The 57,671-nt window shown below is 52.2% G+C and carries 44 protein-coding genes and 1 pseudogene (1 of these 45 running past the window's edge); 11 read left to right on the top strand and 34 right to left on the bottom strand.

Annotated elements, in window-relative coordinates:
* The 8 genes and pseudogenes from ACSV5M_RS19705 to ACSV5M_RS19740 form a co-directional block, all read right to left on the bottom strand.
* Positions 1-155: pseudogene (locus ACSV5M_RS19705) on the bottom strand (transposase); the annotation flags it as partial.
* 142 nt (positions 156-297) lie between these two features.
* Positions 298-1,155, bottom strand: coding sequence for a DUF2806 domain-containing protein (locus tag ACSV5M_RS19710; protein WP_439178352.1), 858 nt, complete (start codon positions 1,153-1,155; stop codon positions 298-300).
* 386 nt (positions 1,156-1,541) lie between these two features.
* Positions 1,542-4,067 (bottom strand): protein translocase subunit SecD, encoded by a 2,526-nt coding sequence (gene secD, locus ACSV5M_RS19715; RefSeq protein ID WP_439178355.1) that lies wholly within the window; start codon positions 4,065-4,067, stop codon positions 1,542-1,544.
* 65 nt (positions 4,068-4,132) lie between these two features.
* On the bottom strand, positions 4,133-4,513 hold the full coding sequence (locus ACSV5M_RS19720) for a hypothetical protein (protein WP_439178356.1): 381 nt from the start codon (positions 4,511-4,513) through the stop codon (positions 4,133-4,135).
* A gap of 138 nt (positions 4,514-4,651) precedes the next feature.
* Entirely contained in the window at positions 4,652-5,266 is a 615-nt protein-coding gene (locus ACSV5M_RS19725) for a thioredoxin family protein (RefSeq protein WP_439178357.1), read from the bottom strand.
* A gap of 170 nt (positions 5,267-5,436) precedes the next feature.
* Complete coding sequence (locus ACSV5M_RS19730) at positions 5,437-7,509, bottom strand: protein-disulfide reductase DsbD family protein (protein ID WP_439178358.1); 2,073 nt, start codon at positions 7,507-7,509, stop codon at positions 5,437-5,439.
* Between the two features lie 125 nt (positions 7,510-7,634).
* On the bottom strand, positions 7,635-8,855 hold the full coding sequence (locus ACSV5M_RS19735) for a hypothetical protein (protein WP_439178359.1): 1,221 nt from the start codon (positions 8,853-8,855) through the stop codon (positions 7,635-7,637).
* Between the two features lie 34 nt (positions 8,856-8,889).
* Complete coding sequence (locus ACSV5M_RS19740) at positions 8,890-9,786, bottom strand: LysR family transcriptional regulator (RefSeq protein WP_439178360.1); 897 nt, start codon at positions 9,784-9,786, stop codon at positions 8,890-8,892.
* A 120-nt stretch (positions 9,787-9,906) separates the two neighbouring features.
* Between ACSV5M_RS19740 and ACSV5M_RS19745 the strand changes: the two genes are divergently transcribed.
* The 4 genes from ACSV5M_RS19745 (at position 9,907) to ACSV5M_RS19760 (ending at position 14,692) form a co-directional block, all read left to right on the top strand.
* Positions 9,907-10,920, top strand: a complete 1,014-nt coding sequence (locus ACSV5M_RS19745; RefSeq protein WP_439178361.1) for a zinc-binding alcohol dehydrogenase family protein — start codon at positions 9,907-9,909, stop codon at positions 10,918-10,920.
* A gap of 31 nt (positions 10,921-10,951) precedes the next feature.
* Positions 10,952-12,043, top strand: a complete 1,092-nt coding sequence (locus ACSV5M_RS19750; RefSeq protein WP_439178363.1) for an alkene reductase — start codon at positions 10,952-10,954, stop codon at positions 12,041-12,043.
* Positions 12,044-12,263: 220 nt separating this feature from the next.
* A complete protein-coding gene (locus ACSV5M_RS19755; RefSeq protein WP_439178366.1) occupies positions 12,264-13,730 on the top strand; it encodes a response regulator in 1,467 nt (488 codons plus the stop codon).
* Between the two features lie 275 nt (positions 13,731-14,005).
* A complete protein-coding gene (locus ACSV5M_RS19760; protein WP_439178368.1) occupies positions 14,006-14,692 on the top strand; it encodes a hypothetical protein in 687 nt (228 codons plus the stop codon).
* On the opposite strand, the gene ACSV5M_RS19765 is transcribed toward ACSV5M_RS19760, so the two are convergent.
* Genes ACSV5M_RS19765 through rimO form a run of 4 tightly spaced genes read right to left on the bottom strand, consistent with a single transcriptional unit; the run spans position 14,689 to position 19,660 of the window.
* Positions 14,689-15,030, bottom strand: coding sequence for a glutaredoxin family protein (locus ACSV5M_RS19765; RefSeq protein ID WP_439178370.1), 342 nt, complete (start codon positions 15,028-15,030; stop codon positions 14,689-14,691). The two genes, ACSV5M_RS19760 and ACSV5M_RS19765, sit on opposite strands and share 4 nt — an antisense overlap.
* 56 nt (positions 15,031-15,086) lie before the next feature.
* Positions 15,087-15,374, bottom strand: coding sequence for a GNAT family N-acetyltransferase (locus ACSV5M_RS19770; RefSeq protein WP_439178373.1), 288 nt, complete (start codon positions 15,372-15,374; stop codon positions 15,087-15,089).
* A gap of 48 nt (positions 15,375-15,422) precedes the next feature.
* On the bottom strand, positions 15,423-18,296 hold the full coding sequence (locus tag ACSV5M_RS19775) for a DUF748 domain-containing protein (protein WP_439178376.1): 2,874 nt from the start codon (positions 18,294-18,296) through the stop codon (positions 15,423-15,425).
* Positions 18,297-18,334: 38 nt separating this feature from the next.
* Entirely contained in the window at positions 18,335-19,660 is a 1,326-nt protein-coding gene (rimO, locus tag ACSV5M_RS19780; RefSeq protein ID WP_439178377.1) for a 30S ribosomal protein S12 methylthiotransferase RimO, read from the bottom strand.
* Positions 19,661-20,136: 476 nt separating this feature from the next.
* Here rimO and ACSV5M_RS19785 point away from each other — a divergent pair, with 476 nt between their 5' ends.
* Complete coding sequence (locus ACSV5M_RS19785) at positions 20,137-21,066, top strand: hypothetical protein (RefSeq protein ID WP_439178378.1); 930 nt, start codon at positions 20,137-20,139, stop codon at positions 21,064-21,066.
* Between the two features lie 79 nt (positions 21,067-21,145).
* Here the strand turns inward: ACSV5M_RS19785 and ACSV5M_RS19790 are convergent, their stop codons facing one another.
* Both ACSV5M_RS19790 and ACSV5M_RS19795 read right to left on the bottom strand, forming a co-directional pair.
* A complete protein-coding gene (locus tag ACSV5M_RS19790) occupies positions 21,146-22,576 on the bottom strand; it encodes a methyl-accepting chemotaxis protein (protein WP_439178380.1) in 1,431 nt (476 codons plus the stop codon).
* The gene (locus tag ACSV5M_RS19795; protein ID WP_439178381.1) at positions 22,554-23,069 is read right to left on the bottom strand and encodes a Cache 3/Cache 2 fusion domain-containing protein; all 516 of its coding nucleotides are present in this window, start codon (positions 23,067-23,069) and stop codon (positions 22,554-22,556) included. The genes ACSV5M_RS19790 and ACSV5M_RS19795 overlap by 23 nt, the downstream gene beginning before the upstream one ends.
* Positions 23,070-23,269: 200 nt before the next feature.
* On the opposite strand from ACSV5M_RS19795, the gene ACSV5M_RS19800 reads away from it, so the two are divergent.
* Complete coding sequence (locus ACSV5M_RS19800; protein WP_439178382.1) at positions 23,270-24,781, top strand: thymidine phosphorylase family protein; 1,512 nt, start codon at positions 23,270-23,272, stop codon at positions 24,779-24,781.
* Between the two features lie 44 nt (positions 24,782-24,825).
* Positions 24,826-26,181, top strand: a complete 1,356-nt coding sequence (locus ACSV5M_RS19805; RefSeq protein ID WP_439178384.1) for an MBL fold metallo-hydrolase — start codon at positions 24,826-24,828, stop codon at positions 26,179-26,181.
* Here ACSV5M_RS19805 and ACSV5M_RS19810 read toward each other — a convergent pair.
* A complete protein-coding gene (locus ACSV5M_RS19810; RefSeq protein ID WP_439178386.1) occupies positions 26,170-27,435 on the bottom strand; it encodes an MgtC/SapB family protein in 1,266 nt (421 codons plus the stop codon). The genes ACSV5M_RS19805 and ACSV5M_RS19810 overlap by 12 nt on opposite strands.
* Before the next feature lie 212 nt (positions 27,436-27,647).
* On the opposite strand from ACSV5M_RS19810, the gene ACSV5M_RS19815 reads away from it, so the two are divergent.
* The 3 genes from ACSV5M_RS19815 to ACSV5M_RS19825 all read left to right on the top strand — a co-directional run bounded on the left by ACSV5M_RS19815 (position 27,648) and on the right by ACSV5M_RS19825 (position 32,132).
* Entirely contained in the window at positions 27,648-29,099 is a 1,452-nt protein-coding gene (locus ACSV5M_RS19815) for a glycosyl hydrolase (protein WP_439178388.1), read from the top strand.
* Between the two features lie 263 nt (positions 29,100-29,362).
* Positions 29,363-29,761, top strand: coding sequence for a nucleoside diphosphate kinase regulator (rnk, locus tag ACSV5M_RS19820; protein ID WP_439178389.1), 399 nt, complete (start codon positions 29,363-29,365; stop codon positions 29,759-29,761).
* Positions 29,762-29,867: 106 nt separating this feature from the next.
* Positions 29,868-32,132, top strand: a complete 2,265-nt coding sequence (locus ACSV5M_RS19825; RefSeq protein WP_439178391.1) for a heavy metal translocating P-type ATPase — start codon at positions 29,868-29,870, stop codon at positions 32,130-32,132.
* Positions 32,133-32,189: 57 nt separating this feature from the next.
* On the opposite strand, the gene ACSV5M_RS19830 is transcribed toward ACSV5M_RS19825, so the two are convergent.
* From ACSV5M_RS19830 to ACSV5M_RS19865, 8 genes are all read right to left on the bottom strand, one after another.
* Positions 32,190-33,194 carry a CAP domain-containing protein gene (locus tag ACSV5M_RS19830; RefSeq protein ID WP_439178392.1) on the bottom strand — a complete coding sequence of 335 codons (1,005 nt, stop codon included), beginning with the start codon at positions 33,192-33,194 and terminating at the stop codon, positions 32,190-32,192.
* A 279-nt stretch (positions 33,195-33,473) separates the two neighbouring features.
* The gene (locus ACSV5M_RS19835; RefSeq protein WP_439178393.1) at positions 33,474-34,631 is read right to left on the bottom strand and encodes a DUF418 domain-containing protein; all 1,158 of its coding nucleotides are present in this window, start codon (positions 34,629-34,631) and stop codon (positions 33,474-33,476) included.
* 89 nt (positions 34,632-34,720) lie between these two features.
* Positions 34,721-35,521 (bottom strand): TIGR03915 family putative DNA repair protein, encoded by an 801-nt coding sequence (locus tag ACSV5M_RS19840; RefSeq protein WP_439178395.1) that lies wholly within the window; start codon positions 35,519-35,521, stop codon positions 34,721-34,723.
* A 3-nt stretch (positions 35,522-35,524) separates the two neighbouring features.
* A complete protein-coding gene (locus ACSV5M_RS19845; protein WP_439178396.1) occupies positions 35,525-36,769 on the bottom strand; it encodes a putative DNA modification/repair radical SAM protein in 1,245 nt (414 codons plus the stop codon).
* An 83-nt stretch (positions 36,770-36,852) separates the two neighbouring features.
* Positions 36,853-37,893, bottom strand: coding sequence for a glycoside hydrolase family 18 protein (locus ACSV5M_RS19850; RefSeq protein ID WP_439178398.1), 1,041 nt, complete (start codon positions 37,891-37,893; stop codon positions 36,853-36,855).
* A gap of 183 nt (positions 37,894-38,076) precedes the next feature.
* Entirely contained in the window at positions 38,077-39,264 is a 1,188-nt protein-coding gene (locus ACSV5M_RS19855; RefSeq protein ID WP_439178401.1) for a MalY/PatB family protein, read from the bottom strand.
* A 35-nt stretch (positions 39,265-39,299) separates the two neighbouring features.
* The gene (gene ovoA, locus ACSV5M_RS19860) at positions 39,300-41,408 is read right to left on the bottom strand and encodes a 5-histidylcysteine sulfoxide synthase (RefSeq protein WP_439178403.1); all 2,109 of its coding nucleotides are present in this window, start codon (positions 41,406-41,408) and stop codon (positions 39,300-39,302) included.
* Positions 41,409-41,434: 26 nt separating this feature from the next.
* Positions 41,435-42,295, bottom strand: a complete 861-nt coding sequence (locus tag ACSV5M_RS19865) for an ATP-binding protein (RefSeq protein ID WP_439178404.1) — start codon at positions 42,293-42,295, stop codon at positions 41,435-41,437.
* Positions 42,296-42,396: 101 nt separating this feature from the next.
* Here ACSV5M_RS19865 and ACSV5M_RS19870 point away from each other — a divergent pair, with 101 nt between their 5' ends.
* Positions 42,397-43,035: a response regulator gene (locus tag ACSV5M_RS19870; protein WP_439178406.1), complete on the top strand. Its 639-nt coding sequence runs from the start codon at positions 42,397-42,399 to the stop codon at positions 43,033-43,035.
* Here ACSV5M_RS19870 and ACSV5M_RS19875 read toward each other — a convergent pair.
* From ACSV5M_RS19875 to smc, 11 genes are all read right to left on the bottom strand, one after another.
* Entirely contained in the window at positions 43,004-44,179 is a 1,176-nt protein-coding gene (locus ACSV5M_RS19875) for a Wadjet anti-phage system protein JetD domain-containing protein (protein ID WP_439178408.1), read from the bottom strand. The two genes, ACSV5M_RS19870 and ACSV5M_RS19875, sit on opposite strands and share 32 nt — an antisense overlap.
* On the bottom strand, positions 44,179-47,820 hold the full coding sequence (locus tag ACSV5M_RS19880) for an ATP-binding protein (protein ID WP_439178410.1): 3,642 nt from the start codon (positions 47,818-47,820) through the stop codon (positions 44,179-44,181). Before ACSV5M_RS19880 ends, ACSV5M_RS19875 begins: the two co-directional genes overlap by 1 nt.
* Positions 47,821-48,181: 361 nt before the next feature.
* Positions 48,182-48,898: a DUF4194 domain-containing protein gene (locus ACSV5M_RS19885; RefSeq protein WP_439178412.1), complete on the bottom strand. Its 717-nt coding sequence runs from the start codon at positions 48,896-48,898 to the stop codon at positions 48,182-48,184.
* Positions 48,882-50,387, bottom strand: a complete 1,506-nt coding sequence (locus ACSV5M_RS19890) for a Wadjet anti-phage system protein JetA family protein (RefSeq protein WP_439178413.1) — start codon at positions 50,385-50,387, stop codon at positions 48,882-48,884. The genes ACSV5M_RS19885 and ACSV5M_RS19890 overlap by 17 nt, the downstream gene beginning before the upstream one ends.
* 9 nt (positions 50,388-50,396) lie before the next feature.
* Positions 50,397-50,753, bottom strand: a complete 357-nt coding sequence (locus ACSV5M_RS19895; RefSeq protein ID WP_439178415.1) for a DUF3012 domain-containing protein — start codon at positions 50,751-50,753, stop codon at positions 50,397-50,399.
* Position 50,754: 1 nt separating this feature from the next.
* Positions 50,755-51,750, bottom strand: a complete 996-nt coding sequence (hemB, locus tag ACSV5M_RS19900) for a porphobilinogen synthase (protein WP_439178417.1) — start codon at positions 51,748-51,750, stop codon at positions 50,755-50,757.
* A gap of 34 nt (positions 51,751-51,784) precedes the next feature.
* Positions 51,785-52,210, bottom strand: a complete 426-nt coding sequence (locus ACSV5M_RS19905) for a hypothetical protein (protein ID WP_439178418.1) — start codon at positions 52,208-52,210, stop codon at positions 51,785-51,787.
* A 53-nt stretch (positions 52,211-52,263) separates the two neighbouring features.
* Positions 52,264-52,878 carry a transglycosylase SLT domain-containing protein gene (locus tag ACSV5M_RS19910; protein WP_439178420.1) on the bottom strand — a complete coding sequence of 205 codons (615 nt, stop codon included), beginning with the start codon at positions 52,876-52,878 and terminating at the stop codon, positions 52,264-52,266.
* On the bottom strand, positions 52,878-54,929 hold the full coding sequence (gene ligA, locus ACSV5M_RS19915) for an NAD-dependent DNA ligase LigA (protein ID WP_439178423.1): 2,052 nt from the start codon (positions 54,927-54,929) through the stop codon (positions 52,878-52,880). The genes ACSV5M_RS19910 and ligA overlap by 1 nt, the downstream gene beginning before the upstream one ends.
* Positions 54,930-55,000: 71 nt before the next feature.
* Complete coding sequence (gene zipA / locus ACSV5M_RS19920) at positions 55,001-56,194, bottom strand: cell division protein ZipA (RefSeq protein WP_439178424.1); 1,194 nt, start codon at positions 56,192-56,194, stop codon at positions 55,001-55,003.
* A 66-nt stretch (positions 56,195-56,260) separates the two neighbouring features.
* A protein-coding gene (gene smc, locus ACSV5M_RS19925) for a chromosome segregation protein SMC (protein WP_439178426.1) crosses the window boundary here: on the bottom strand, positions 56,261-57,671 show its 3' portion. 2,099 nt of this gene lie beyond the right edge of the window; 1,411 of the gene's 3,510 nt are visible here — the last part of the coding sequence; its start codon lies beyond the right edge, outside the window — the gene reads right to left on this strand; the stop codon is at positions 56,261-56,263.

Genomic DNA, 57,671 nt, shown 5'->3' on the forward strand with positions numbered 1-57,671 from the left:
TCGTTCGAGTATTTTTCGTGGAAAACCGACAGGTCGATATGGTTATCAATTAACTTGTGAAGGGTAAATTCAAAGGTGCCGGGCTGTAGCTGCTCTTCAAAATCAATCATCACCATCGCGCTTTGGCTGTAGTTATATTTCTTGAAGTTTGGCATGGCATTGTCCCTTGAAGTGATGCCGAATTTTATCAAAAAGTAGCTTGTTTTCGGAGTTTTTATACAGCTTCAACGCCAGCCGTAACCGGCGCATTTGTTGTGAGCGCAGCGAACGTGAAATGCGTCCGCGTTAACGGCTTTGTTAGGTGTTTTCATCATTTGGAATATGAGCTTTCCACTTATCTTTGACAAAATCATAGAACCCCTCCACACCAGGCGCTTTGATTACCCGTGCCAATTCTTGGCCTGCCTGTGTGAATAGGACCTGGCCAATGGAAATTTTATTATCACTTTCTTGGCTCATTGTTAATGACAAAGGTTGCCCACAATAGGCCACTGTGAAGTTCTTTGGGAGTTTCTGTCTGTTGAATCCTGATACCCCATTGAATTGGATGAGGCCTAAGCTATCGAGATGTGACAAGCTTCCGAAGTTAATGCCAACATTATTGTATATTTTCTCTTGACTGTCGAAGATTAGCGGAGTAAAACTGCCGAAAATCCACCCAAACCTGCACAATGTTTGAAATAGTTCAGCGTCTCGTTTATCGAGATCACCAAGCAAGTTTACAGTGCGTTTAGAGTATGAGCCAGGAGCGTTTGCTTCACCCGCAAGAACTTGCGCCCAAATGCTCTGCATTTCTTCGTCCGAAACAATCCTAGATTTATCAAAGAAATTGGTAACCCAGTCGTCTTCCATTTTCTCCGGGTTTGACTTTGCACCTAGGTGAGGAATTGATTTCTTTGTAATCTCTTCCATGTTCTCTTGACGATTCGCCTCCTCTTCCACGAACCTATGCATAGCTCGGCGATGCAAGTCAGTAATTTCAATTTCTGATTTTGCTTTAATCAAGCTTGCTTCCGCTTCGGCCTTGGCCACACGCTTAATCTGCCATGGCTCAAAAATACCGCCAATAGCTGAAGATACCTTTTCGATTAGCGTATTTGCTGGCTTAGAAAGCTCACCAAGATTTACCAATGATGTCGATTTGTCGTCTGACATTATTTACACCTAACATTTAAATCGTAGCCTCGAAGGCCGATTCCCGGAGCCTCATATCCCACCCCGACTTTCTCGCAAAACTAAGCCGAAACCCTTGAAGCGTCAAGGCTGGAGACACGTTATTCCAAAAACTGACTATCTACAAAACAATCACCGAGGCTCATATCAACTTTTCCACGGTTAGCCCTAAAACACTGATACCAAACAATTTACGGACATTTCTTACCGCCAACTCCAGATATAAGCCCCGGAGGCCATTTGCTCCGCGCCTCATATTCCCGAAGCCATAATTGAACAAACCTAGGTTGAAAGCCCCTATTCGTCAAGGTTTCGGGTGCAACCCCCATAAAAAAAGCCACCGATTAAGGTGGCTTTCTTCACGACGATTACGGCAGTTCGTCTACCATTGCGCGCCGTTGTTCGGCGTCGGGCCTTAGTTGGCTGAGGCCTTTGCGCAGGCGGCGTTGGCCCATCCAGTAGACGATGGGGGCGGCGATGAAGACGGAGGAGCTGGTGCCGATGACGATGCCGAATAGCATGGGCAGTGCGAAGCTTGCTACGGCGCTGCCGCCGGCGATGGCCATGGGGAGGAGTGCAAGGAAGGTGGTGACCGAGGTGAATACGGTGCGCGTTAAGGTGGAGGTAATGCTTTCATTTAATAATTGTGCGAGCGGTTTGTCGGGTGTGATGCGCAGGTTTTCGCGGATGCGGTCAAACACCACGACTTTGTCGTTAACCGAGTAACCGATCAATGCTAATAAGGCGGCGACGGCGGTTAAATTAAATTCCACGCCGGCAAGCACAAAAAAGCCGATGGTCTTGGTTAAATCCAATGCGAGTGTGAGTGTTGCGCCGATGGCGAAGTGCGATTCAAACCGGAACCATAAATAGGCGAGCATGCCACCGCCCGCTAATAAAATGGCCAGGATGGTGGCATCGGTAAAATCGCCGCTAACGCGCGGGCCGACGATTTCTGTGCGCGGAAATTTTGCGTCAGGCGAAACTTCCAGCACGGCATTTTTTACACCTTCTACCATCGCACCGCTGGCAACAGCGGCGGCATCTTGCATGGGCAGGCGCATCAGGTAATTATCTTTTGCACCAAATTCCTGGATAGCAACTTGCGGGAAGTTGTGTTGCTGTAAACCGTTGCGCAGGGTTTCTACCGATGTATCGGGTGCTTGCACTTCGATAACGCTGCCGCCGCTGAAATCAATGCCGTATTCCAGACCGGGTTTAACAAAGAGCGCAATCGCCGCGATGGATAAAATCGCCGACGCGGTGATGCCAATAAAACGACCGCGCATAAAATTAATGGTAGTGTTACTGATGCGGTCCAGCACTTTGATGCCGGAAATCTGCAATTGCTCGCGGCCCAACCGGTTCACACGCCATTCCATAATCAAACGCGTTACGGAAATCGCGGTAAACATGGACACGAGTAAACCAACAGCCATGGCGACAGCAAAGCCGCGCACGGGCCCGCTGCCGAATAGGAATAACAAACTGATGGCAATGAGCGAGGTAATGTTGGAATCCAGGATGGTGCCGTAAGCTCGCCGGAAACCGGCATCCAGTGCGCCGCGTGCGTTTTGTCCGCGTTGGGTTTCTTCGCGGATGCGTTCATTGATCAGGATGTTGGCGTCGACGGCCATACCGATACTTAAAATAAATCCGGCGATACCCGGTAGCGTTAAGGTCGCACCGAGCAAACTCAACACACCAAAGGCTAAACCAATATTGATGGCCAAACCGAAACAGGCGATCAAACCCCAACGCCCGTAAATGCCGACCATAAATGCCAATACCAATAGCGCACCGATCACGCCAGTGGTGAGCCCCATGGAGATAGCATCGCTGCCGAGGTCGGGGCCAACGGTGCGTTCTTCAATCACATGCAAGGGTGCGGGTAATGCACCGGCACGTAAGAGTAAGGCAAGGTCGTGGGCTTCAGCACTGGTGAAGGCGCCGCTGATTTCACCGCTGCCGCCGGTAATCGCGCTGCGAATAACGGGAGCGGTAATCACACGGCCATCCAGCACAATGGCCAGTGCACGCCCGATATTATTTTCAGTCATGTCACCAAAGCGACGCGCGCCTTCTTTATCCAAACGAAAATTGACTACCGGTTCACCGGTGTCCGGATGGAATGCCAGGCGCGCATCGCTGACGTGTTTGCCTTCCAGCGCAATACGTTCTTCCAGTTGATAGCGTTCGCTGGGTAACTGGCCTGGCAGGGTAATCACTTTGGTGTGCAAGCGGGATTTTTCATTGGCGGCCCAATGAAAGGTCATGCGCGCGGTGGTGCCCAATAAATCGCGGATGTGTTGCGGATCATCCACACCGGGCAATTGCACCAGGATGCTGTCTGCACCCTGGCGAGTAATGATGGGATCAACCAGACCCGTTTCATTCAAGCGACGACGCACGACTTCCAGGCTGCGCTCGACCGCATCTTTGGTGAGGTTACGCTGATGCAGTTCAGTAGTTTGAATCGTCAGCGTGCCCTGCTCTTCACTGATTTCATACACCGGCGCCATACCGCCATCCGGTTTAATCAGCACCCGCGCCATACGCGCGACATCGGGCATTTGCTTCGCATCGAGAATATTGATTTTAATGCTGTCGGCCGTGACCACCGGCGTGTTGTAAAGAATGCGTGCGGTACGCAGTTCGCCGGTAAGGCGGTCAGCCAATTGCTGGTTATCGGTCTTTAATAAATCACTGGTGTCCACTTCCATCAACAGGTGTGAACCACCGCGTAAATCCAGGCCGAGCGTAATTTGATTTTGCGCATACCAGTCGGGCAGTTTCTGGCGAATGTTTTCCGGTAACGCGTTAGGTAGAGCACTTAATAAGCCAAACAAAATAATCAGGCTGTACACCACAGCCCGTGAAGCTAAGGTTTTCATGGGTAATCCTCAACGTGGCCCTCGCAACGCGAAAGCAAACAAATGTGTTGTTATGTCAGAGGGGATTACACCAACGGCGGTGCGCGGGGATTGCGTGGCTGTTCGACCAGCGAATTTAAAGCGGGATGGAATTCCGGCAAGCCGGGAAGACGGTAAACCAGATGCGCTACGGCGTGATGCGGCAGCTCAACCAGCAACAAACCCCAAGGCTGCGGGGAGTCTTCATCCTTTTGAGTGGAATTGGGACGCTTGGCCAGCGCGAGGTGCTGGCTGTGAGCCAGCGGAACATCGAGGGTTGCAACAAGATTGGAATGCCCGGACGGGTCGTTAACAGCAACCGGATACTGGCTGTTGGCCGTTAACCCAAAACCACACACCAACAACAACGCCAGCGACCACTGCCACAGGGGTATGGAAAGTCTGGAATGTTGTTTAGGGTTGTGCATCTAGGATTGCCGGCGGCCAATAAACGCGATGCCTAATAGAGTGAGGTCGAACAGCGGAATAGTCAATGGTGCAACAAAAATAAAGCGATAGAACATGAGCGCTTCATGCTCTATCGCTTTAGCGGGAAGTGAAGCCTATCAATATTTAATGGTGCAACCGTACGGGCGAGTCGCCGCTGTACTGACGTCTTTACCGGCCAACACCTCATCCAGCGCAGCGGCTACATAGTTTTTGGAATCCGGAATCACCGCCGGGTTGGCAGAATCGTTATCGTCGATAGCACCGGCATACACCACCACGCCTTCCGGGTTGATGATGTACATATGCGGCGTCGTTTTCGCATCATACGCCTTACCCATCGTACCGCTCGGGTCCAACAAGAACGGCGCACTCGCCGCCAAGTTATGCGCCTTACCCACCTCCAGCGCCTCCGCCGGCTCATGATAACCCTGCTTACCCTTGGCAGACGAAATGATGGTCAACCACTTCACATCCTGCGCGGTATATTTCTCTTGCAACGACTGCATATTGTTACTGCCGTAATGCTTCCTTACATAAGGACAATCTTTATTAAACCACTCCAACACCAACCACTCGCCCTTATAATCCGCGAGCGTATGCGTCTTACCCGCCGCATCCTTCACACTAAAATCCGGCGCCGGCTTACCTGGCACCGCACTCGCACTGGCAAGCGCCGACAACAACACCAACGACGCGGCAAAACCGCCCAACAATACTTTTAACGTTTTCATACTAAGCCTCCGTTTCATTAACAAAAAAATATTCTTTGCACCCTCTCGCAGAATCGCACAGAGGCTGATCTCCCCCGGTACTTCTGAAACCCTCGCGTCATGGATGACGTGAGGGAGCTACAGGGATGTATTCACCGCGTTTTCAGAAGTACCGGGGGAGATCAGCCGGTCTAGCTTTTGGAAAACAATTCCCGAATCAAATCCAACGTCAAAATCTGCGGCAACACCTCCTGCCCACCCCCCGCCGGATAAAACACATACACCGGCACCGAATTCCGATTTAACGCCGCCAACGCCTCCGTAATATCCTCATCGTAACGCGTCCAATCCGCACGAATGCGCAACACATCATGCTGCTCAAACAACGCACTCGCTTCATCCGTATCCAGCACCAGTTTTTTATTCACCTGACAGGTAATACACCAGGCCGCCGTGTAATCAATAAACACTGCTTGCCCACTTTGCCTCGCCGCCGCAATTTTTTGCGCATCAAAGGATTGCCACGCACTGTCAGACGCCGTCGGTAAAGCCGCCGTTTCCGCATGCTGCAATTGCTTAACCGCCACCACCATCGCCAGAAGCACCATGACACCGGCACCTGCCTTTACGATGATTCGATGAGACCGCAACAACCAGATCGCCAACGACACCAACAACAGCAAGCCCGTTCCGATTAACCAGCCATCGTCACCAACCAATTGCCCCAATACCCACAACAACCAGATCACTGTCGCAAACAATGGAAAGGCTAAAAACTGGCGCAGGGTTTCCATCCAGGGACCGGGTTTAGGCAACAAGGCAGATAACCTCGGGCTGATGGCCAACAACAAAAACGGTGCAGCCAAACCGGCACCCAACCCCAGGAAAATGGCCATGGCTTGCGGCGCCGGCAACACAGCAGACGCACCTAGCGCAGCGCCCATAAACGGACCGGTACAAGGCGCCGCGACAAATACCGCCAACACACCCGTCGCAAATGACGAGCGGCTGTTCGCTTTACCCGCCAGGTTCATCAACGAATGACCGAATTCAAACGCGCCGATAAAACTTAATGCCATCAACCAGAACAATAATGCCAGAGCGATAACCACCACTGGCGATTGCAGTTGAAAGCCCCAACCGATGGCAGAGCCACCCGCGCGCAACGCTAAAAAAAATCCACCCAATACAGCAAAGGTGGCCAACACCCCGGCGGTATACATAAACCCTTCACGCACGCGATGTGCCGCTGCACCCCGCCCTGATGTTTGAATCAAGCTAAACAATTTAATCGACAGTACCGGGAATACGCAGGGCATCAAATTCAGGATGACACCACCGGCAAACGCGAGTAATAACAACACCATTAATGGCTGTGTGTCGGGCGGCACGATGGAGGCGGCGGAAACAGGCTGCGCTGAAAAATCCCAGGCTTTATCACCTGCCACCACAATAAAATCGGTTTGCGCCGGCGTTGCCACACCCGGCATGGTCGTAAAACGCAATTGATAGCCGTCGGCGATTTCCGTCACGTCCGGTTTGGCCGCCGATACAACATTGCCATCCACCGGATAGGCGGTCGGCACCTCCTGGGTTTTTGGTCCGCGTAATGTCATCACTAATTGCGCGGTATCTGCATGGAAGACCAGTGAATCCATTTGCCAGGGCGCCTCTTGCGGCGGTTGCGGCAAGCGCGCCTGGAATTGCGCGATAATCCCGGCATCCGCCGCTGACCATTGGTCTTGCTCCCCGGCGATAGGTCGCTCCAGTATCATAGTGGCAAAACCGGGGATGCAGTCTTCTTTACATACCAGCCATTCAAGATCGGCGGCCAGGGTTACATTATTGTTGGCGTTGGCAGTCAGCTGCGCAGGAAATAAATAAGCAACATTGCCTTCGTAACCGATGTTGGTGAGATGGGCGATAGGCAAGCGTTTGGGCAAGGGCCATTGTGCATCGCCCACCGCCAGTTGATCGCTGGTAAACGCAAAACGCGGCGCCGCACCGGAATCACCCGCATTTTGCCAATACACATGCCATTCCGGATCAACCTCAAAATAGAGCCCGATGGTTTTATCCTGAGGATTTTCCGCAAACTGTTCCGGCACCAGCCAACGAATGCGCACATGATCCGCTTCAATGAATTCATCTGCCCGCGTCGGGGTGGAAAAAAGTGAGAAAGCGACCACGACCGTGATCACCAATAGGATAAAGCGCCCAGCGAAATTATGTTGACTGCCCTGTTGCATTAAACCGGTTCTCATTATGCATTTTGGAATGTAAAGCAGGGAAACAAACAGCTGCGACTGCGCTACTCGATCTTAAGCGTTAGAGAAACAAACACAAGTTATGTAACACCGGTTTATGCAAAGAAGTGTTAAACCAGCGACTATTGCCGCGTGGTTAACGAGTTCAGCAGCTTCATACGGACTTTACGACGCATGTTCCGTTGCAAATTATGCAGCAACGACATGTACACATTTTTATGGCGATTCAATGACAGAAAAAATTCTGTTGCACCCTGGCGTACCGGGCGAATATTGCCCGCGCTGTCCTGCAATACTTTAGGCAAGTGGCGCTGGGCAGGATCAACAATCATCAACCGATGATTGTCATCACGTAACCAGTCGGCCAGCATCCTGTTGATCGCCGGAATTTCCAGGCGGCTGCCGATCACAATCAGTTCTTCCACCTCCGCCAATACCTGCTGCATCAACGAATATGGCGCGGGACTGGGTTGCGGTAGATTGTTTTGCAGATGTTGATAACCGGCCACCAGGCTGCGCTCCAGTGCGTGTAATTTTCCCTCGGCATCCTGATACAAACTGCGGTTGGTCACCAGGCCATCCTGCTTGACCGTAAGCGCCTGATTGACCTGATTGATAAATACCAGATCGGCAAGGTAATCATCCAGATGCTGTGGATCGGGCTTTACTTTTAAGCGCTGGCGCCCGTCGTCGGAAAAAAAACTGTCCAGCCCGCCGTGGAGTTTTACCAGATTAATCCCGTATTCACCGTCGGCAAAAAAATCCGGTGTGTGTTCTGGATGGTTGGGCTGGCTTTCAAAGGTTATTGTGCGCGTGGACGCGCCATCACCCATCGTGAGCGTTTGCGTATGTTGCAGGCCACTCTTCAACGGAATCTTCCATTGCGCTGCCAATAATTCCACCACCACATCCTGGTTGGTGGAAAAAATCCACAGCGGCCGATTGAGTTCCAATAAACTTTTTAGCCCTTCATAATCTTTTAATACCACCGAGGCAAAACGAAAATTTTTTGCCTGGCGCTCCAACAGAAAGGCATACACCGTTTGTGCAAAAAAAATGTACGCCTGCCGATAGTCGCGCTGCAAAAAATCGTAGTCGGCGGTTTGGCTTTTGTGAGCCAGGGCTTCGAGAATCTGCTCGTAATGGCGATCCTCATCGGCTATCCATTCATTCACCTGCGCAATCACAGCATCGTTCCAATGCGCGCCCTGCGCTTCCCAGCCAGCGTTATAGGCTGCCAGCCGTTCCGGTGTGAGCCAACGCCGGATTTCGGCGGTGAGTTCCCAGGTTAATGGTAAGCCACAATCGAATGACGCTCCCGCGCCGAGAAATAATGCCTGCATAGTTTTTATCGTCTGTCTGGTTGATGTGGCGGCATTATGCCATGACCTGCGCGAGATAATTCAGCAAGGCGGTCAAGCGATAGGGTTGATAACGTCGCTCTTTAAAGACCGCAAAGATATCGGCAGCCTGGCCGATATACCGCCCCTGCAACACCTCAACCAATTCACCGGATTGCAATTCGCGCAGCACATCCAGCCGCGATTTATAGATAATGCCCCGCCCCGCTACGCCCCAACGCTTCACCACATCGCCATCGTCGGCACTGCGGTCGCCGCTTACATCTACCTCAACCCACTTGTCATCCTGATGAAAACCCCATTTGGTATAAGGCCGGTCGTTGCGATAAAACACAATGCAATTGTGCTGCAACAAATCATCAAGTGAGGTGAGTGGTGGATGTTGTGCGAGGTAGGCGGGCGCAGCCACCAAGGTCCGGCGATTGCTGCACAATTTCCTGGCGACCAGGCCCGAATCTTTTAACTCGCCATAGCGGATCACCACATCCAGACCTTCGCGATACAAATCCTGCATAAAGTCAGAAAAATACAGCTTGATGGTGACGGCTGGGTGTTGCTGTTGAAATGCATCGAGCCAGGGCAACATCAGGTTGCGCCCGAAGTCGGAAGGTAAACCCATGCGGATTTCACCGGCAATCAGGGTCTGCATATTGCGCAGCTCCGCTTCCGCGCTATCAAGGGCGCCTAAGGCCTGTTGAACATGGGGCAGAAACGCCTGGCCCGCCGGGCTGAGCCGCACGCTACGCGTTGTTCGTTCAAACAGGCTGACATTCAGGCTGGCTTCCAGGCGTTTGATGGCCGCCGATACCGCCGCATTGGTGATGTTCAACTGGCGGGCAACTTCGCTCATGTTGCCGTTCTCCGCCACCCGCAGTACCAGGTCGAGATCCTGTAAGGAGTAATTTCCGGTCATGGACGCCTCACTATCAAAAATTATTTGATAGTGTTGCAACAAAAATGGCAATTATCAATTGTACGCCGTGGGTTTAGCATTAGCCCTATCCAAACCAATACGCTGAAAAAGGAAGCCACTATGAAAGCCGTCGCATTAACAGCCTATCTACCTATCGATAATCCTCAGTCACTGCTTGATGTTGAGCTTGAAAAACCGGGTCCCCAAGGGCGGGATTTACGAGTAGCCGTGCAAGCGGTGTCGGTCAATCCGGTGGATACCAAGGTCCGCGCACCCAAAGACAAAACCGAGAGCCAACCGCGCGTGCTGGGGTGGGACGCCGCCGGGGTGGTGGAAGCCGTAGGGCCCGAGGTGAGTTTATTCAAGCCCGGCGACCGGGTGTACTACGCTGGCGATATCACGCGGCCCGGCAGCAACAGCGAATATCAGTTAGTGGATGAGCGGATTGTCGGCCGTACACCCGTGAGCCTGTCCGATGCTGAAGCCGCCGCTTTGCCGCTGACCGCCATCACTGCCTGGGAGGGTCTGTTTGACCGCCTACGTATATCCCGTCATCGCGATACTGAAAAGACGCTGCTGATTATCGGTGGTGCGGGCGGCGTCGGTTCCATAGCGATTCAGCTTGCCAAACAACTGACCAGCACCAGCGTAATCGCCACCGCTTCGCGCACTGAAACCCGCGAGTGGTGTTTGTCGCTGGGTGCCGATCAGGTTGTGGATCACACTGACCTGGTTAACAGCGTGAGAGCTGCCGGGCATCAGCATGTGGATTACATTTTTTGTTTAAACAATACCGAACAACATTGGCCGAGCTTATGTGAATTGATTAAACCCCAGGGCACCATCTGTTCTATCGTTGAAACCAAACATCCGGTAAACCTCACGCAATTGCAGGGCAAGTCGGCCAGTTTTGTGTGGGAGTTTATGTTTACCCGTTCCATGTATCAAACCACAGACATGATTGAGCAACACCATCTACTTAACGAGCTGAGTGAATTGATTGACGCTGGAAAAATTAAAACCACAGTCACCAGCATTATCACGCCCATCAATGCGGACAATCTTCGCAAGGCGCATGCGCAGTTAGAGAGCGGCCGCACCATCGGCAAAGTGGTGCTTGAACATTGGCAGTAATATCCATCAACATCTTTTGAGGTTTTGCATAATGACATTATTTACACCTGTTTCTGTTGGCCGTCATCAACTCAATAACCGCGTGGTCATGGCGCCGATGACCCGTTGCCGCTCGGCCCAACCGGGCGATATTCCCACGGATTTAACGGCGACTTATTACGCACAGCGCGCTACAGCCGGATTGATCATCACCGAAGCTACGCAGATATCACCTCAAGGCAAAGGTTATTCGTTTACGCCGGGCATCTATTCGGACGCTCAGGTGAACGGCTGGAAGAAAGTTACCGCCGCTGTGCATAACGCGGGCGGAAAAATCTTTTCACAGTTGTGGCACGTTGGACGTATGTCTCATCCGTCGTTTCATCAGGGCGAGTTACCCGTAGCTCCCTCGGCCATTGCCTTTGATGGCCAGGTATGGATTTACGATGAACAGGAAAAACGCGGCAAAAAAGTCGCCTGCCCGGTACCCCGCGCACTTGAAACCGATGAGATAAAAAAGATTGTTGAAGATTATCGTCGGGCTGCTGCCAACGCGATACAAGCCGGCTTTGACGGCGTGGAAATTCATGGCGCCAATGGTTATTTGATCGACCAGTTTCTCCGCACCACATCCAACCAGCGCACAGACCAGTATGGTGGCAGCCAACAAAATCGCCTGCGCTTTTTAACTGAAGTCGTCACCGCCGTTACAACAGAAATTGGCGCTGACCGCACCGGTATTCGGCTCGCGCCCTTTATTACCGCACGCGGCATGGCCTGCCCTGAAATTCTCGACACCATACTGGCTGCTGCGGGTTTTTTAAACCAGCAACAACTCGCTTATATTCATCTGGCGGAAGCGGACTGGGACGATGCACCGACCGTGACTGAAGACTTTCGTCAGGCATTGCGCAAGCGTTTTAACGGAAAAATTATCGTTGCCGGGAAATTCGATAAACACCGCGCCGAAAAAATGCTGGCCGATGGCTACGCCGACCTGATTGCGTTTGGCCGTTTTTTTGTCGCCAATCCCGATCTGGTTGCGCGTCTTCAATACAATCTTCCGCTGGCGAATTTCGAGGGTGAATTGTTGTTTGGTGGGGACAGTCGGGGGTATACCGATTATCCGGTGCATGCTGATTAAACTCACGTGTCCAATATTCCGACACTTTCTGGAAGGCTGCGGAACTCGTATTGAAAACGTCAATAAACTGTGGGACATTACCGGTTTTCAAGTAAGGCCTGTGATAGATTTGCGCCGCAGCCGGGGCACGCAGCCATGCGAAGCGCATACTGATAGGTGCCCTGGCTGAATCAAGGTTTAAAAATCGCGAGCAAGATAAGCTCGCCCAGGAACCATACCCATGCCGACCAAGCGCGCCCTGATAGTTGATGACTCCACCACCGCACAGTATCGCCTGAAGAAGATGTTGCGGTCTTATGACCTGCAGATTGATGCTGTGGACTCCGGTGAAGCCGCCCTGCTCCATCTCGCCTCCCATGTTCCCGACGTTATATTTATGGATCACCTGATGCCGGGGATGGATGGCTTCCGCGCGCTCCAGATCATCAAGTCTCACCCTGAGACGGCGATGGTGCCGGTCATCATGTATACCTCCAAAAGCGGCGATGTGTATACCGGCCAGGCCCGTGCATTGGGCGCCCTTGATGTCATCAGCAAAGACACCATCAATGCGACCGACCTGTCGAAAGTAATGGAAGGCATTCATATCTACCCGCTCAAGAAGGTCCAGGAGGCAGCAGCGGCAGAACCTGAAGAGGTGGTGCTGCCGGATGACGGCATCAATCCCCAGCTGGATATCAGCGATTTGCCGCCGGTAGAAGCGGTAGCCGCGCCTGCACCACGGACCGAAGGCCCCGCCAGCGATAACTCCCGCCGCATTGAATTGCGTATCTCCCAACTTGAACACGCCATTGATGACAGCCGCCGGGTCATTACGGCGCGTCTGGTGCGGGAAATCCAGAAACTGCGTTACAACATCAGCCGCGAGTTAACCGAGCACGTGGTACCCGCAGAACCGGCCAGAAAGGCCGATACGCCAGCTGCCGAAGAGCTGCCACCAGCACCGCCCGCTCAACCGCCGCGCCAGGGTTGGTTCCTGCCCTTTGCCACACTGGCGGTGGTACTGATCGTCGGCGGCTTCTCAATTAATTACTTCAACAAATTGAATGAACGCTTGAGTGCGCTCAGCGAACAGCAGGCCGAGCAACGCAGCCACCTGAACGACATCACCAATAAACTCGTAGAGCTGCACACCTCGTTGGAGATGCAAAGCAACATGCAGACCCAACTCGGCGTTGTTAACAGTGGCCGCGTGGTAAAGAACAATATGCTGAACGATATGGTGTGGGCCTTTAACCAAAGCGGTGTAATGCCATTTAACCCGGACATCATGGACCCCGGCACCATCCAGCGCCTGAACGAATTTGTCCACCGTATCAGTCAACAGGGTTTTAAAGGCGCCGTGTGGGTCAACCTGAGTGCTGGTGATTTCTGTGTGGTAACAGACAGCGCCGGCCGCGCGCAATTACCCGGCAAAGACGTCCGTATGTCGGACTGCATGTTGCTGAGCGAGCTTTACACTATTGAAAATTTGATGGAAGAAGTTGTGGAAGAAATTGATTCCAATCTGGTTGCCATCAACAGTGTGAATCGCGGTGATATTAATGTCATCGTCAGCCGCATGGATGATCAACACCTCAACTACCCAGCCCGTCAACCGCAAACTCTGGCGAGCGAGTGGAATCGCGTGGCGCAAAATAATAATCGCTTGACGATCGAACTTAGTGATGTGGATAGTTTGCAGTAGCAGAGCGAGCTTCGTAATCCGTTTGTCATTAGGCCTGTTGTTTCGAAAACGCGGTAAATACTTCCCTGTAGCTCCCTCAATTCATCCCTGAATTGAGGGTTTCGAAACAACAGGCCTAACGCCAAACTCCCTTTGTGCAAATGTTAATTTTATTTTTGTTCTATCAGGGGTTAATATTCGGCTGATCCGAACCGGTGTAGCCATTCATATTCAAATCTCCGTTTCAAACTCCACGCCTATACTTTTTTAATTTCCGTTAATTACGGAGAACCTATATGCCAGCACTGACCGCCTGGTTAAATGCACTGATACCCTTGTGCGCTGTTTTAGGCGCCTATGGGTTGGCGATATATCAAGGTTACGAGGTTATCTGCAATCCGTTCTGGAGCGGTTGCACGTCGATCAGCCGTGCCGCCCGGCATGGCGATGCGTTATTTTTATTTCGCGGGTTGATGCTGCCGTTAAGCAGTCTGTTGGTTATTTACTGGATTTTTCATTATCGCTGGTTAAACGCCTGGATCGGGCACCGCCGTCAGCACACGTTTATTTTGTTGATCGGGATTGTCTCTGCTATCGCGCTGACGCTTTACGCCAACTTCTTGGGTAGCGATGGCCAAATCTATCGTTTTATGCGCCGCACCGGTGTCACTTTTTATTTTGGTCTGGCGATGCTGGCGCAACTGCTGAGCGTTTACTCAGTCATTAAATACCGCGAGCAACAGCCGACAGGATTAGTGCAATTGCTGCACTGGCAACTGTTCGTGATTGTGATTCAATGGATAATTGGCTTGTTGTCATTAGCGGTCACTATTTTCCAGCCGGATTTCAAGGATCAGGCGAATAATGTGCTCGAATGGAATTTTGCCCTGGCAATGACCGCCTTTTATGCGCTGAGCGGCATTATCTGGAAAAGATTCTGGCGTGATGAGAGGAGAGCCGGAAGGCCATCAGATGATGGTTAGTTAACCTTGCTCATGGCCTGCTGAATCGCACCGGGGTTATAACCGCGAATTACTTCGCCATTAACGACCAATAAGGGCACGCCCTTACCGTTTAATTGATCGTATTGTTCGCGACCTTCGCGCGATTTTTCAATATCATATTCAGTGAAAGGAATATTATTGTCAGTAAAATATTTACGCGTCTTCGCGCAATACCCACACCAGTCGGTTGCATATAGCACCACTTGTTGAGCGTGGGCAGCGCTGATTTGTGCCGGGACCTGCGCATCTGCTGTAAATTTTTTCCAGTTAAATGCGACGGCCAACAGCATCAGGAAGCCGATCAATAGTTTGTTCATGGTCGGCGCTCCTGTGATAAGTAGATGCGTGCCGCCGCTGAGTATGCATCTACTGATTATTTATTGTGATCTGACGGTTTCAAAAATCGGGCAACGTACCAGCAACTGGCCTGGATGCCAAAGCCCTCTGCCCTTGCCCAGGCTAAACCTTCGCGCACCAATTTTTCTGCTACGCCCTTGCCGCGAAATTCCGGTGGAACCCAGGTGTGGGTAAAGTCGATCATCGGCTGGGTATTGCGTTCAAAGAGGCGGTATTGCAGTACGGCCTCGCTGTCGCCAGTGGTTAAACTGAAGCGATTCTGCTCCGGTTGATGCTGCACTGTCAAATTCGCTGGTTCGTTCATAGGACCTCCTGCCGGTCGGTGATTTCTCTCTGAGACAACAGAACCGGCTTATTGCACCGTCTCGGATAAATCGAACACCACCGTCCGGCTGGTGCAGGCTTTCTCGCGGCTGCAATTGATCTCGGCATTCACCAGTACCCGATCATTGCTGACTTTCAGGTGCTCAACCAGAAACTGCTTGACGGTGACGCTACGCTCCACCGCCAGGCGACGCAGGTCTTCGCCGGTTACCGGAAAGGTATTTAGCCAGGCGGCGTATTGTTCGTCCACTGACAAACTCTTGTCGTGAGGTATATCCAGCCGGCGGTATTGCGCAGTTATTTGTTTTTGCCACGCCGGCGTTTTCTTTTTGAGATCGTCATTGGTCAAACCTTCCGCCAGGAGTATTGCCTTGGCCCGGGCGGCGCGCAAACCGCGCGTATCGGTCACCACATCATATTGCCCGCGCGCTTCCAGGCGCAACTGCGGACGCTTGCTCAAGGCGTCTTCCAACAGGGTTAATTTGCGTGTGGCGTTGGATAATAATTGCGTTGAACCGGAATTGAATTTGATCTCTCCCAGGTCTTCGTCTGCACCGACAAGATTGGCCAGCAGATTAAACGGCGCGGTGACAATCTTCATCAAGGTGTTACGCACGGCAGCCCAAATGACTTTACTGATATCAAAGCTGGGATCGTCCGGCCGCCCGCTGATGCCGACATCCAAGGTAGCTACGCCGTTTTCATCGGTCAGGAGCGCAAGCGCAAGGCGCAATGGAATATCCATTGCGCTGGCGCTGCGCACCCGTTCGCCCAATTGCAATTGATCCATCACAATATGGTTGTCACCGACAATGCGACCGTCAGCCAAACGGTAATGCAGATTAGCGGTCAACAACCCACGATCAATTCGCCACCCGGCGTAGGTACTTGAATAGGTACTGAATCCACCGAGATCCATATTTTCAAAATTCAGCGTCGCATCCAGTTTGGGTTGCGCAAGAAAAGGTTGGGTTTTGCCGTGGAGGGTAACCGGCGCGTAGCCATCCACATCACCTTTGAAGTGAAACGCGGCCAGCTTTTGGGTATCGGATGTCAAGCCGGTTAACTCCCCCGTGAAATGTTGCACGGCTGCGGTAAAATCCGGCGTAAGGGATTCATCATGAAAACGAAAGGATGCATTGTTCAGTGCAAATTTTTGCAGGGTAAATTCCCAGGGTGTTGCTGGTTCACCTGCGTTAACGGCGGCTGGTTCGGCTGGCGCTTTTTCGGTCTCTTTTTCGATATCAGGAAACAAGGTTTGCAGATTGGTTGTGCCTTCTTTGGTGATAACAAAACGACTGTCAAATCCATTCAGGGTGACCAGCGGTAATTCAATGTGCTGATGATCAAGGTCAACGCGCGTATCTTGCCAGGCAAGCTCTTCCCAGCGTATCAATTCATCCGGCGATGCCAGGGGGCGCAATCCAAACCCGGCAACTGTGCCGGCGGAGATCAAGCCTACCGGTGCAGCATCGCGCAGGGTTAATTGTGTTTGCACACTTAAATCGCCCGCAAGAATTTCAGCATTGAGGTATGGCTGCAATAACGGGTTTACCCATGTGAGTGGCAGGTTGCGCAAGTCTGTGGCCATGCTGCCATTGAGAGTCAAGGGATTAATATCACCTTCAATCGTTACGGTTGTTTGCGCATCAATCGTGGCAGCCAGACGGAATGGCGCCGCTATTTCACCGTTCGTGCGAAGGTCCGTGAGGTGCAATTCGAGCGGCGCGATGGTGAAGCTATGCTGGTTTAACTCTGCCAACTGCCACTCCACAGCACCGGTTATCTGAATGGCTTTGATATAAGCGTTCCATGCGGCGCTGTCATCACTTTTTACTGCCCTCGCTGAGGCATTCTCCGGCAGGGTCGGCGTCAACATCTGCACCAGACCGATTCGATCAGCTTCACTCCAGCTCGCAATGGACAGCCCATCAAGCGATACCTGTTCTATTTCTAATAATTGTGTGGGACTCGCCACGCGGAGGTTGTCGAGCGACAACCGTGAAAATCCCAAGCGACTGGTTTTTTCACTGGAGCGACTGCGCAGATCCAACTGCTTAAACACCAAACGACTATCGGTTATTGACCAGGATAGTGCCGATTGCCAATCCACCGCATAGGTGCCAGTGAAATCCAACGCGCCCTCGCGCAAGGTAAACGGTAAATAGGGTTTGAAATACTGCCAGGCGGGTTGCAGGGAAATATTTTTTAAACTCAACTGGCCATCACTGCTACCGCGCTTCACCGACACATTGCCTTGCCACACCAACTCGCCGCCGCTACTGCGGGCGCGCAAATAGTAGGGCTGCCCTGCGTCCTTAACGGTTGAAAAATCCTGCAAGACAAATTCAAGCTCATCCACACTGGTGCGGAAGACGTCTTCACGACTCGCGTCGGAAAACTCCAGCGACTGAATACCGAGTGTAATGCGATGAATAACCAAAGGCGGAATATTGGCCGGCGCCGTTGTTTCCGTTTCCTGTTGTAGCTGCCTGGCCTGATGCTCAAGGATATCGGCAAAATTCCATTGATTCGCTGATGATTTACTGACAGCCACCTTCACCTGAGTGAGTTCGACAGCATCCAGCGTCGGCGTAAAACGCAACAGGGTTTGCAGTAATGAAGGATTCACCTGAATTTTTTGCGCCGCCCAAAACCTGCTGTTATCCGGGTTGCGATCTTTGGGGTGATGCAGTGTTATGGCAAGCGTGAAAGGATTAAAACTGATGAGGTTGTAAGACAGGACGCGTCCGGTTTGCTGTTGATATATCGCAGCCCCGGCCCAATTCAATAGCGGCGTCACAATAAGAATACTGACCGCCAGATAGATAACATACGCCTGCCACAACAGGCGCGTTATCTTATGCCCGAAAATCTTTACCAGCCGCTGATGGACGGACACGTCGTGTTTCTCCTTGTAGACCAGGTTTGTATGTCCCGCTAACCGGAAACTTTACTGCCCCACAAATCATATTCGTCGGAATGCTCGACCAGCACATTAACCAGGTCACCGGCTTTCACACCGGTTTCACCATTCAGGTAAACACTGCCGTCGATCTCCGGCGCATCCGCAAAGCTGCGGCCGATGGCCCCTTCTTCGTCTACTTCGTCGATCAACACTTGCAAGGTTTGGCCGACTTTTTGTTGCAAACGGGCAGTGGAAATTTTTTGTTGCAATTGCATAAAACGGTCGTAGCGTTCCTGTTTTATTTCATCCGCAACCGGGTCCGGTAAATCGTTGGCCTTGGCACCTTCCACAGGCGAGTACTGGAAGCAGCCCACGCGATCCAGTTGCGCTTCTTGCAGGAAATCCAGCAGTTGCTGGAAATCATCCTCGGTTTCACCGGGGAAGCCCACAATAAACGTGGAGCGCAACGTCAGGTTGGGCACCTCTTTACGCCAGTTGTGGATGCGCTCCAGGGTCTTTTCCACCTGCCCCGGACGGCGCATCTTGCGCAACAGGGTCGGGCTGGCGTGCTGGAACGGAATATCCAGGTAGGGCAACACTTTGCCCTCCGCCATCAATGAAATAATGTTGTCTACGTGAGGATAAGGATAGACGTAATGCAACCGCACCCACACACCCAGCTCACCCAATGCGCGTGATAATTGATACATATCCGTCTTGAGCGGACGACCATCCCAAAAATCCGTACGGTGTTTGATATCGACCCCATAAGCCGAGGTGTCCTGGGAAATCACCAGCAGCTCTTTCACGCCGGCTTTTACCAGGCGCTCCGCCTCACCCATCACCTGCCCGATCGGCCGGCTCACCAGCTTGCCGCGCATATCGGGGATGATGCAGAAACTACAACTGTGGTTACAGCCTTCAGAAATCTTCAGGTAAGCGTAATGGCGCGGCGTCAGCTTCACGCCTTGGGGCGGCACCAGATCGGTAAACGGATTATGTACGGCACTTGGCGGCAGATGCTGATGGACCTGCCCCAGCACCGCCTCGTAAGCATGGGGCCCGGTGATACCCAACACATTGGGATGTACCTGGCGAATATCATCTTCCTTCGCACCCAAACACCCGGTTACCAGTACCTTGCCATTTTCGTTCAAGGCTTCACCGATGGCGCCCAGGGACTCCTGCACGGCACTGTCGATAAACCCGCAGGTATTCACAATCACCATGTCGGCATCGTTATAGGTGGGCACAATGTTGTAACCCTCCATGCGCAACTGGGTGAGGATACGTTCGGAATCGACCAGGTTTTTAGGGCAACCGAGGCTGACAAAGCCAATGGTGGGGGTGGTTTTCATAGAAAGACTGCCAGGGTGTTCAAAGAAGGGGCGCTATTGTAGGGGTTTGCGGGGGAATTTGCATGTGGAAAATAGGTTGTTTTTTGACCTTCCAAACTGTGTCCCAGATCAAGTAACACTACTTTTGATCAACGCCATGCTTTCTGATGCCGGACATCTTCTTGTAGACTTCCCTCCTCGCTCACGGGCTCTCTTGCCCCGCTCGTGATCAGCTCAACTGCGATACTGATGCGATAACGAAAGGATACGCCATGAATGCCAAAACCAACTCTCCCAGCCCTCATCTCTAGGCTATAACCACCCAACTAAAAAATGTGCTTAATTTTTTGTCCGGCTTTTGTTGACCAGCACTGTATCTTACGTCAGCAGCAACAGCGGCCACTATAGCCAGCGGAGTCGGAGCCGCCCATGTACTGTGGACTTCAAGTAGAAATTTATTTGAAAAACCGAAACGTTAATCAATGAGGCGCGTTTTCATGTTGGACTGGTTAAGATATTTTCCACTGGCATTACCGCCAATGCATTCGTTACGTTATGTAAGACCCAAAGGGCCGTACTTCCCTAAATTACGTCCACAGCAATGGAATCTGAACGGCAGCAAATTCGGCTTTAAAGCGCCATGGTCAAATTCAGTTTATGCAGTAAATGAGGGGCGTTGGGTAGCCGAATCCGTTTCCCCTGGAAATACTAATGTACTCGCAACTAATTTGAATTTTTATCCCTCAAGCTGGATGCCGAATGAACATTGGCAGTATCATTTATTCTATTCGCGCAAATGGTATTTTGTCGGCCCCTGGTTTTCAGGCATGAGAAGCTGGCTATCCATGACGGCCTGCGTTATTGGTCAGGACCATATCCGCGATTTTGCTAATGCAAGTTTCTTTCACCCGAAAGTATTTGAATCCGCCGTTGCTGATTTTTTAGACTCCAGCTATGGATGCCAAAAGGCTGGACGTAAACCTCTCTACTGTGGACCTGTGAATTGGAAAATTATCCCTATTTCCAGCAGGGTAAATGCCGCTCTTTTTGACATTCACGATATTCAATCAAACATAGATAATCCGGGTTTGACACGGATGGTTATTTTTCCGGTTACAAACAAGCGTCTTATTAAAATAGAGTTCAACTATGGCGGAACACGTATTAACGAAGAAAACTATGATGCTACGCCAATTTTTGACCTTAGTGATGCAATAATCGAGACATTTCATTTAGAAACGGGAATCGAAATGGAAAGTCAATGGACTGAAGTAACAGCCTACTGCGCCGATATGTCACTCACCCAGGAATTTGCGCCGCTTAGATGGCCGATCAAGCCGGAGGATGTCGGCAAAGCCGAGGAGAGGCCGCCACAAGCAAATAGGTCCGGACACATAGAAACAGGCAAGGTAAAAGCTATTAAATAAAACCCGATAATAAACGTTCATAAACTTCAGATATGGACGTTTCTATTCACATCACTTAAGCCACATCAAACACGCCACATCACACCCGATAAGCCGCCAACTGCCGCTGAATCTCCTCCGACAATTTCGATAGCCCTTCCGATGCCCGCAAGGTCTCAGCCGCACGCTCCTGGCTTTGATCGCCAGTATTATTGATACGGGTAATATTTCTATTGATATCTTCCGCCACCTGGCTTTGCTGATCCACTGAGTGGGAAATTTCCGTGTTGAGGTTGTTCAGTTCAGAGACGGTAAGCAATACGGTTTTAATAGAATTACCGGATTCCTGGGCCGTGGTTACGTTCGCGCGCACGGTTTCCTCCGCCAGGCGCATCTGTTCAAAGGCTTTGAGCGAGTTATCCTGGAAGCGCTTGACCATCCGGTCGACTTCCTCAGTGGAATCCTGGGTTCTGCTGGCGAGGGACCGCACTTCATCAGCCACTACCGCAAAACCCCGGCCCTGTTCACCGGCACGTGCAGCTTCAATGGCCGCGTTCAACGCCAGCAGATTGGTCTGTTCGGCAATCGAACGGATCACATTCAACACAGCGCCGATTTCATTACTCGCATCCGCAAGCGCTGAGATGACCCTGGATGCCGTTTCTATCTTGCCCGCGAGGGCTTCTGTTGCCTGGATGGTGCTGTTGAGAATTTTATGGCCTTGTTGCGCTTCGCTATCCGCTTTGGCGGTGGCCATGGCGACGCTGGCAGCGTTGCGCGCGACTTCGTGAGCCGTCGCTGACATTTCGTGAATCGCGGCAGCAATAGCATCGATATCGCGGGTCTGATGGGTAATAGTGTCGCTGGTATGCAAGGCAATACTTTTTAATTGGGCGGCCGATGAGGTGAGTTGTTGTGTCGACTGGGCCACTGAACGAATTGTACCTTGCAGGCGGTCCATCAATAAATCAAAACCATTGGCTAATTGACCCAACTCATCTTGGCTGCGTGAGTGAAAACGCAGGGTCAAATCCCCTTCTCCACTGACAATATCCTGCAAACGTGCAGTCGTTTGTTTGAGCGGACGAATCACCACGGATTGAATCAATACATACACGATCACCAGCGCAACAACGCCTACAATAACAATCAGCAAGCCCAACATTAACGACACTTGCCGAACCATCGTACTGATTTCATTGTTTGAATAGGCGGTAATAATTTCATAACCCCAGGGGGTGAACACTTCGCTGTTCAGCGTCCAGTTATCGCCGGGGTTCGCGAGGATATTGTCAACAGCTTCCAATGAGAGATTATCGGAATGGATGCGGGTTTTGCCGGTATTATCGCGCAGTACAACAAAACCCTCTTCCAGCACCCGGCCTGCGGCGATCGCGGTAGATAATTCCGTAAGGTCCGCTTTGTAACCCACATACCAGATACCGATCACGTCGCCGGCACTGTCAAGAATGGGTTCATAGCCGGTTACATAAGGATTCCCCAGGATATCAACCACACCATAAAAACGCACGACCCTGCTGGATCTGTTTGATGGCGGCCCCCTGAGGTGCGAGGATGGTGCCGATAGCACGCCCGGTGGGCGTCATCACATTTGTGGAGATACGCACAAATTCATCGCCCGTGCGCGCAAAGATGGTCGCCGTCCCGCCCATGATCCGGGTGAGCTGATCCACCAGATTAAAATCATTAGCAATAGCGGTTTCACCCAGCCATAAATTGGCAGCCTCTCGGTCATTCACCCTGACCGGTTCACCCAGCCGCGGCTCGCCCAATTCTGCCCCGTACTCTTTAAGCAAGGCCATGCTGCTTTTCACCCGCTCCGCCATGATGGCGTCCGTAACTGTGAGTAACCTAACCGCCTCTTGGCTGATGCGCGTGCTCGCATTCATAGCCTGTTCGCTCACCAGGTTCCGCTGGTGTTGGTAAACAGCAAGGATGGCCACCAAAATCCCCACCACGAAGATCAACCCCAGAACCAGCATAAATTTTTTGGCAATAGTCATTCAGATACCTCTTCCTTTGAACGCCGATCAACGGCTGTCGCTTAAATATGCAACGAGTAGACCAAATGTATATATCAGTCTAGTCAATGCTGCTTAGGATGCCCGCCGGCTGATCAACTTGACTTGTATCAAGGCTCATGGATTTAACTGTTTTATGCTGGAGCAGACTGAAATTACCCGCCTGAACAATGGAAATTACCATGACCGTTACCGGCCAGTTGCGCGCCTTTGAAATGGGGATTGATACACACGAGGAACTTGTTGTGTACATGCGCAGGGATTGCGATATTTGCAAAGCGGAGGGGTTTGCGGCGAACGCCCGGCTACAGATACAGGTTGGCGATAAAACCGTTATCGCGACACTTAATATCGTCACTTTATCGGCCTTGCCAGAAGGCACAATCGGTTTTTCCGTCAGCGCGTGGCATCACCTGAAGCTCACGGCTGACCAGCCGGTCACGGTGCGCCACGCACCGGTGGTGAGGTCGCTGAGTGCGCTGCGCAAAAAAATATATGGCAACAGTCTTGCGCCTTCAGAGATTGCCGACATCATCAACGATATCGGTCAAGGCCATTATTCCGATATTCATATTGCGAGCTTTGTCACCAGTTGTGCCGGTGGCAACCTTAACGTGGATGAAACCGTCGCGCTGACCAAGGCAATGATCAATGTCGGCAGCCGATTGACCTGGCCGGGTTATCCACGGATCTATGACAAACATTGCGTCGGCGGGCTTCCCGGTAACCGCACAACACCCATTGTGATCGCAATTGCGAGTGCGGCGGGCTTGATCATTCCCAAAACATCCTCACGCGCGATTACCTCGCCTGCCGGCACCGCTGACACGATGGAAGTACTGACCAATGTGGATTTGAGTCTCGCGCAAATACAAAACGTCGTGCAACAAACCGGTGCCTGTCTGGCGTGGGGCGGACGGATAAAACTCAGCCCTACCGACGATGTATTGATTCGTATTGAACGCGCGCTGGATCTGGACGGCGAAGGCCAACTGGTTGCGTCGGTGCTGTCAAAGAAAATTGCGGCGGGCTCTACCCATATCCTTATTGATATTCCTGTGGGGCCAACGGCCAAAGTTCGCGACAATGCCCAGGCCGAGCGCTTGTCGCATTTATTTTATGCCGTAGCACGCAGCTTCGATGTGCATCTGCGGTGTGTTGTAACCGACGGTAGCCAGGCAATCGGCAACGGCATCGGGCCGGGAGAAGAAGCGCGCGACGTAATCGCGGTGCTGAACAATCAGCTTGATGCCCCGGCAGATTTAACCCAGCGTTCGTTATTACTCGCCGCTAACCTGTTATCCATGGCGTCCGGCGAGGAGCTTGATGTAACCATTGAGCGAGCAAAATATATTCTTTCTTCAGGTCAAGCCTGGGCACAATTTCAACGTATCTGCAACGCCCAGGGTGGGCTTAAAGCCATTCCGGAACCGGCCTACCACGCCAGCCTGAACGCTGATCTGAACGGGCAGCTGCTCACGATGGATAACCGTCGTTTGGCCCAACTCGCCAAATTAGCCGGCGCCCCTTCCTCAACAATTGCCGGGGTACGTTTGCGTATAAAAATGGGACAGCCCGTCAGCAAAGGGCAATCTTTGGCCACACTCTTTGCGGCCACACCGGGAGAGCTGGCCTACGCGCTGGATTACTACCGCCATAATCGCGATTTGTTTCGAATTGAAAACCTTACATAAAAATTACTTCACACCACGTTTCCATGTCGCAGGAGCGCATTCGTATGAAAATTATTTTTCTTGGGGCTACAGAAACCGTCACCGGTTCCAAATTTCTGGTGGAAACAGCCAACACTCGCATTCTGGTCGATTGCGGATTATTCCAGGGCTACAAGTGGCTGAGAGAACGTAATTGGCAACCGTTGCCGCTAGATATTGATGAACTGGATGCGGTGGTCCTGACTCATGCGCATCTTGATCATTCAGGGTATGTGCCTCGGCTGTACAGTGCAGGTTATCGCGGCCCGGTTTTTTGTCATGAAGCCACGCGTGCGCTGTGCGGTATCCTGTTGCCGGACAGCGGCCGCATTCAGGAGGAAGACGCGAGTTTTTTCGAGCGGCATAAACTGTCCCGGCACGCTCATCCGGAACCGTTATACGATGGTGAAACCGCCGAACAATCGCTCGCGCTATTTGAAACGATTCCGTTTAACAAGGTGTTCAGCATCGGCAATATAAAACTGCACCTTCAGCCTGCCGGTCACATTCTTGGCGCTGGCAGTGTCATCCTGGAAGCCGAAGGTAAACGTATCGGTTTCTCCGGTGATGTGGGTAGGCCGGACGACATTCTGATGTACCCGCCAGCGCCACTACCTGAACTGGATTTTCTACTCCTTGAATCGACCTATGGCAACCGTCGCCATGTTCCGGTAGATGTCTGGCAACAACTGACTGATATTGTCAACGAAACCGTGGCCATGGGCGGTGTATTGTTAATTCCCAGTTTTGCCGTGGGCCGCGCCCAGGCGTTACAACATTTACTCGCCACATTGATCGAAAAACGCCGTATACCTGATTTGCCTATTTTTCTCGACAGCCCTATGGCGATTGATGTATCGGATATTTATCACCGCTACGCCGATCAACACCGCTTAACCGACGTCGATTGCCAGCGTATCGCCCGCACCATCAAGTATGTTCATACCGTTGATGAGTCCAAAGCACTTGCCGGATTGAATTATCCGCACATCATCATCGCCGGGAGTGGAATGGCTACCGGAGGAAGAATTCTCCACCATATGAAACGTCTGCTTGGCAATTACCGAACTACCGTTTTATTTACCGGTTATCAATCGGGGGGAACGCGCGGCGCGCATATGCTGGCCGGTGCCGAGTCCATTAAAATTCATGGCGAATACGTGCCCTGCAAAGCGCGAATTGCCATGCTGGACGGGCTCTCCGGTCACGGTGATTTTATGGACTTAACCAGTTGGTTGCAGCACTCTGCCTTAAAGCCAGGCACACGAATTCAATTGGTTCACGGTGAACCCGACGCAGCGGATTCCATGCGACTCTATTTGCAGGACCATACCCCATTTCATCCGACGGTTGCGGAATACCGGAGCGTTTTACACGTGTGACAGTGCATAGATCAATCCTGACACAATACCTGTCAACACAAGGCCGAAGCCGATCATGACGGGAATAAAAAGTTGTCGGTCACCAAAGACTAAAACAATGGCCAGCTTCACAACCAAATTAGCAACACATGCAATAACAATCGCTTTGGCTGTGACCGATATGTTGATGGTATCCAGTGCGTATAACTTCAAATTGGCAATGGTTATCGCATCCACATCGGTTAAACCTGAAAAAAACGCCACGATATAAGTACCCGTGTGGTTAAAAATATCGTTCATCCAGGCTGACAACAGCAAAATTGTTGAAAAACCCAAGGCGAAACCCAGTGCCGTTTTTAATTCCGTGGGATTCGATACCTGCAACTCAGGAAACTGCTGCACACCCATTTTATTATTCCATTGCAGTAGCATAAAAAGGCATATCAGCCCCGCCCCCAAGCCACCAATGATCCATGGCAACATAACCGGCAGCACAGAGGCTTCTACCACCGCGACGACTAAGGCAATCCGCACAAACAACACCAGGTGCGACAGCAAGATAATGGTTGCCGCGCCGTTTGCAAAATGGCTGATTTTTTTACTGTGCCGGGCATATACCAGGGTTGTAGCCGTGGTTGATACCACACCCCCCAATAATCCCACCGCCACCAAACCCGGCTTACCGCCGAGCATACGCAAGGCCACGTAGCCCGCCAGGCTGATACCGCTGATTAGCATCACCAGCCAGCCGACCTGGTAAGGATTGAAGACGTCGTAGGGCCCGAAGGTTTGATTGGGCAGGATCGGCAATAAAATAAATGCAATCGCCGCAAACTGGAAAAACGACAGAATATCCTGACGAGTCAGCTTGCGCGGCAAGCCGCGCAGCTCTTCACGAAAATACAACACAGCCGTTACAGAAATTGCCAGGGCGGCGGGCAACAGGGAATGCGCAAACCACAACATGTAGCCGAGCACATAGGTAATTAAAGCCGCCATGACCGTCGTGGTATCAGGCTCGGTTGCGGTGGAGCGGTATTGCGCCAGCACCAGGCTGGCCGCGATGGGTATCAACAGTATCCAGGGCACATAAGACATGTCCAACTGGGTGCCGATAAATCCACCCAGGGCGCCTAACAGCGCGATCAGGGTAAATGTCCTGACGCCGGCAATCTTGCCCTCGTGGCGCTCGCGCTCCAAGCCGATCAAAAATCCTATCCCCACACCTTGGGCAAATAGCATCGAGTGGTTCAGTCCAATTTCGTATTCATTCATGGCGGCAGGTTTCGTCCGGGGGGTTATCGATAAAGTAAACAGTCACGTTTCGGCTGCAGGCCCAACCTGTCGCCAACATGAAAACGGTTACAAAATATTTATAAAGCTCTTCCTAATGGCGTTATAAGTCGGTTAGACTCACTGGTAACCGATTACATAGGGATCGGTATAACTGCATACATAGCCAATAATAAACATAACCCGGAGCGCTTATGATTCCCTTGACGCACCTCAAGACCTGTCTCTATGGCCTTGGCTTTACCTTAATTCTTTCGGCCTGTGGCGGCGGCGGAAGCTCAGATTCCGGCACGCCATCCAGCACCGCAGCCAGCTCATCCAGTTCAACGGCGTCCAGCTTTGACGCATCGAGCAGTGTGATATCCAGCAGCACAGCCTCCTCCATCAGCTCGTCCCTCCCCTCTCATGCCTCCAACGGCACGATCTACTGTACCGCTGCCGGGGAAGATTCGGATGGCGACGGCTGGGGGTGGGAAAACTCGGCCAGTTGCATCGTGCGCAATTCCGCCGCCGATCCGGACAGAGGCGATTTCGAGGGCTGCATCATCGGCACCCTGAGCTGGCAATATTGCACCGTCGATAACACCAGTTGGGGCTATGAAGAAGGTGCCGTATGCGTGTCCCACAGCTTCTGCCCGGCCAATCGCAGCGCGGCACAAACAGCCATGGCAGAAGACCTGCAGACCCCCAATGCGTCGGAAAAAGCCGAAGCAGTTTACGATTATCTGCGTTCAGTCTGGGGCTCCAAAACCCTGTCGGGCCAGCAGGATTTAACCTGGCGGGACAGCATCGATATGTATCAACGGGTGTTGGACGATACCGGCAAAGCACCGGCTATCATGGGCTATGACTTTATGAACTACGCCTTCACCAGTGGCGAGGGTTTGCAACAGACCGAAGAAGCCATTGCCCATTGGGATCGCGGCGGACTGGTGTCCTTTGCCTGGCACTGGCGCGACCCCAGCGATAGCACCAGCGCCTTTTACTCAAAGGATACAAACTTCCAGATTCCCATCGCCGACGGCCAATTGGATACCCAGCACCCGGTGTTCACCAAGATGCAGGCCGATATCGACAGCATTGCTGCTGAATTACAAACGCTCCAGGACGCTGGCGTGGTCGTGTTGTGGCGCCCGCTGCACGAGGCCTCCGGCGGCTGGTTCTGGTGGGGCCGCTCACGCACCGATGGCATCTCCCCGGCTTATGCCCAGGTAGTACTGTGGCGCCATATCTATGAGCGGATGGTGAACCACCATGGTTTAACCAATTTGATCTGGGTATGGAATGGTCAGAGCGCCGGCTGGTATCCGGGCGATGCGTATGTCGATATCGTCAGCCAGGATATTTACGACGGGGTACAAAATTACGAGTCGCAGATCGATACTTACCAAGCGGTAAAAGCCTACCCCTTGCAGAGCAAACCGGTCGCGCTGAGCGAAAACAGTAACATCCCTGACCCGGATACGATGGCGGCAGACGGCGCCTGGTGGTTGTGGTTTATGGTGTGGAATGACAGCGACACAGATGCGGGGGTAACCAGTCCTGATAATTTCTGGACCGGAGAGTATTACAACACCAATGAACACAAAATGAAGGTGTACAACCACGACAATGTAATTACCTTGGACGAGCTGCCAGACTTTTGAAAGCACCGGTTGCAGAAGGATCTGCAACTTGCCAAGTTCAAGGGCCGGGTGTATGGTTGGCCCATGAATAACTGCCCCTATTTTCTAACATCTTTAGGTCTCGAGCAGGGTCGCAACCCTCTTCGCACCTTCCTCTTTTTCGGCGATTAAGCACGCTTACGCTTAATCGCCGTAACGCTTCTTCTCGTTCTTTACTCTTTCCTTAATGCACTCTCTGTCACGGGGGTGTTTTTGTATGTCGTCAGGTCTATTGAGGTGGAACCATGCCTGTTAACCACAACAGTTCGATTGTTATTTCCGAATATGATTATCAACATTTACTTTCTCTGTGCGAAAAAGTGAACAACGCCGCGGCCGAAGCGCTGGAAGAAGAATTGGGGCGCGCTGATATTCTCAGCGAGGTCAGCGATGACGTGGTCACCATGAATTCGTCCGTGACGTTTATCGACCTGGATTCCGGTGAGGAAACCCACATCAGTCTGGTGTATCCGCAGGATGCGAAAGTGGAAGACATGAAGATCTCCATCCTCACGCCGGTGGGTACAGCATTGATTGGCTTGCGCGTGGGTGGCCGGATTGATTGGCCTACACCGGGTGGCAAAGTGCGTCGCCTGGAAGTCAAGACCGTGTCGCCCGCACTCATTGACGAGAAGGTGTCATAACCACACCGTTGATAATCTCGCCCGATAAACAAGGGGCTTGACCTTCCACTAACGGGAAGGGAAATACTGCCTTCATGAACCATCGCCTACTTGTCAGGAGGTCATGATGAAAAGCCCCATTGAGGCTCAAACCCAACCGCATTCGCTCAATTTATCCATTCAGGGGATGAGCTGCGCGTCGTGCGTCGGACGTGTGGAAAAAGCGCTGCAAAATACCCACGGCGTCGTCAGTGCATCGGTCAACCTGGCGACGGAAAATGCCCATATTGATTTTATGGAGGAGGCTGTCACCGCCGAGGAATTGATTCAGGCGGTCGCCGCTGCCGGTTATCACGCATCCCTGCCAGCGCCCTCCCCGGCCGCACAAGACGCCGTTAAACAGCAGCAAACGGACCGCGAGGCACGCGCGGTGATTATTGCGGCGATATTATCCTTGCCCCTGGTGGCACCCATGTTGCTGACGCCCTTCGGTATTCATTGGATGTTACCCGGCTGGATTCAATTCGCTCTCGCCACGCCGGTGCAATTCTGGCTCGGTGCGCGTTTTTATCGCGCCGGCTGGAGCGCCTTGAAAGCCAGAACTGGCAACATGGATCTGTTGGTTGCGCTCGGCACCAGCGCTGGTTATGGCTTAAGTGTGTATGCATTATTTTTTCACGCCGGCCATGCTGATGCGCATTATTATTTTGAAGCCTCTGCGGTCGTTATCACGTTAGTGCTATTGGGAAAATGGCTCGAAGGTCGCGCCAAACGGCAGACAACCGCAGCGATTCAGGCACTGCAGGCTTTGCGTCCGGCAACGGCGCGAGTTCGCCGTCATCAGCGTGATATTGAGATTGCCATCGAGCAGGTAAAGGTGAATGACCTGGTAATTGTAAAACCCGGCGAACGTATCCCGGTCGATGGAGTCATTGCGGACGGCACCAGCCATGTGGATGAATCCATGGTGACCGGAGAAAGTTTACCCTTATCAAAAAAAATCAACGATAAAGTCACCGGCGGTTCAATTAACGCTGACGGATTGTTGATTGTAAAAACACTCGCCGTCGGTACAGAAACCACACTCGCGCGAATCATTCGTCTGGTTGAAGATGCACAAGCAGCCAAAGCGCCTATCCAGCGTCTGGTGGACAAAGTGAGCGCAGTGTTTGTGCCGGTGGTCTTGATGATCGCACTAATGACGTTTGCAGGTTGGTGGTGGTTCAACGGTGACGTGCAACAAGCCATCATCAATGCCGTTGCTGTACTGGTTATCGCCTGCCCTTGTGCATTGGGTTTGGCAACACCGACCGCCATCATGGCGGGCACGGGTGTGGCGGCACAGCAAGGGATTTTAATTAAAGATGCCGAAGCACTGGAAGTTGCTCACCGCATTCATACCGTGATCTTCGATAAAACCGGCACGCTCACGCAAGGCAAACCCGTGGTAGTTGAATACCTTGCTGTGGATCAGCAACAAAATCAGAGTCACCAGGAATTACTGCGAATTGCCGCTGCCGTGCAGGCCGGTAGTGAGCATCCCTTGGCACGCGCGGTCATTGCCATGGCCGAGCAACAACATCTGACGATTCCGGCCGGTGAAAACTCTACCGCCTTACCAGGACGCGGGACCGTGGCAACCGTAGAGGGCGTGCAATTTCATGTCGGCAATACGCGGTTGATGCAGGAATTGCACATCGATTTATCACCGCTGGCCGAGCAGGCACAGGCACTGGAAAATCAGGGAAATACCATCTCCTGGCTGGCACGCACCAGCCCTGTTGCGCAGGGGCAGGAAAAACAACTGCTTGGTTTGTTTGCCTTTGGCGACCAGATTAAACCGACGGCGCAAGCGGCTATTGAACGCTTGCAACAACGCGGCATCAAGACCGTCATGATCAGCGGTGACAATCAAGGCAGCGCACAGCGCGTTGCGAAGGCTCTGGGCATTCAGCAAGTGTTGGCAAATGTCTTGCCTGCCGATAAAGCGGCCGCTGTCGCGGAACTTAAACAACAACACCAGTCCGTTGCCATGGTGGGCGATGGTATCAATGATGCGCCCGCGCTGGCGGCCGCCGATGTCGGTATCGCCATGGCAACCGGAACCGATGTCGCCATGCATACAGCTGGCATTACCTTGATGCACGGTGATCCTGCCCTGGTGAGCGATGCCATTGATATTTCACAGCGAACTTACGCAAAGATTCGCCAGAATTTATTTTGGGCGTTTATTTATAACCTGGTCGGGATTCCGCTCGCCGCGATGGGTTTGCTAAGCCCCATCATCGCCGGCGCCGCCATGGCGTTCAGTAGTGTGAGCGTCGTGAGCAATGCATTGCTGCTTAAACGCTGGCGCCCCCACACATCCGGTCATCCCGAAAAAAATAACTGATAGTAAAACGGCGCGCGCAGATGATAGATATCGCGCGCGCTTTTTTACGCCGTTAATTTAGCGGCTTGTACCAAAACCTACGGTCCAATAAATTCGGTAGGCCGAGGTGGCAGAATCCACTCGCGCCGCGCCCATATCCTGGAAATTTGGATTCATGATATTGGAGCAATGCCCTGCACTGTTTAGCCAGCCATTGACTGCAGCATCAACCGTGCGATAACCCGCACCGATATTCTCGCCGGCGGTGCTGAATTGATATCCCTCGCGGCGCATGCGGTCGAAGGGTGAAGAACCGTCGGAGCCCGTGTGACTGAAAAAATTATTGCTTGCCATATCGGCGGAATGAACATAACTGGCCTGTCCTAACCGGCAATCCCACCGCAAAGCCGGCGCCGGGTTATACCAGGTCGTACCGCAACGGCGCCCCAGGGCACGAGCCTCGTTGTGAGCATTTATCAATGCCAATTCTGTTTCACTGAGCGAACAATTACCTACGACTTCTGGGCCGGCAGGGTCATCCGGTGTAATCAGGCGCAAGTTGCGATAATGACTGTTATTGGTTTTTCCGGGCGTGTCTTTATCGCTCACAAACACCATCCGCAAGTTTTCGCCGGTATAATACTGACCCACAGGAATTTGAAAACGTTGATATTGCCCAAGCGAGGTATAAGTGCCTTGGCTGGTCATTCCGTAAGACTGTGTACCGTAAAGTTGAAAAAGATTATCCGGGCTGTAGGCCAAGGTTTCCTGTAAACCGATCGCATGGATTTCTCCCTCTTCTGTGCTCATAAAATCAAACGCCAGTATGGTGTCGGGCGTGATGGTGTAGGTGGTGCTGGTCGCTCGCCAGCGGTTGCCCGTGATGACCAGGTTCGCACCATCCTCCACGACCGTTCCATTACGCGAATCCTGCCCCGGCATCCCCACCGTATTGCTGACATCAACTGCGACGGTTGCAGCACCCGCCGAAAGCGACAATCCCATTGAGACAGACGCACCCACCGAAAGCGACAAGCCCAGCCCGCCGACCCACCTGATCCACCGACGCAATGCAATATTCATAAACAGCCCCTGTACGAGTTGATAGACGGCTGAGTGTATAAAGCAAATGAGAAATGCCGGTGTGATGCTGTTCTGGTTTGCTGAGTTTCGACACAAAAATCAGCAACGGAAAATGCCGAAAAGGATTTACAAGCCAGACTTTCGCGCTCCGTTTGTTTTTTATTTCTCGACAGTTTTAGCTGGAAAGGTGAACTGGCGTTATTTTCAGTACCTGACGGCGTGTTTTAAAAAAGAACTAGAATCTCACAGCCTAGGCATAGGTTTTCCGGCTTTTGCTGTTTAGCGGGTGTGAGTAAAACCCACAAAGGTTAACTTTCTCCACACCCATTCAAGCGGCCCATAACGGAAGTGCCGTAACCAGAACCACGCCAGCGCCATTTGAATGATCCAGCACACAATACCCAGCAACAAGCTGGGAACTTGCCCGATGAAACTGTAGGCAGCCAATCCAAAACCGTAGAAAACCGGCACAAATACCAGGCTTTGTGCGATATAAAACGTTAAGGTTAAACGACCGGCAGGTGCAAAGCACAACAATACTTTGCGAGAAAATTCAGCGTTGAACAGCAGCATAAAAATAACAACACCGGCCGCAATCAGCGCAAGGTTTTCGTAATAAGTGAAAACTTGCCCGGTGGACCAACGCGGCATACCGGCGGGAACGGCGTTGATTAAACTGTCCTTAAGAAAAAATACCGCCAGATAAGCGATAAGCGCTGCGAATAAGTACTTCATCAACCGCGTTATCGATACATCTGCCCGCTCAAAAAAACCGGTTCTACCCAACACGGCACCGACAAACATCAAACCAATAATATTCCACAGGCGTCCGGTTTCGATAAAAAACGCCCACTTACCCAATTGCCCGTCAAACAGATTGTGGTGCAGGAGTCCAGGCAAGTCCGCGTGGGCAAACGCCTCGAAGTTAGCCGTCATCAGGCTGGGAAATATCGGCCCTGGATAGGACCAGTCGGGTACCAGGCTGTACACAATAATCAAGAGAATTTGTGGAACCTGGACCAGGAAAAATGCGGCAAACCCGATCAGCCAGCGGGTGGAAAGCTGGTGACTCATTACCAGTAAAAACCCGCACAACGCCAACAACTGCAAAATATCCCCGGCGTACAACAAACTGTGCAAGTACCCGAACGCCAGCAACAAGCTGAGGCGCCAGCAAAAGCGCAAGCGAAAATCCTGCCCGCGACGTTGGTAGTTATCCAGGATAATAAAAAACGATAAACCGAATAGCAGCGCAAACAAGCCATAGGCTTTACCGCCGAACAGGAAAAAGATCAGATTATGCACCCAACCGGGTTCCGGCTTGTACCAATAGAGCTCAAAGTATTCCACCATGTGCACGATATAGAGCCCCATCAGGGCAAAACCGCGCAGGGAATCCGCCAGCATAATACGGGGGCGTACAGGGGATTGGGTCATCTATTTATTTCCGCATCGGGTTATTTTTATCGTTGAAGATATTGGCCCGCACAAGGTTAGCCAACCATCAGGAGCCGGGAAATTATAGATCAGTTTTTGCGACTCACCAGCCCATCCCTACCCACCTGCTTCTCAACCAGATACTTCCAATATCGCCTCGGCACATGGCGCAAGTGCAATTTGATATTGCGCCGTTCCTGGATCGTAACCGATTGAAAATATTGCTTCCATAGCTGTTGATATTGATCCTCCAAACCGTCGAGGGAAGCGTTAGAGGAGGCATCGGTAGCACCGGACAGGATGTCCGATTCCACATCAATAAACGACATGTGTGTTAAATCATAATACAGACCGTAGTGTCGGCGCGTATCGAAGATAACCCACCGTTGGTCGGCGTAGCGCCGTTGAAAATGATCGCCAATCAATGGAATCACATTAAAGTCAGGGCTGATGACGGCGTAGTAAATATTGTTGACGGCTTTTTGAAAACGTACGAAGGCGTGCATGCGGTGTACTTCCCGGCCGATCATCTTGTTGACCTGCGCACTGTAAAGCACATCCGGATTGGCATAGTTTTCGAGAATATTTGGATCGTTCTGGCGTACCAGTAATTCCACCAGGCGATAAATACGCAGCTCTATTCCCGCCAGTTCGGACAGAAATAACTGATACACCAGCTCCCCGCCCCTGCCATCGGAACGCGCGTCTATCCCTTTGATGACCCGCTCGGCTTTGGCAATATCCGTCTGTATCGGACGCAAATCTTCGAGCAGCGAGGCTTGATAAGTGTCCTGGTTAAGGATATCGGTTGGTTGGCGGCGGTCAGCAAAACATTCAAAGATGGCCGTCAGTAAACCATCGAAACTGCCATCATAAAGATAGAGGCTCACAACTCACCCGAACAGGCTCAACTGCGGTGACTGCCGCGCGGCAGACTCGCTCGACAAAATCATCTGGCGTAACCGACTGGCTTCGTAATCCTTATGCTGATGCTGGCTACCCGGGCAGGTAATAAAAAAGCGCGCGCGTTTAAGGGCGACCCCCATGCGCTGCAAATGATCCAGATTGAGCCGTTGGTGCACACGGGATTTCACAATCTTCATGGCGGATTTCACACCGATCCCTGGCACACGCAGGATCATTTCGTAATCTGCTTTATTGATATCCACCGGGAATTTTTCCGGATTACGCAACGCATAACTCACCTTGGGGTCCACCTCCAAATCAAGATTAGGGTGCGCCTCACTGACAATCTCGTCGACGGAAAACCGATAAAAACGCAACAACCAGTCCGCCTGATATACCCGATTTTCCCGCACCAGCGGTGGCGCCTTTAAAAGCGGCACACGGTTATCTGTCGCGATGGGCACGTAACCGGAATAGTACACACGCTTGAGACGTTGTTGTTTGTAGAGTCCATCCGCAAGATGAAGAATCTGTAAATCGCTTTCGGGCGAAGCTCCCACAATTAATTGCGTGCTCTGCCCCGCTGGCAAAAACAGCGGCGTTTTCCTGATATGTTTTTTGTCATCCTGATAGCGGTCTTTCTCGTCACTCAGGTAATTCATCGGCGTGATGATGTCCGGATAATTTTTCTCCGGTGCGACTTTTTTCAAACTGGTTTCCGAGGGAATCTCAATGTTCACACTGAGCCGATCTGAATACAGCCCCGCCTCATGCAGTAGTTCAGGACTCGCACCGGGAATCGCTTTCAAATGAATATAACCGTTAAAGCTATGCTGTTGACGCAAGGTTTTCGCTACTCGCACCAGGCGCTCCATGGTGTAATCCGCGCTTTTAAAAATCCCGGAGCTGAGAAACAGCCCTTCAATATAATTCCGCCGATAAAAATTAATGGTGAGATCCACCACCTCTTCCACCGTAAAGGCCGCGCGGCGCACATCATTACTGCGGCGGCTTACGCAATAGGCACAGTCATAAATACAGTGATTGGTAAACAGGATCTTCAACAAGGAAACGCAGCGGCCGTCTTCGGTATAACTGTGGCAAATACCCATGCCATCCGAATTGCCCAACCCCTTATTGTGGTTGGCCCGCTTGCTGCCGCTGGACGAGCAGGAAGCATCGTATTTTGCGGCGTCGGATAATATCGTTAACTTTTCGAGAGTGCGGTTCATGGCAAACTACCGGGCATGAATATACTGTATGCAAATACAGTATATTCAATAGCCCATGGAGTCAAGCCGGTAAAGGATTAACCTCAATCACAAATATAAGACGGCTCCTGCCCGTTCACCACTTCCCATATGGCTTTAAGTAAGGAGGTTTCGTCCCGGGTATCTTGCGAGAGTTCCCACATCATCATGCCGCACACGCGGTTGTTGGCGAGTTCGGATTTGATGCGGATAGTGGGAATGCCGTTGTAATAGTTATCACCGACGGAATCGGTGCAGGCGTTGGCGGGATTGGCAGCAACGTAGCTGCTATAAGTTGCCCAACTGGGGCGTGCATAAAAGGGAACGCCAAGTACGGTTTTTTCGCGGGACAAGCCACGGTTTTCCCAATAATCAACGCTGGTAGTCGCATAAGCCACTGTGGAGTGATTGACTGCGTTCCACTCGTCGTAGGCCATGATGTTGAGGAAGTCGACTTGATCAAACACGGCGCTCTGGATGTACTGGCCGTTCCAGTCACCTTGGGCGATTACTGCAGCGGTTAGAAATTTTTCGCCGCTCAATTCGTCCAAGGCCGCACGCAGCTCGGTCATCAAGGCGGTGTAGTTATTCGCTTCCGCGTTGGTGCTTGGGTATTCCCAATCCATGTCGACACCGTCGAGGTTATGTTGCACCACAAAGTCGGTGATGTTGTTAACGAAGGCGGTGCGGGTTGTGCTGTTGGCCGCGAGCTCAACAAACGCGCTGTCATCGCCATCATTCCAGCCACCCAGCGCGATGCCAACTTTCACACCCTGCCCGTGGGCCAGCAACACCAGATCACCCAGCTCGGCGATGCTTTCCTCATCCAGCGGCTGCAAGCTGCCGTCGTCGTTGGGCAACACGAAGGAATACATAATGTGGGTGAGATATTGGTATTGGATGTCCTGCACATCGCCTTGCCAGGAAGGGAAGTAACCGACGATATGTTTGCCCTGCGGGCACTCGGGGTCAAAACTGCTGGAACTGCTGGAAGATGAACTGACCTGGTTGCTGGAACTGGAGCTATTGGACGAGCTGCCGCCATCACCACTGCCGCCGCAGGCGGTTAATCCCAGGATGACGCAGGAAAGGAATAAGTATTTCATTGCCGACCTCTGTTTTTTGTTTTACCGGGATCTACTTCGCCACCCGCCGACCCTGGCGCGACCGATCATGACAAAGCGATTACAGAGGGTGAATATAGGTGATATTAACTATCACTGACAATAGCGATTTAGAGATAATAAGTATCATAATCGCGCAGCGGCTATGAACAGCGCTAACACAGGCTAACTGACCATGGCAGCAACAGCCCTTTCGATGGACTGTAGCGCGGCCTGCAATCTTGCCCGCGTGGTGCCGATATTCATGCGCATAAAGCCCCGGCCCTCTTGTCCAAACACGACGCCGGGATTCATCCCCACCTTGCACTCCCGGATAAAAAAGTCACGCAGCGCAGAATCAGATAACTGCAAAGCGGAGCAATCGAGCCACAAGAGGTAAGTCCCTTCTATGTCGGCGCAGCGAATCTGCGGTACATGCTCAGCAATAAAATCCCGAGCCATGGTTTTATTTTGCTCAAGGTAGATCATCAAACTATCAAGCCATTGATCACCTTCATTGTAAGCTGCTTCAAATGCAGCAATGCTGAAGGGATTGTTGTTGCTGACATGCAAGAGGTCAAAAACCTTGTGCAAGGCTTTGCGGTGTTCCGGGTTCGGCACAATCAAGCTGGATAAACCCAAACCGGGAATATTAAACGTCTTGCTCGGCGCAACAGCGGTGATGACATTCGTGCGAATAAATTCTCCGAACTCGGCCTCCAGAGTGCCAATCATCGTATGGGTCGCACCGGGGTAAACCAGATCTGCATGGATATCATCAGACAGGATAATCAGGTTATGTTCTTTGGCGATGCGCAGCACACCCAGTAATTCCGCCTTGCTCCACACGCGCCCGACCGGATTGTGCGGTGTGCAAAGCATCAGGAGTTTCGCGTGTTTTGCCTGGGCTTCCAGCTCCGCGAAATTGATTTCATAGCGGCCATCAATGCAGCGCAGTGGATTCAATATAAGTTGACGCTGCGTGTTGGTCACGGCAGAGAAAAAAGGGAAATACACAGGTGGCTGCACAATAACGCCCTCGCCTGCCTCGGCAAACGCAAGGCAACAGGCATGCAGTGAAGGAACCACGCCGGGAGCCATTACAATCCAGTCCCGCTCAATGTGCCAATGATGGCGCCGCTGGAACCAACCGATCAACGATTGATACACACTCTCGGGATACAAGGTATAACCGAAGACCGGGTGCGCCGCACGCGCCAGCAGCGCGCGCGTCACACAGGGCGGCACAGCAAAATCCATATCGGCTACCCACATCGGCGTAACATCGCTCGTGCCAAAGTATTGCTGGCGCCCGTCAAATTTTACCGAGTGGCTACCCTCGCGCTGGACGGGAATATCAAAATCAATTTCCATGAGGACTCCTTTTTTGTTGGCTTTTTTTCCTGGCTTTATTTCACCCGCTCCCACAAGGTCACTTCCGACAGGGTATGCTGAAACTTGCGCTTGGTCTCACGTATCACAAACGGCACCTCTTGCGGATCTGTTATCAAGGTAAAATGTTCGCCGAGTAAATGCGTCAGGCCTTCCAGCGTTGTAAAACTTTCGCCGTCTTTTTTGAAACCACCGACCCAATCCGCACGCGGCGTATGTTCTTCCAGCCATGTGTAGGGAGAAGCCAGCATCAGCACACCACCGAGTTGCAAGCGCTCATGGACGCTGCGCAGGAATTTCGCCGGGTTGTATAAGCGATCAATTAAATTGGCAGCGAGAATAAAATCATAACCGGTAAATTGTGGTTTCAGGTTACAGGCATCGCCCTGGAAAAATTCCACTTTAGGGGCAACATCCTGCAAGTCCAATTCCGCCAGACTGCGCGACTTATAGGACACCAGTTCCCCTTCATCGGTCAGGGTGTAACGCAGAACGCCTTCGTTAACCAATTGCACGCCTTGACCAATAAAACGCGCCGAAAAATCCACGCCGGTCACTGCTTCAAAATAACGAGCCAATTCAAAGGTCGCGCGACCGGACGCGCAACCGAGATCCAGCGCTTTCCGACGCGGCTTGTCGATCATGGCGGCCATACCCAGGTCAACCAGCGCCTTGGAAAAATTCGGCACCGAAAAATATTCATCGCCGTAGTGAAATTCGGCGTATTCGGATAACAGTTTATCCGTTTCATAATGGGAACCAGGCACTGTGCCAATCTCCTCGCCAACGACATACCGAAAACCAGCGTGCTGGAAAAAATGACGACGAAACGCATAGCGCGAGCTGCGCAGGCTTTCATTGCCGCAGGAAATCCAGGAGCCGCCTTTAATCAGGTTGTGGCGTTCATCAAATGTGGGTGTGGTGAAGTCGTCGTAGATGGGATGGACATCGAAACCTTCCAACGGATAGATCGGCGTTTCGGTCCATTGCCAGACATTGCCGATCACATCAAAAAAATTGCCGTGAGCAAATTGATTCACCGGACAGGACGAGGCGAAGTGATCCAGATGTAAATTGGCAAATACCGGCTCAGCGCCAACGGCTTTTACACCGCTGACATCATAAAGCCGATACCACTCGTCTTCCGTCGGCAAACGTACGGCTGCGCCGGTAGTTTTTTTCTTCCAGTTACAAAACGCTTTGGCTTCGTGATAATTCACTTCCACCGGCCAATCCCACGGCATGGAAATTTCTTCGGTCATTACCCGCAAATACCAACCCTGTTCGCGTTGCAGCCAAAAGGTCGGATGCGTCGCCTGGCTGAATTCCCGCCACGCTAGACCCTCCTCTTCCCAGTACTCTGCCGTGCGATAACCCTCTGCCTCTACAAACGCCAGAAACTCCTGATTGCTGACCAAAAAGCGGCTGGCCTGGAAGGCGGCCACATCAGCCCGATGCACGCCGTACTCATTATCCCACCCGTAATACGGGTCGCTTTTATCTTTGTTCAGCAACACCTCGCCCGCAGGCACGTCAACCAGCTTGTTATGCGGTGCGCTTCCGGATGTTGTGCAGACCGGCCATAAGGGATGGGATTTAACGCAGGACAACTTGTGCTGACGAATCAGCACGGAAGAGGTTTCCAGGTGAATCCGCTCATGTTCAATCCCCATGATGATGGCCCACCAGGGATTGTGCCAATCAACCGGTAATGTCAACGGCGCATTGTCGATCAAATCCACCACCAGCGCGCGCACGCGATCCCGATAGGCTTTCACCTCGGCAACGCTCGGCCACTCATAGTGCGCCCCGTCCAGATCATCCCAACTCATCTCATCGACGCCAACGGCGAAGATAGATTCGAGCCGGGCGTCAAGACGCTCATCGATCAAACGTGTGAGCAACAGCTTGTTAACAAAAAACGTTGCGGTGTGACCGTAGTAAAAAATTAACGGGTGACGCAGGCTAATCGCTTTAGTGTAGAAAGCCTCATCAGAGGCCAGCGTCTCAAATAAGGATTCGTAACGCTCAAACGTCGTTATGAAATAATCGCGCAGTTGCGCGCGCAGGGTTTGCTCATCCGTAAGATGTAAATTCGGTGTCCGTGAAAAAAGTAATTCTGTCACTCGGTTATCCTGCTACTGGTTGATCGCTATTGATTAAACTGTCGCCCTACATAATCTTTTGCAAACTGCCAGGCGACGCGGCCACTGCGAGCACTGCGCGTCATGTACCAGCGCAAGGCTTCCGGTTCGGTAGCGTCGGTCCATTGCCCGCCCAGATACGCCACCCAATAACGCGCTGTTACCAGGTATTCGTCCTGCGAGAAAGGATAGAAACTGAGCCACAAACCGAAGCGCTCTGACAAGGATACTTTTTCTTCGGTGCTGTCATTGGGCCGGACCTCGCCATCTTCATAGCTCACATCCAGATTCTCGCGCATCTTCTGCGGCAACAAATGACGGCGATTGGACGTGGCATAGAACAGGATATTCGGCGTGGGCGCGGAAATAGATCCATCCAATACAGATTTTAATGCTTTATAGGTGATCTCCCCCTCTTCAAAGGAAAGGTCATCACAAAAAATAATAAAACGTTCCGGGCGCTCGCCAATCAGATCGACAATATCGGGCAAATGCAGCAAGTCGATTTTATCGACCTCTATAAGCTTGAGCCCCTGTTCAGCAAAGTGATTCCAACAGGCCTTGATCAAGGTGGACTTGCCTGTACCCCGCGCGCCCGTGAGCAACACATTGTTCGCTTCATGGCCGGCAACAAACTGGGCCGTATTGCGCAGGATCGCCTCTTTCTGCCGATCTACATTTTGCAGCGACGCCAAGGCAACCCGATGCGGATTTTTAACGGCCTGCAGATAGCCTGCACCACTGGCCGGCTGACGCCAGCGAAACGCACTCGCGCTCCAGTCGGGCTGAGGCGGCGCGGCGGGCAGCACAGTCTCCACGCGATCAATCAATTGTTCGAGGCGGGCGATAAGATGATCAAACTGGGTCACAACAACTCCTGGAATCGTCAGAATAATGCGGGTGTCACCCTGCCAAACACGGCAGAGTGGTCTATATTGGACTAAAAATTGGCGCGCAGACAAGGTGCAGTATGTTTACCAAAACCGAGTTACAGGTTGTGATAAAAACCCTCAGCCACCGCCGGGATTGGCTGGAAAAAAATCTGAATAATCCGGAATTCGCCAGCAGCAAGGCGCACAACCAGGAGACCCTGGCGCAGCTCGACAGCGCGTTACGCAAGCTGACACCACCGGAGAAAGCCGGCGAGGCGGGCGATGCAGCCAAGCTCAGCGTTCCGCAGCGCCGCCAGGTATTGCCGCCCGAAAAAATTCGCGTATTACTCGCCGAAGATGACGCAGCCAGCAGCGAATTGATCATTACCCTGCTGCACGGCATGGGCATCAAACATGTCGACCTTGCCAAAGATGGCTTGAAAGCTGTCAGCATGTTGTTTGGCGCCAATCCTATCTATGACCTGGTGCTTTGTGACTGGCACATGCCTCTGAAAAATGGCCTGGATGTTCACAACGCGATGCGCGCCGCCGAGCGTTATCAGGACACCTGCTTTATGCTGGTCACCGCCATCACCGAAGCCAAACAAATCCGCGCCGCCATTGAGGAAGGCGTGGATGATTATATTGCCAAGCCCATTGACCAGGCCACTTTACAGCGTAAATTGACCCGAGTATTTCCACGCATCAGCCCTGGCACGCCAACATCCGCCGAGTGATCCACTCCTGATCAATAAAACGGCCCGTTTCGATTAAGGCGGGCAAGAGCCATTGGTCGGTGTATTCGCAGCCGGTGGCTTCAGGCAGCAATTGAGCGGTCTTGCCCGCCTGTTCCGGTGTGTGACCTGCGCCTTCGCGCAAGGCCGCGAGCATGGGCTGATATCCCGGCTTCCATGCCGTTAAGCCTGGAAACACCTGCCTCAAGGATTTGATGATAGACATACCGGCATAATCAAGATCGCCCCAGAAAAATATCGGCAGTTCCAGCTCGGTATCTTGTAGCCATTGCGCGTGAAATGCTTGCGCGTTCGCTGCACTTCCCTGATACATAAATTGCACTGCCCTCGCGTCGCGACTGCGCTGCGCACTACCCATAAAACCCTGGCTATAGACCAGATGTAAATGACGTAATGCGTCAACCTCCTTACTGAGTTTCATCAACCAACAAAAAGTATCCTGGTTTTCGATCAGTAAGATTGCCTGGGGCGCGTCTACTAAAAATACGTTGAGCAATAAGGTCCGGCTTTCAATGTGTGTTTGAAGTTGTGGACACACATTCAATAACCATTGTTGCCGCGTAATGGAATCCAGGTATTTTGAATCGCCCCAAAAACAATGAGCACTCAGGCGGCGCCAGGTGATTTTTTCGTTATCGTTTTGCTGCACCAGCGCAACAAGTCGCGTAAGCGCAGTCAGTAAATCATTCGGCGGATAAATGCCGGGATAACTGGATGAGCGTAAGGCGTCGCTATCCAGTTCCGCTGGCGTCGGCCATGTTTCAAGTGCCGCTAACCATGCTTGCTGCGCCGGATCAACGCGCGGCATGCTCAGCCATTCACGCAGGATCGGCTCGGCAGCGTAATGGAACGTTAAGGTTATTTCGCCATCAGACCCACGTGCTGGCGACAGCGTCCAGATGCTGTAAGGCGATTCGGCAAGTTCCTGAAGTGTTTCCTTAAGAAAATTAATGTCGTCCGCGCGGCCGAAATCAAATAATGCGGGTAAGGTTCTGGCAGTTAATTTCCGCGTTAACGGACGGCGGCGCTGTTCCGGTTCGATGTTATTCAGTTGCACAATAAACCAGCGCAGCACCTCCACGATTGGTTTGGCCGCACTATCCTGAAACCAAACCGGTGGGTGCATCAATCAGCCTCCACTTCTTGCATAAAATCCAGCGCCGCTTGTTGGCGAATAGTACGGCGGTGGTTCTCCATCAGCTTTTTAATTTTCTCCGGCGCACATTGTTGGCGATCCAGCACCACGCGGCTTTTTAATTCGCCTACGCTTTCAGCCGTTGGGCATTTGCTGAATACAAATTGGTTGGAGATTAAATCCATAAACGGACCGGATTTACTGCTGGGCATGATAAATAACAACTGCAGCCCGAGGCTTTCTGTGAGGTAGTTTATAACTTCGCGGGAACGGTGCTCGTCCATCTTGGAGAAGGCTTCGTCCACCAACACCATGCGCAGGTGACTGTTACCTTCATTGAAACGGAACGCGGAAGTAATTGCCGCGCTGCGAATAATATAGGCCGGTGTTTCCAGCTGGCCGCCGGAACCGGTGCCGTATTGGCTTAACGCAATGGGTTGTTTACCTTCCGGTTCCTTATAGATTTCATAGCGACGATAATTGCGGTAATCCGCAATGCGCGTCAGCTCGCGCAGGGCTTTTTGTTCGTCTTCATCGAGCAACATCGTCATCAAACGCTCGCGCACTTGTTGATGTTTTGGCTCAAGCTTCATCTCGAACAAGGTCTCGCCATCCCCCAGACTGGGATTGTCGATCACTGCTTTAAAGAACTGCCAATATTCCTTGAATTCCGGCACCCAATCGTAATCAAAACGGAAACGTTCGCGATCCGCACCAAAGCGGTGGTGCTCCAGTTCCTTATTCAAATCATCAAGGATTTTTTTGCCGTCGTTGATTGCCTGATAAATCGAATGGCACAGGTTGGTGACAAAGGCATTGTTGAAGCTGTGGCGTAACGACTCCAGTTCCGCATGACGCTGGGCGAGGATATGGTTTTTATCGCGATTATAGAGTTTGTCGAAATGCCGGCGGATCTCGCAGACTTCGCGGAAATTTTTCTGCCCCAGATCATCGCTGAAATCCAGGTTAAACATCAGGCTGTCAGCGGTTTTACAAAACTGGTTGTGCTGCAAGACAGCCTGCTGCAAACGGTGCAGATGGCTTTTCAATTCCGCTGTTGTCGTTTGCAATTGCTGCTCAAAATAAGCCACTTCATGCTGCGCGCAATCCTGGTCTGCCAAGCTTAGCCGTTGTTCCGGATCGAAGTCTGGCCAGAGCGCCGCCACACTGCGCAGATTCTCTTCAGCGCGATCCACAATATCCAGCGTTTTGTCTTGCTCGGCATCCAACGCGCGGCAGCGGTCATCCACATTATGAAGTTTTGCCTTGCAGTCGACGCGCGCTTCAGTGAGTTGCTTGAGATCCTGCGCAAGGGCTTTATCCGATTCGCGCAGTTTTGCCAGTTCCTCATCCAGGGCAGCAAAATCGCTGAGGTCCAGCTGTTGCAATTTCTCATCAATAGCCTGCACCCGTCTCTGCGCCACTAACATGGTTTGCAGCACATCGGCATAGCTCACAGGTTTCAGCTTATCTACGGCGCGCAGGAGTTGTTGAATTTCATTCGCATGGTCAGTAGCTTCCTGCCACTCGCGGGTTAACTGCTCCAGTTCACGGCGTTTTTCTTCCAGGGCACGCTCACGGGCGTCCTGACCAAAAACCAGTTCACTGTCGGGGATATCGCAGCGGAACATCGCGTAATTGCCCGACCCCATGGCATCTTTCGTCAAACCCCGGCGCGTGTTGCGCAGTGCCTGGGCATCGGCGACACGTTCGACATTGCCGTAACTTGCTTTTAAATAATATTCCGCAGTAGCGTGGGTAAAACTCATTACCTGCACGATGGAATTGCTCGGTAAACTGGATAATTTCTCCATATCGCGCCGCGCTTTATCACCCTGGATAACCCGCGCGCTTTTCCCCTGCCCCGGCATATTGCGCACCAGCCTGATCGCTTCGGCTTCACACTCCGGCGTAACAATAATGCCGAACCGCGCGGCGCCGATATAACCTTCAATAGCGGATTGCCATTCGCGGTCCATGACTTCCACGTAATCGCATAACACCCGGGCATCCGCCTCGGGACACTGGTGATGCAAAAGCTCCAGGGCCGCACGCACAAAGTTTGGGTAAGTCACCTGGTTGGATTCCAGGCTATGAATATCACGCTGTTTGGCATCTACCTGTTTCTGCAAACGCTCCGCCAGTTGCTGACGTTTGTCGCGCTCTTGCGCCAGTTGATCACGCAGATTATCGCGCTGTGCATCTGCCTCACCAAACCAGTGCGACACCAACTGGTTGTGCAGCAATTGCTGTTGCAATGCGGCGTCCAGCTTATCTTCCAGCGGGGTGATATCAATCCAGTCGCGGTTTAACAACTGGTGGAAGTCAATATGCAATTCGTCATCGCTTAATTGTTTGGTGAGCTTTTGTAGCGGCTTGTCAGCCAATGCAGGGATAACCAGGCTGATGGACGTTTGCCGCAGGGCATGGATAATCTGTTGCGCCGCCTGATGATTAAATTGCAGTTGTTGATCCTGCTTGAGCAGTTCAGGCACACCCTGATGAATCTGCTGCTCCAGTTGTTTCTTATCCGCTGTTAATTGGTCTTTATCGCGTAGCGCCGGCACACCCAACCGGCGCGCGTTGACATCAAGAATCTGTTGGTTCAGCTCCTCGCGACGCTGTTCGCACAACAACAGCGCCTGCTCATTGCCAGCCAACTGCTCACGCAAACCTTGCTGTTGCTGTTTCTCTTTCAGATAACGCGCCTGGCTGTCGTTATAACGCCGCCGCGCAAGGCTGTAATGCACAACCTGCTGCTCCAGCCAATTCGCAATAAAACTGTCTGCGGTATCGCGACCATTCGCCATCCGTGTAATCGCCTCACGCAACTGACGCGCGTCGGATTCCATGGTATGAATCCGCTTGAGCATCGCCGACACATTGCGAATCGCTTCACCCAGATCGCGATACTCCAGCACCTCGGTCGCCACAAATTCATCAATACCCTTGATCGGCTTATACGCCATGAACCGCGAAAACGCCCGCGCTGCATTCATCGCCTCCCGCTCGGACACCGCATCCTTTTTACTGCCGCGCAAGATGCCATACAACCGACACAGATAGGCTTTCTTCTTATCGTACTTTTCAACCTGATCACTACCAAACTGCCGACGCAAGCCGGCATATACACGATCCAGCGGCACCACATAACGCCCGCTTTTGTCTTCTTTGAGCAAATCGGCCAGATTCAGGATCACATCCGGCAAGACAAAAAACTGCGTTTCCTCAAGCCGCGCCACCCGCTGCTGACCCGCGCCCTCAATCACCGCGCGCATCCCCATCAGCGCCGTAAACGGCTCGCTCGCCTCCCCCTGGGTCGGATAAAACACAGCGGCCAGATAACCGTCACACCCATAAGGGCGCGCATAAGCACCATCATCACAACCCAATACATAAGACGCCAGCGTCCGCACCTGCTTACCGCCCCGCCCTCGCTGACTGGATTCGTCTTGCCCCGGATTAAAATGAAATAGATTATCGTGCGCAGCCGTCATGATCGTCTGCACCGCATCTGCCGCGGTGGTCTTGCCCGATCCGTTACCGCCGGAAAATAAATTAATCGGCCCGAATTCAAATTCGGTGTTCGGCACATTGCCCCAATTGACGTAGATAAATTTTTTCAGATACATAAATGACTTCCGCCAATTGATGATAAGAATATATTGCGGGTTTTGTGCTTCGTAGTACGTTTGGTATCAGGGTACTAAGTTCGAAAACGCATGAATACATCCATGTAGCTCCCTCAAGTCATCCATGACTTGAGGGTTTCGAACTTAGTACCCTGATACCAAACTCATATTGTGCCAACGTCAGCATTTAAAGAGTTAGCTCTTCTGTTTTTAAAAAGTTAGATAGAAAGAAAAACTCTCAATAGGGGATCGGGTGAAGGTGTGGCAGACCATCAGCGGCAGGACGCCGCTGTTGAGCCCCCATGGATGGGTTCACGGCGTGTCTGACACACCTTCACCCGATCCCCCACCACGCACTCAATTAAAATATAGAATGCTTTTCGCTTTTAATTTCCCCAACAATCTCTACCTCTTTACCATCATCATCCTGCGGCACCAACCCACCAACATCCCGCCGAACCTTCTCCAACCACTCATTCGTTACCAGATTCACCACCAACGGCCGCACCTTAATCCAACTCTCCGACTGATCCAGATCCGCCTCCTGCACATAATGAATCAACCGCAACTGCCGCAACCGCTTAAACACCTGCCGCCGCTCACCCACATTCTCCGGCAGCGCCCGGCGCAACAAATTTTTCATCGCCAGGGCCACCGCTTCTAACGACAAGGCCGCGCACCCCTGCTCATCAATCAAACCTTCGCGCAAGACTTTATCATACTCAGCACGTAACACCAGAATGAGCGCGATCTCGTGTTGGCTCAAGCGTTGGCGAAAACCGCCGCCGGAAGGTTCATCACTTTCGTCTTCCAGGCCCGGCACTCGCGCACCGGGAGGGATTAAACGCACGAATCGAAAATGTGGATCGTGTTGAAAACGTATGCCTATCAGCGATAAATATTGATCAACCAGTTCCTGCACGCGCACGAACTGATCGTAAAAATCCGCTTCAACCTGGCTGTCGTCACGGCACAGCACGCCGTAATCCAGCAGTCGCTGCAAAAGCGCGCGCCAGTCGTCGAGATTCAGATTGTGCGTCGCGAGTTGCTGCTCAAGGGTTTCAATCAAACTTGCCATGGTTATTCTCAATAAGCGCGATGACAAATTCATCGCGCCGGACAAAATAATCATCCTGTTCAATGCGTGGCGTGCTCACCAGCCAATCCGCTGATTGGGTGACTTCAAAGCGCAGTTCGGATGATAAATTATTGATGGCACCCACTTCGATGGCATGGGCCAGGTTCAACAGTTCCGGCATGCTCGATGCGGATAATTGGCGACTGTTCACACGGCCGGTTTGTGCCAGGGCGCTGTGAATATAATCACGCACGGCACTGCCCTGCACGATAAATGCGCGGTCTAATGCCTGCTGGATAAATATTTCTTTTTGCGCGACCGGGTCCAGGGCTTTGTCCTGATCTACGCTGCTGCGTACTACCGTTTTTTGCCAGGGCGTACGTAACTGAATTTGGCCGGGGTCGATAAAGGCCAGTTGCATGCCGTTCAGGTCGGCATGGTATTGTTCAAATATGGCGTTCTGTTGTTCTTCAGTGAGCTGCGACAATTGCCGGCACACATCGACAATATTGTCGCTGCCTTGGGCGTGAATATAACTCAGTTGACGAATAATAATATCCGCGCGTTGGGTAAATGTATTTAACGCACGCCGCAAGGCTGGCAACATCACTTCGCAGGCGTTGCGCAATCGCGATTCGATGGTTTGTAGTAACGTATCCAACAGCGACACATGGGGCACTGCCCGTTGCGGCAATAATTTCCGCAAGCGGATTTCCATAACGGCGCGCCAATCTTTTGCCGCCATTTCCGGATCGCCTTGTCCGTACTTTCGTTTGCGTCGAATACCTTTGATGATATCGGCAATCTGATCGCGATATTTTTCCACACTGTCTGCCGACAAGCGCACTTCCAGGTCAGGCTTGAACACCTTATCCATAAAATCAAAAAATTCGTCGCTGGCCTGCTGCACTAACTGACGCGCTTCAACTTCGCGTACCAACTGACGCTTGCGCTCTTCCAGCTCCGAGATCACGTCGGTGAAATCGCTGATAATACGCTCGGAATATTCATAGGCGTCCAGCAAATCATGCACTTCGCCCTGGTCGTAAAATGCCTGCAAACTGTTGCGCGTATTACGGGTATTGCGGTTGCGGGTACGGAAGTGATTGCTGTCGCTGTCGGCGAAGGGTTGAGTGAACACACGGCCCATACGACTGAAACCATAGGTACTTTGCAAACTGGCTTCATCAACCTGTTTTTCCAGCCAACCGTTTTCCAGTAAACGGTTGATGATAAAACTGGCTAATTCACGGTGGGTTTTGAAACGGCCTTCGGTTTCACTGTGATCGTCTTGCTCATCCAGAACCGGGGTGCGCGCTATGGCTTCCTTAAAAATATCGACCAGTTGTTCACGATTCATCGCGTGGCCGTAATCGCGCAAGTCGGTGTACAGGCGTTGATACAGCAAGCGCAAGCATTCCGCCACCACCTCGCGGTATTTACCGGTCAGGGGATTAAAAAAATGCGGACGCTGTTCGTTAAAAAACATGAAGGCGGTTTAGTCGTTCAGACATTTTTGGGCAAACAGGCGGGTGTCGGCATCATTCCAGTCGGTATCCGCTTTGGCCATCATGGATTCACACCAGGCTTCACTGCCGCGCACCAGACGCGTGTCGTCCGGCAACGGATTCACACCATTTCTGCTGGCGTTGTTGATGATATCCTCGGTGTCGTCGAGAGATTGAATCAGCGACAGATCATCATCCTGGTTGGCTGGTGTAGGTGCAGGCTCCGGTGAGATATCCGAAGTACGCGCAATCAGCATTGCACCCACGATCAACATCAACACACTCAACCCAAACACGACAAACAATAATTTATTGCCCTGTAATATCGTTGTTAACTTACTCGGCATATCAATCAATCCACTCAGCCATCTGCTCGGCGTAATAGGTAATAATTAAATCCGCTCCGGCCCGCTTAAAGGCAATCATGGTTTCCAGCACGATGGCTTTTTCATCAATCACGCCTGCTGCTGCGCCGGCTTTGATCATCGCGTATTCGCCACTGACGTGGTAAACCGCGAGCGGCCGCGATGAATGTGCACGAATATTCGCCAACACGTCCAGATAGGCGATGCCAGGTTTAACCATCAAAATATCGGCCCCTTCCAGCTCATCTTGCAGAGATTCCGCCAGTGCTTCACGCCCGTTGGCCGGGTCCATCTGATAAGTGCTGCGGGTGCCTTTAAAGGTGCTGTCGACAGCATCGCGGAACGGCCCGTAAAAAGCAGAAGCAAACTTGGTGGAGTAAGACATAACGGGTATGTGTTGAAAACCGGCTTCATCCAGGCCTTGGCGAATGGCGGCAATCATACCGTCCTGCATGCCGGACGGCGCAATCATATCGACCCCGGCGCGCGCTGCGGTGACTGCTTGCTTTTGTAAATTCACCAGGGTCTCATCGTTATTGACATCCTGGTGCTGACCGCAGTCATGAACCACACCACAATGACCATGGGTGGTGTATTCGCAAAAGCAATTGTCACTGATGATCAACATCTCCGGCTGCGCTGCTTTTGCCGCGCGAATCATACGCGCCATTAATCCTGCGTCGTTCCAGGTATCCGTGCCCGCTTCGTCTTTATGGGTGGATACCCCAAATAAAATAACCGCGCGAATACCTTTGCTCCAGGCGCGTTGGATAACTGCGGGCAATTGCGTTTCGGGATAACGCACCACGCCGGGCATGCTGGAGATAGCAACCGGTTCTGTAATCCCCTCCTCCACAAAGATCGGCAGGATGAAGTCGGTCATCGTCAATTGGGTTTCGCGCACCAGTTGCCGCACGGCAGCAGACTGGCGCAAACGACGAAAACGAAATTCGGGCGCGAACCGATTTTTTTCAGTCATGATGCGTTCCACCTAAATATTTAAAACTCTTCAATTAAAAACTGAGCGAGCCTTCGTGGCTCCACTCACAGCGCACCCGCATATCACCAGACCCGGGTTTGTGATAACTGCTCTGGGATTCCCAGGTAAAGGTATGGGTGCCGGACAATTCTGTTTCCAGATGTACGGTGGCAGACACCCAATACATCTTGCTCAACAGTGATTCAAATTGTGCGATCCACTGATCCCATTCATATTCTACTGCTTTGTAGGAAGCCCCGAAGTGCATAACTTCCGTTTGATAACTGCTGGTCGGCATTTCGATCTGCGGAATGGAAAACATCTCCTGGGATAAAAACGGCCACTCATCCGCGTGCGGCAAGGACAGCATGGCCTCGCGATTAATGCGAATGCGCTCGGCATTACCCAACAATGGCGAACCGTCTTTGATACAACCGTACACAATTGACTCTTGATCCATAGAAGCTCCAATGAAGTGCTATCAACCAACATCTCTACATCTATATAACAACGTTAAAACGGCCACCACCAGGGGCTTTTCAAACGCTCCTCACACAGGGGCAACTGACGCGAGTACAGGGCGGCACGATTGGCGACTTGCTGAGCGGTGTTGCGCAACCAGGTTTTTTTCTTGTAGGTCCCGCGATTAAATCCACCGTGGCCTTCGTGATAGGCCAGATAAAGATTGTACGCATCGTTTAAACGAATGTTGCTGCGCTTTTGGCTTTGCGCGTTGTACCAGCCGATAAAATCAATCGCATCCTGATAACGGTCGCGACGCGACCAGGTATTGCCGCTACTTTTCTGATATTCGTACCAGGTTTCGTTTTTGACCTGCGCGTAGCCGAAGGCGCTGCTTTTGCGCGGCCCCGGAATGACCCACAGAATTTTAGTGCGCTTGGTGCGCGCATTGTGCACAAACTGTGATTCCTGGTACATGATGGCCATCATCACTGGAATCGTGGAGCCCCAGCGTTTTTCCGATTTGCGCGCATATTTGTACCAGTCGGGTTTATCATCAAAAATATCGCAGATATTGTTAGGTTTTGCCGGCGGCACATTGGCGCAACCGCCCAGCACAAAACCACTGACAATCAGTAACGCGATCAGGATTTTTTTGAGATGCATCAGACCGCCCGTTGATGTTGTTGTAATAGGGCGAGTAAGCCCGCTTCATCCAGTACCGGGATATTCAATTCCTCAGCTTTTTGCAGCTTGGAGCCGGCGCCAGGGCCTGCCACCACGTAATCAGTTTTTGCCGATACGCTGCCCGCAACCTTGGCTCCCAAGGCCAACAGGTGTGCCTTTGCATCATCGCGACTCATCGTTTCCAGGGTACCGGTCAATACGTAGGTTAAACCTTTCAGCGGTAAATCAGCGGTATTCACTGGCTGATCGCGATCTTCCCAGGTAACCCCCGCCGCCTTTAATGCGGTAACCGCATCGCGATTGTGCGGCTGCTGGAAAAATTCCGCCACAAAATGGGCCACCACCGGGCCGACATCCGCCACTTCTTGCAGGGCTTCTTCGCTGGCATTTGCCAAGGCGGCATAATTACCAAAATGTAACGCGAGATTGCGCGCTGTCGCTTCACCAACCTCACGAATACCCAACGCATAGATAAATTTTTCCAGCGTGGTTTGTTTACTTTTTTCCAACGCGCTTAATAAGTTATCGGCCGACTTTTCACCCATACGCTCAAGGCCGGCAAGCTGTTCGCGCGTCAGCTGGTACAAATCGGCAACGGCGTTAATGTGCCCTTGATCTACCAGTTGTTCAACCAGTTTATCGCCCAGGCCTTCAATATCCATGGCTTTGCGCGAAGCAAAATGTTTGATGGCTTCTTTGCGCTGCGCCGGACAAATTAAACCGCCGTCGCAACGCGCCACGGCTTCGCCCGGCACCGTTTCAACCGGCGAGCCGCACACCGGGCAGTGATCGGGAAAGATCACGTCGCGCACATTATCGGGGCGTTTGGTATCGACGATGCCGACAATTTGCGGAATCACATCACCAGCGCGGCGCACGATGACCGTATCACCAATCTTTATGCCCAGTCGCTGGATTTCATCACGGTTATGGAGGGTCGCATTGGATACCGTAACACCGCCGACAAACACCGGCTGCAAGCGGGCCACAGGTGTCACTGCCCCGGTGCGCCCTACCTGGAATTCCACATCGAGCAGTTGCGTCATTTCTTCCTGCGCAGGAAATTTATAGGCAATTGCCCAGCGTGGTGCGCGGGAGATAAAGCCAAGTTTTTCCTGCAATTCGCGCTGGTTCACTTTAAAGACGATGCCGTCGATGTCGTAAGCCAGGGACATACGTTTTTCCTGGATTTTGCGGTAATAGGCAATGCATTCATCAATGTCTTTTGCCACCACCATCTCGCGATTGATCAGGAAGCCCCAATCGCGCAAGGCATACAGAATATCGCTGTGGCGCGTTGGCCAAGGGCGCTCCGCCGGAACACCGTCAACCAGACCAACACTGTACGCGCACATCTCCAGCGGACGTGAAGCGGTAATGCGCGGATCTAACTGGCGCAGGCTGCCGGCGGCGGCATTGCGCGGATTAACAAATAATTTTTCACCTTTGGCCCGCGCCTGGTCATTCATTTTTTCGAAGCCGGATTTGGGCATGTAAATTTCGCCACGTACTTCCAGCACGGCAGGAAAGCCCGTACCGCGCAACCGCAGCGGAATGGAATCAATGGTGCGCACATTTTGTGTGATGTCTTCGCCGCGTGCACCATCGCCACGGGTCGCACCGCGCACCAGAATACCGTCGCGATACAGGAGGCTGACAGCGATGCCGTCCAGCTTCACTTCGCAGGCAAATTCTATGTGATCGGTGTGTTTCAGACGCTCCTGAATCCGGCGATTGAATTGCAACAATTCTTCATCACTGAACGCATTATCGAGCGAGAGCATGGGCATTTCATGCTGCACAGTGGCAAATGCGCTGAGCGGCGCAACGCCGACCCGCTGGGTGGGAGAATCCGGCGTAATCAATTGCGGGTATTGGCTTTCGATTTCCCGCAAGCGCAGCATCAGGCGGTCATATTCCGCATCGGGCACTTGTGGTTCGTCGAGGGCGTAGTAACGGTAATTGTGGTCGTGAATCTCTGCGCGCAATTGCTCGGCTTCAGCGACAATATGGGGAGCGGGTGTCGACATGGGTAGTGCGCTTCCGAGAGGCTGTACAAAAAGTTTCTCGCACGTCCTTGTGCTGTAAAAAAACTGCCGGCTTAGTGACGGCCACGCGACAGCTTTTTCAATTCATAATCGCGAATGCGTTGGCGACAATGTTCGATGGTTTGTCGGGTCATTACACTGCGCTGCTCGTCTTTCAGTTCGCCACCGAGGGTTTCCGCAATAGCGCGTGCGGTATCCACCATTAAATCAAACGACGCCATGCTATCGGCTTTGATTGGCAAGGTCATAAACAAGCTGACGCCGGGCGTTTCAAAGTTATCCATGGCATCCAGGTCAAAGGTGCCGGGTTTTACCATATTCGCCATGCTGAACAGCAAAGCGCCCTCGCCCTGTTTATCACTGTAGCGATGGAAAATATTCATATCGCCGTAACGCATGCCGCATTTGAGGATGATGTCCAGCAAGGCCGCGCCGTTAAAGAACTCACCTTTCATCGACATCACATTGATGATCAGGACTTCTTCCGGTTCTTTGGGTGGTTGATCGGCGCTGGCAACCGGTGGTTCTTCCGGTTCGTCGTAACGTTCATCCTCGTAGTCTTCGTCATCCTCATAATCGTCGTCATCATCGTACTCTTCGCCGTCATAACCATCGGCGTAATCGTCTTCTACTTCATCTTCGTCGGAATAAGGTTCGTCGGCATAGTCATCTTCGTCGGGATAATCTGTTTCGCGATAGTCGTCAGCCCGGTCGAAGCGCACATCATCTTCTTCATCTTGAGAGGATGCAGCGCTCACGGTGCGGGAAGAGCTGGTGTAAGGCTCATCGTCATCAAGCGCAGAAAACGTGGGTTCGATCCGCTGTTGAGCGCTCATCCGCGCCTGTTGGGGCCGGGTGTGTGCGAGTGCTTCTTGCTCGTCTTTCTGATCGCGCATCAACACATCGTCAGACACCGACTCCATCAACAACGGCACTGATTCATCAAGATTCAAGCGAGTTTGCTCCGGAGCACGGCGCGGTTCACGGGCGTTGTTGGGTGTAATGGCCGGTTTGCGCGGCGGACGAACCGTGCTGCCTTGGGGCACTTCGCGATAACCCACCACACGGGCGCCGCCGTTAGGTAATTCGCTGGTATATTCTTTTGTTGCCTCAGCGCCACCACCCTGTTTATGAATGGAGCGGGACATCCGGATTTTATCCCGCTGATTGATGCGCATGCGGCGCACCCCATCCAGCAAAATCGCGAGGATGAGAAGCACAATAATGACGGTTACCCATTCTTGCATGATGTTATCCGCTGATAAGATTCATTCAATAAAATCGCAACTGGTTATCGGGGCATAGCGGCGCTGTTATACCGCCGCCAATTCTGCTGCCTCGTCAACGTCCACCGTCACCAGACGCGAAACGCCGGGTTCATGCATGGTGACACCCATTAGCTGGTGGGCCATCTCCATCGCAATCTTGTTGTGCGTGATGTAAATAAACTGCACGTGTTCAGACATCTCCTCAACCATGCGTGCATAGCGACCCACATTGGCGTCATCCAGCGGTGCATCCACTTCGTCCAACATACAGAAAGGTGCAGGGTTAAGACGGAAGATGGAGAATACCAGGGCAATCGCGGTGAGTGCCTTTTCACCACCGGACAGCAAGTGGATGGTGCTATTACGTTTGCCTGGTGGACGCGCCATGATCGCAATACCGGTATCGAGTAAATCCTCTCCGGTAAGTTCCAGGTAGGCATGGCCGCCGCCGAACACTTTGGGAAACAGTTCCTGCAAACTTTTGTTGACCTGATCAAAGGTTTCCTTGAAGCGGGTGCGCGTTTCGCGATCAATACGTTTGATCGCATTTTCCAGGGTTTCGAGCGCTTCCATCAAATCCGCGTTCTGCGCATCGAGATAATTTTTGCGCTCTGACTCAGTCTTGTATTCGTCGATCGCCGCAAGGTTGATGGGCCCCAGGCGATTGATGCGGCCAGCGACATTTTCCAGTTCTTCTTCCAGCGGTTTGATCTCGGAGCCTTCAGGCATTTCCGCCAACAATTGATTGAGATCCAGATCATCCTCTTCCAACTGCTGGGCGATACCCGCACGCTGGACTTCAAACATTTGTGCGGCGAGACGCTCCTGTTCCAGGTGCGAGCGAACAGCTTGCACTTCCTGCTCGGCCCGGTTGCGCGCCTGCTCAGCATTACGCAACTCATGTTCAACCGTTTCCAGTTCGCGCCGCGCTTCAGTCAACGAAGCTTCCACGGACAAGCGCTTGGAGAGGCAAGCCTCCAGTTCGAGTTTGAATTCCTCAATAGGATCGCGGTTATCGCTCAGCGATAAGGTGAGCTGTTCGCGGCGTTCCTGTAAACGCGCCGTCTGTTCACGCAGGCGACCGATACCCAGACGGATACTGTCGAGCTGGGTCTTGACGGACTGGAAGCGCATCGCCAATTCATGGGCCTTGTCTTTGTCGTGACGGGCCCGCTGCCGTGCCTGATCCAGGCCGGTGCGAATATTGTCGCGCTCTTGCAATAATTTTTCGCGCTGGTCGGTGTCCTGCTCCATCATCTCGATGGCTTCGCTGAGGATCATGCGCGCTTCGGATAAATGCTCGGCTTCCTGCTCCATCTGCTCGCGCGCTTCGCGAATTTCCGCCTCGGCGCGCTCACGGCGCATGTTGATCTGTTCCAGGCGCACTTGTTTGGCGCTTAACTGCGAGCGCAATTCACCATACCGACGGCCCTGCTCATCCGCTTCGCGGCGCAAG

It is taken from the genome of Cellvibrio sp. ARAG 10.3, assembly GCF_051846955.1.
Classification (GTDB): Bacteria; Pseudomonadota; Gammaproteobacteria; order Pseudomonadales; family Cellvibrionaceae; genus Cellvibrio.

Coding starts and splice junctions, on each gene's coding strand:
- ACSV5M_RS19710 (WP_439178352.1), bottom strand. CDS start 1,155: ATGTCAGACGACAAATCGACATCATTGGTAAATCTTGGTGAGCTTTCT.
- secD (WP_439178355.1), bottom strand. CDS start 4,067: ATGAAAACCTTAGCTTCACGGGCTGTGGTGTACAGCCTGATTATTTTG.
- ACSV5M_RS19720 (WP_439178356.1), bottom strand. CDS start 4,513: ATGCACAACCCTAAACAACATTCCAGACTTTCCATACCCCTGTGGCAG.
- ACSV5M_RS19725 (WP_439178357.1), bottom strand. CDS start 5,266: ATGAAAACGTTAAAAGTATTGTTGGGCGGTTTTGCCGCGTCGTTGGTG.
- ACSV5M_RS19730 (WP_439178358.1), bottom strand. CDS start 7,509: ATGAGAACCGGTTTAATGCAACAGGGCAGTCAACATAATTTCGCTGGG.
- ACSV5M_RS19735 (WP_439178359.1), bottom strand. CDS start 8,855: ATGCAGGCATTATTTCTCGGCGCGGGAGCGTCATTCGATTGTGGCTTA.
- ACSV5M_RS19740 (WP_439178360.1), bottom strand. CDS start 9,786: ATGACCGGAAATTACTCCTTACAGGATCTCGACCTGGTACTGCGGGTG.
- ACSV5M_RS19745 (WP_439178361.1), top strand. CDS start 9,907: ATGAAAGCCGTCGCATTAACAGCCTATCTACCTATCGATAATCCTCAG.
- ACSV5M_RS19750 (WP_439178363.1), top strand. CDS start 10,952: ATGACATTATTTACACCTGTTTCTGTTGGCCGTCATCAACTCAATAAC.
- ACSV5M_RS19755 (WP_439178366.1), top strand. CDS start 12,264: ATGCCGACCAAGCGCGCCCTGATAGTTGATGACTCCACCACCGCACAG.
- ACSV5M_RS19760 (WP_439178368.1), top strand. CDS start 14,006: ATGCCAGCACTGACCGCCTGGTTAAATGCACTGATACCCTTGTGCGCT.
- ACSV5M_RS19765 (WP_439178370.1), bottom strand. CDS start 15,030: ATGAACAAACTATTGATCGGCTTCCTGATGCTGTTGGCCGTCGCATTT.
- ACSV5M_RS19770 (WP_439178373.1), bottom strand. CDS start 15,374: ATGAACGAACCAGCGAATTTGACAGTGCAGCATCAACCGGAGCAGAAT.
- rimO (WP_439178377.1), bottom strand. CDS start 19,660: ATGAAAACCACCCCCACCATTGGCTTTGTCAGCCTCGGTTGCCCTAAA.
- ACSV5M_RS19785 (WP_439178378.1), top strand. CDS start 20,137: ATGTTGGACTGGTTAAGATATTTTCCACTGGCATTACCGCCAATGCAT.
- ACSV5M_RS19795 (WP_439178381.1), bottom strand. CDS start 23,069: ATGACTATTGCCAAAAAATTTATGCTGGTTCTGGGGTTGATCTTCGTG.
- ACSV5M_RS19800 (WP_439178382.1), top strand. CDS start 23,270: ATGACCGTTACCGGCCAGTTGCGCGCCTTTGAAATGGGGATTGATACA.
- ACSV5M_RS19805 (WP_439178384.1), top strand. CDS start 24,826: ATGAAAATTATTTTTCTTGGGGCTACAGAAACCGTCACCGGTTCCAAA.
- ACSV5M_RS19810 (WP_439178386.1), bottom strand. CDS start 27,435: ATGAATGAATACGAAATTGGACTGAACCACTCGATGCTATTTGCCCAA.
- ACSV5M_RS19815 (WP_439178388.1), top strand. CDS start 27,648: ATGATTCCCTTGACGCACCTCAAGACCTGTCTCTATGGCCTTGGCTTT.
- rnk (WP_439178389.1), top strand. CDS start 29,363: ATGCCTGTTAACCACAACAGTTCGATTGTTATTTCCGAATATGATTAT.
- ACSV5M_RS19825 (WP_439178391.1), top strand. CDS start 29,868: ATGAAAAGCCCCATTGAGGCTCAAACCCAACCGCATTCGCTCAATTTA.
- ACSV5M_RS19830 (WP_439178392.1), bottom strand. CDS start 33,194: ATGAATATTGCATTGCGTCGGTGGATCAGGTGGGTCGGCGGGCTGGGC.
- ACSV5M_RS19835 (WP_439178393.1), bottom strand. CDS start 34,631: ATGACCCAATCCCCTGTACGCCCCCGTATTATGCTGGCGGATTCCCTG.
- ACSV5M_RS19845 (WP_439178396.1), bottom strand. CDS start 36,769: ATGAACCGCACTCTCGAAAAGTTAACGATATTATCCGACGCCGCAAAA.
- ACSV5M_RS19850 (WP_439178398.1), bottom strand. CDS start 37,893: ATGAAATACTTATTCCTTTCCTGCGTCATCCTGGGATTAACCGCCTGC.
- ACSV5M_RS19855 (WP_439178401.1), bottom strand. CDS start 39,264: ATGGAAATTGATTTTGATATTCCCGTCCAGCGCGAGGGTAGCCACTCG.
- ACSV5M_RS19870 (WP_439178406.1), top strand. CDS start 42,397: ATGTTTACCAAAACCGAGTTACAGGTTGTGATAAAAACCCTCAGCCAC.
- ACSV5M_RS19875 (WP_439178408.1), bottom strand. CDS start 44,179: ATGCACCCACCGGTTTGGTTTCAGGATAGTGCGGCCAAACCAATCGTG.
- ACSV5M_RS19880 (WP_439178410.1), bottom strand. CDS start 47,820: ATGTATCTGAAAAAATTTATCTACGTCAATTGGGGCAATGTGCCGAAC.
- ACSV5M_RS19885 (WP_439178412.1), bottom strand. CDS start 48,898: ATGGCAAGTTTGATTGAAACCCTTGAGCAGCAACTCGCGACGCACAAT.
- ACSV5M_RS19890 (WP_439178413.1), bottom strand. CDS start 50,387: ATGTTTTTTAACGAACAGCGTCCGCATTTTTTTAATCCCCTGACCGGT.
- ACSV5M_RS19895 (WP_439178415.1), bottom strand. CDS start 50,753: ATGCCGAGTAAGTTAACAACGATATTACAGGGCAATAAATTATTGTTT.
- hemB (WP_439178417.1), bottom strand. CDS start 51,750: ATGACTGAAAAAAATCGGTTCGCGCCCGAATTTCGTTTTCGTCGTTTG.
- ACSV5M_RS19905 (WP_439178418.1), bottom strand. CDS start 52,210: ATGGATCAAGAGTCAATTGTGTACGGTTGTATCAAAGACGGTTCGCCA.
- ACSV5M_RS19910 (WP_439178420.1), bottom strand. CDS start 52,878: ATGCATCTCAAAAAAATCCTGATCGCGTTACTGATTGTCAGTGGTTTT.
- ligA (WP_439178423.1), bottom strand. CDS start 54,929: ATGTCGACACCCGCTCCCCATATTGTCGCTGAAGCCGAGCAATTGCGC.
- zipA (WP_439178424.1), bottom strand. CDS start 56,194: ATGCAAGAATGGGTAACCGTCATTATTGTGCTTCTCATCCTCGCGATT.